Here is a 57,671-nt window from a genome sequence, read left to right as displayed (position 1 = left end):
CTCGGTAAAAACAATATCACACTCTCTCTTGCATCCAGGTGCCTGCCGGGCGGCGGGTGGACTTCCCCTTGGCAAGAGCCCTAATTCCTTCTCCTATGCGATAACGTCTACGTCTCTTTCTTCTGAGATGTAGGCGTTTTTTGTCGTCCTCCGGAGGTACCAGCTCAGACAACAAAAAATTGATTGACAAACGCAAACCGGTAAATATATTATTACGTTGTAAAAACGTTTTCACTACTTTGAGGTTGGGCAGGCTGAATCAACAGGTAGCTGCCCGGTACCAAAAAATACGATAGAAAGTGAGGTTATTTGGCTAGTCCTGAACTGGTGACTCTGTGTGCTGGTGAGACGCTTGGCATTCTTGATTTATGTATGCGCTTTAATTTTGTGATTGTGAGTAAACGTTTTTACTTAACACGAAAGGGGCAAGTGTATGCGAAATAATCGAGTGTGGGGAACGGTTTCGGCAGCACTGCTGGCGCTGTCAGTGGCGGGGTGCTCCTCGGCGCCTGCAGACCAAAGTGACACGAACGACGTGCGAAACGGTGAGTCCAAGCAAGCTGTTGAACTTAAGTTTTGGGATATGGTGTGGGGACCGCCGGAGTACATACAAGCAGCGCAGAAATTAGTGGAAAAGTTTAATCAGGAGCATCCAGGCATCAAGGTCTCTTATCAATCGACTCCATGGGACAATTGGTACCAGACGTTTACTACCGCGATCGCATCGGGCACAGCTCCGGATGTGAGTACGGGAGCCGGCTATCAGGCCTTTCAGTTCTATCAGATGGACGCAATTTTACCGATTGACGATGTGGTGGAAGATATGAAGAAGACCGGCAAGTTGGACGACTTCTACGAGGGCACCGTCGAAACCTTGAAATACGACAATCATTACGTTTCACTGCCGTGGGCTCTGGATATCAGGGTGCCATTTTACAACAAGGAGACGTTCGAGCAGGCCGGAGTCGCCGTGCCCAAGACTTGGGATGAATTACGCGCTGCGGCCAAAACATTGTCCGGGAACGGTAAATACGGCATGGTTATGCCGTCCGACACGGGTGGAACACAGTATTTGTATGCGTTGATGCTGAATAACGGCGGCGGCATGTTCACGAAAGAGAAGAAAGTGGATCTGATGAATGAACGAAACTTGGAAGCGATTACACTTATCGGCGACTTGGTCAAGGATGGCTCCATTAACCCCGCCGGCGCAGGCTTTAAAGGGGATGACGCGATCAAATCGTTCGGACAGGGTGATGCGGCCATTCTCATCCGTAATCCTGGGTTCAAAGATGCGCTGCCGGAGCTGAAGGACAACATCGGAATCATTCCGCCGATCAAAGGTCCCCATGGTGACACAGGCACGATCCGCTGGGTGAACAACATGATGATCTACAAGCAGAGCAAGCATCCTGAAGAGGCGAAGCAGTTTATGAAATGGTGGTCCGAGAACAACAAACCACTGTGGACCGAGGGACATTCCAATCAATTGCCTGCCCGCAAATCCGTGGCACAAGACGACTACTTCCAAAAAGACGAGCATGTCAAGTTCATATTGGATCAATATGTGCCCATCGGCCAGAGCACCGGCTCTCAGTATCCATCCGCATTTCCAGAGCTGAATGAGATCGAGGGAGAAGGACTGATGCAGACATTGACGCAGGAATTGATCATGGGGAAAGACCCGGTTGAAGCGATGAAAAAGGCGGAAGCGAAAATGAAGGAAATTATGAAAGAAAAATGAGAGCGTCCGATGCAGGCACGACCCTACATGATGAAGAACATCGTGGAACGGGCGTGACGGGTATCACCGGAGACAATCAATCGGGGGGATAGCTTTGGATAAGGTGAAAATTGCAGATCACTACACGGGCCGGTCTGCCCTACAAAAACAGAGCGTGAGCTGGCTTCCCTATTACTTCCTGCTCCCATCGATCATCTTAATACTATTAATTAATTTCTATCCTTTTCTCTCCGGCCTTGTTTACAGTGTGCAAAACGGTACCTTGCTAAAGCCCGGAGAGTTCATCGGCATCCATAATTATGCCAAATTACTGACAATGCCCGACTTCTGGCATGCGTTGTATTTCAGCTCCGTTTTCGCGGTGTTCAGTGTCATCGGAAGCTATGTGATTGGACTAGGCTTTGCGATACTGCTTAACAAAGATATCATCGGCCGCGGATTTTTCAGGGTCGCTCTGCTGGTTCCGTGGATACTGCCCTCGGTTGTGTCTATCGTTGGGTGGCGCTGGCTGATCGGGGACCAGAACGGTCTGTTCAACACAATCCTGGTTGGATTTGGCTTTGAGCCGGTCTTGTTCCTGGGCACGGAAGGCTGGGCGATGTTTTCCGTCATTATGATCAAAGTGTGGCGAAGCTTTCCTTTCATGATGATCTCGTTGTTGGCAGGCTTGCAAACCATTAATCAGGAGTTGTATGAATCTGCACACATGGACGGCGCCGGCAGGTGGCAGTCTTTCTGGTATATCACGCTGCCTCAGCTGAGAATGATCACGGTCGTATGTTGGATTCTAATGACCATTTGGTGTTTCAACGACTTTGATACCATATGGCTGCTCACCCAAGGGGGACCCGCGAACGCGACAGAAAATTTGATCATTTTAGCTTACAAATACACATTTTCGAAAAACGCGGTTGGCATCGGATCAGCCATTTCTATTGTGAGTTTGGTTATTTTGATGGCGTTAGCTGTACTGCTGTTAAAAAAACAGGAGCAAGAGTGAGCATGGGAGGGCTGTCATGAGCGTTAAACAAGTGAAGAGATGGGCGTTATTTTTCCTCATGCTGATCGTAGTTCTGCTGGTCAACTTGCCGATACTGACAATGATCATCAACTCGCTCAAAAGCAACTCTGAAATATTGAGCTCCAAGCATATTTTTCCTAACAGGATCACGTTCGAGAATTATGGTTTCTTGAACACCCGCACTAAATTCTGGGAGCAATTCAAAAACAGTTGGATCGTCTCGTTCTATGGAACCGGATTCAGTATATTGATTGCGGCCTTCGCAGGCTATGCGGTGTCGAGGTATCGTTCGTGGCTTATATCCGGATTTTCGCGTTCTCTACTGATGCTGCAAATGTTTCCGATCATACTGGTGCTGATTCCTCTGTTCATCATGTTCCGCAAAATGGGCTTGATCGACTCTCACTTTGCTGTCATTCTGCTCTACATCACGGTGCATCTGCCGTTCGCGATTTGGATGTACAAAGGCTTTTTTGACGCAATACCAAAAGATTTGGAAGAGGCCGCTTGGATCGATGGATGCACCCGGCTGCAAAGCTTTACTAAAGTGGTTCTGCCCATTTCGGGTCCTGGTGTGGCCGCGGTTGCGATCTTTTCTTTCTTGTTCTCATGGAACGATTATTTGATCGCAAGCGTGTTTCTGAGAAACGAAGGCTTGATGACGATTCCGGTTGGGCTGCAGCTGTTCATGCAGCAGTATGCGACGGATTGGGGCAGCTTGACGGCGGCGGCAACGCTTGCAATGCTGCCGGTCTTCATTTTCCTGCTGTTCGTGCAAAAGTACATGATACATGGCGCCGTGGCAGGCTCGGTGAAAGGGTGATCATACGCTGCATATCGGTGCAAGGGAAGCATGCGCTGCATATAGGTGAAAGGGTAAGCATGCGCTGCATAATAGTAGACATAGGCACTCGGCATAAGAACCATCTCAAGCCGTGTGCCGCACCTGCACCATCCGGCTCGGCAAATACACAAGACAGGGAGAGGAACAATATGCGCAAGGTGAGAGTGGGAATTATCGGGCTGGGGGAGGTTGCACAAATCACACATCTGCCTATTCTGGAGTCGTTGTCCGACCGATATGAGATAGCTGCGCTGTGCGACATTTCGCCTCAGCTGCTGTCTCAGCTTGGAGAGAAATACACCGTCGAGAGGCTCTATTCGGATGCTTTCGAGCTTACCGCGCAGCCGGATTTGGACGCCGTGTTCGTGCTGAATAGCGACGAGTATCATGCGGAATGCGCTATCCGGGCATTACAGCACAACAAACACGTCCTGATGGAAAAGCCGGTTTGCCTGACACTTGAAGATGCGGACGCGATTATACAGGCGAGGGATGAGGCGGGCGTACAAGTAATGGTTGGTTACATGCGGCGATTCGCTCCGGCTTTCATGCAGGCTGTAGACGAAGTCAAAAAGTTGGATAAAATCAACTATGTTCGCATACGGGACATTATCGGCGCCAATCGGCTAATCATCGATCAAGCCAGCAACGTCATTCGCCCGAGCGATATACCTGCCGCAGCGCTGAAGGAGAAGCAAGAACGCGCCGAACGGATGGTCCGTCAGGCGATTGGTGATGTTTCCGCCGCGCACCAGAGCGCCTATCGCCTGCTCTGCGGTCTGAACAGCCACGACTTGTCTGCCATGCGGGAGATCATCGGCTTGCCTAAGCGCGTAATTGCCGCCTCTCAATGGAACGGAGGCCGGTTTATCAACGCAATCCTGGAGTTCGACGGTTTCAATGCCACGTTCGAAACGGGGGTGGATAACCAACGCAGATTTGATGCGCACATACAAATTTACGGCGATAGCAAAGCAGTTACGGTGCAGTACGATACCCCGTACATCCGCCATCTGCCGACCACAATCATTATTGAGGAAACGGTGGGGGAACGCTTCGAGCGTTCGGTTGGGCGTCCGACATTCAAGGACGCTTACACGGTCGAACTGGAGTATTTCTATGACGTCGTCACGAAGGGTCTGGTGCCAAAAACCACGGTAGAAGATTCGCAGGAAGACCTGAAGCTGATCAAAATGATCATCGACGCATTGGAATAACGGTAGACAGGAGGTGCTTTGATTGAAGATAGCGCAGTTGACGGAACAGCGATCGTTCATAATAGAGGATCTACCGACGCCTACTCCCGGCCCAAGGCAGATTCTCATCCGGGTCAACATGTGCGGCATCTGTACCGGTGAGCTGCATGTATGGGATGAGGCCCAGCTCAGTCATGTATATCCTCTCTCTTTGGGGCATGAAGTGGCCGGTGTGGTGGAGGCTGTAGGAAGCGCTGTGACGGAATTTGCGGCAGGTGATCGGGTGGCGGCAATAAACCAGCGCGCAGGCTTTGCGGAACATTGTGTGGTCGATGCAGATCATGCCGCTGTTCTACCCGATAATCTGGAGACGGGGGCTGCTCTAGGCGAGCCTATCGCTTGCGCAGTGAATGCGGCCCGCCGCATCCGGCCGGGTTTCCAGGATACCATTGTAATCGTGGGCTGCGGCTGCATGGGGCTTCTGCTCATTCAGTGTTTGAAGGCGCAGGGTCCAAAGAAAGTTATCGCGGTGGATCTGCGGGAGGAGGCTGCGGCCCAGGCGTTGAAATACGGCGCTGACGCTGCACTCCTGGTCGGACATGATCACTTGCAGACCAAGATCCTGGAATTAAACGGCGGCCAGGAGCCGGATATCCTGGTGGAGGCTACCGGGTTCCAAGCAGGCCTCACGTTATGCGGTGAGCTGGTTAAAGTACGCGGAAAGCTTGTCATCTACGGCTACCACCAAGGGCCACCCCGCTTGGTGAATATGCAGCTGTGGAACTGGAAAGGTCTGGATGTGATAAACGCACACGAGCGGGATCCACTGGTCTACGCCGCGGGTATGAAAATCGGATTAGACCTGCTGGCGAGTGGGAAATTACGGACAGATGAGCTCATTACCCACCGTTTCTCTCTCGATCAGATCAATGATGCCTTCCGGTTGTCCTGCCAAAAGCCGGCGGGGTATATCAAATCAGTTATCATCATGTGACGCTGCGCACCATAGCAGGTATGTGTCCGGGGACCATCCGCGTTTGTTTGCGGAGGTCCTTTTATTCGTCGTTTATCGGTGCTATGCTTTCTTTTGAAACATCACTCTGCGAAAAGGCGGGAACAATATGATATTTGCGATCCCACTGTTGGTTTAGTAAATCAAATTGGGCTAGGGTGTCACGAATACGGGAATTAAAGAGTGATGACAAATATACGTGAGGAGTGAATGTCCCATGAAATATCCGAAGCTCTCGCAGGAAAAGCTGCTGCAAAGACTTGAACATCCGAAGGGGAAGGTCCGGATCGTGCTCGACACGGACACCTACAATGAGATGTGACGATCAGTTCGCCGTCATTTACGCGCTGCAATCCGCGGACAGAATGGTGGTAGAAGCGTTCTACGCTGCGCCCTTCCACAACGAGCTGTCAACCGGCCCTAAAGACGGCATGGAGAAAAGCTACTTGGAGCTGCAGAAAATTTTGACGGTGATGGGCAAAGCAGGCCAATATCCTGTGTATAAAGGGTCGGAAGCTTACCTGTCGGACACGATCACACCTGTGGACAGTGAGGCTGCGCGCGATTTGGTAGAACGGGCGATGGCGACGGAAGGTGACACGCCGCTGTATGTTGTCGCGATAGGGGCCATTACGAATGTGGCATCCGCCATTCTGATGGAGCCTAAAATCATCGAGAAAATCGTCGTCGTCTGGCTAGGGGGACACGCTCTGCATTGGCCGCATACCAGGGAGTTCAATCTTCGTCAGGATCTGCACGCCTCACGAATCATACTGGACAGCGGGGTGCCTCTCGTACTGGTGCCTTGTATGGGGGTTTCATCGCACCTGTTGACCACATTGTCTGAGCTCCGGGATTATGTGCGCGATAAAGGCACAATCGGTGAATATTTGTATGAGACGTATAAAAATTGCAGTGATGACCATTTGGGATATTCCCGTGTGATTTGGGATATCTCCACCATCGCTTATTTGAACAACGACAGCTGGACGCCGAGCGTATTGACCCACAGTCCGCTGCTGTCTGAGGATTGCCGCTGGAGCGTCGACCCGACAAGACATTTCATCCGGTACGTTTGGAGCATCAACAGAGATGGCGTGTTCAAGGACTTATTCAGAAAGCTCACGCCGTGATACACTTTATGGTTGAATGATGGAAAAATACGGTGTATGATCGGGTTAAGCGCTTAACCTGGTTGAGTGCTTAACCTCCAAAAGAAACGGGGATGGTACTTGTAATGCAGAAAATTCGGCTTACAATGGCGCAAGCACTGCTGCATTTTCTAGATCGGCAGTTCGTTTCGGTAGACGGTGTGGAGTATAAATTCATCCAAGGTGTGCTGGGCATTTTCGGCCACGGTAATGTCACGGGAATTGGTGAAGCGTTGGAGAGAAGTCCAGGAGAATTATTATACATACAGGGGAAAAACGAGCAAGGCATGGTGCATGCTGCAACCGCTTTCGCAAAACAAAAGAATCGGCGGCAGATTTTTGCATGCACCACCTCGATCGGACCGGGAGCATTGAATATGGTCACCGCAGCGGCCACTGCTACCGTAAACCGTATTCCTGTCCTGCTGCTGCCCGGCGACAACTTTGCCTCACGGCAACCCGACCCCGTTCTGCAGCAATTGGAAGTGCCAGGCGATTACACGGTGTCTGCCGCAGATGCGTTCAAAGCGGTGAGCCGGTACTGGGACCGCATCGCGCGGCCCGAACAATTAATGGCGGCTGCCGTCCAAGCCATTCGTGTGCTCACCGACCCGGCGGAGACGGGTGCGGTCACTCTGGCGCTTCCGCAAGATGTTCAGGCTGAGGCTTACGAGTACCCCGCTTCTTTCTTCGAGAAAAGAGTGCATTATATCGACCGGCGACCGCCGGCCCCGAATGCACTAGTGCGAGCGGTGCAGCTGCTGCAGGTCAAGCGCAGGCCGCTAATTATTGCCGGCGGCGGCGTATTGTATTCGTCGGCCACGCAGGAGCTGGCTGAGTTTGCCGAGACCTTCGCGATTCCTGTCGCGGAAACGCAGGCGGGCAAGAGCTCGCTGGCCTGGGATCATCCTATGAATGTCGGCGCTATCGGTGTCACAGGGTCGCTTGCCGCCAATCGGCTTGCCAAAGACGCTGACCTCATTATCGGAGTCGGCACCCGCTATTCGGACTTCACCACCGCCTCTAAATCCGCATTTACTCATCATCAAGTTCAGTTTATTAACATAAATGTAAGCGATTTCGACGCGGCAAAGTTACACGGCATTGCGCTCACCGCCGATGCCAGGGAAGGCTTGGCGGCGCTGCATAAAAGTCTGTCCGCATTACATTACCGCGCCGCTTACGGGGTAGCGGAAATTGCGGACTGGAAACAGCGGTGGGATGCCGAGGTTGACCGTTTGTACGCGATCGAGCACAACGAAGGGCTGGCACAAACTACGGCGCTTGGCGTGATCAACCAAACGATTGAGCCTTCGTCTGTAGTCGTGTGCGCGGCAGGCAGCCTGCCGGGAGATTTGCACCGGCTGTGGCGAGCGCCCCAGCCAAAAACCTACCACATGGAGTACGGCTTCTCCTGCATGGGCTATGAAGTGAGCGGAGCGTTCGGCGCCGCCCTCGCGGAGCCCAACCGTGAGGTATACGCGTTAGTCGGCGACGGCAGCTACTTGATGCTGCATTCCGAGCTTGTCACGAGCCTCCAGGAAGGGCGAAAAATAACGGTGCTGCTGTTTGACAACCACGGGTTTCAATGTATTCACAACCTGCAGCGCGGGCATGGCAGCGACGGATTTGGCAATGAGTTCCGTTATCGGGAGTCGTCGACAGGGCGGTTGACAGGCAGCTACCTGCCGATCGATTTCGCTGCTCATGCGCGCAGCCTCGGCGCGAAGGCTTTCAAGGCTCGCAATGCCGACGAGTTGAAGCAGGCGCTGCTGCAAGCCAAACACGAAACGCTGACTACACTCATTGAGATATCCGTCGTACCCGGCACGAACACGGACGGATATGAATCCTGGTGGCAGGTGGGCGTACCCGAGGTGTCCGCGTGCGCCAAAGTGATCGAGGCACATCAAGACATGAAAGCACGGATCGACGCGGTAAAACTAATTTGAAGGCAAGGGGGAATCCGTAAGATGTTGGAGCTGCCGTTCAAACTAGGTATACACCCGATCAACTGGGTCGGTGAGGATGTCAAAGAACACGGGGAGTCGACCACCTTTGAGCAGATTGTGGATGACATTCAAGCTCTCGGCTTGACCGGAACGGAGATGGGGCGCAAATATCCTGCCGACCCGCAGGTACTGAAAAAAGCATTATCCGCACACGGCATTCAGTTGGTCTCCCAGTGGAAATCTGTTTTGTTTTCCGATCCGGCATATCGGGACCAAGAACTACGAGCGTACCGCGCGCACGCCGAGTTTCTCAGCGCGATGGGCGCAAGCGTCATCAGCACCTGCGAGGTCGGCGGCTCACTGCATTTCGACCCGCGGCGCACACCGCACGAAAAGGAAGTTTTGAGACTTGACGACACCGCCTGGCATCATCTTGCGGACGGGCTGAATGCCGCGGGCGCCATTGCGCAGGAGTACGGGTTGAAGCTGACCTATCATCACCACGGCGGTACTGCTGTGGAGCAGCCGGATGAAATCGACCGGCTCATGGCGATGACTGAGCCTTCCCTGGTCTACCTGCTGTACGATACGGGGCACGCCTATTACGGCGGTGCGGACCCTGTTGCGGTTCTGCGTAAGCACTATGACAGGATCGCTTATATCCATCTAAAAGATATACGGCAGGACGTACTGGATAGCGCGCGTGCCGACAAAGCAGACTTTATCACCTGCATTCGAAAGGGGGTATTTACCGTGCCGGGGGACGGCTGCCTTGATTTCGCCCCGATAATTCAGGAGCTGCTTAGCCGTGGCTACTCAGGATGGACCATGATCGAGGGAGAACAGGATCCGCAGCTGCATCCGCCTTATGACTACGCCAAACGCTCGCTTGAATACATCGAATCCTTAATTCATACAGAAAGAAGGTAAGCGGCTTATGAGCTATGTTTCTTTTCCGTCCGGCAAGCAGTTCGACTTTGTTGCGATCGGCAGGCTGTGTATTGACTTGAACGCCAATGAAATTAACCGTCCGATGGAGGAGACGATGACGTTCACGAAATACGTCGGTGGATCTCCCGCGAACATCACGATCGGCATGTCTCGCTTCGGGATGAAGACAGCTTTTATCGGGAAAATCGCTGACGATCAGATGGGGCGGTTCATCGCCTCTTATTTGCAGCGCAACGCAATAGATACGAGGAATGTCATCACCGACCGCACAGGCGCGCTCACGGGGCTTGCTTTTACCGAAATCAAGAGCCCAACGGATTGCAGTATACTCATGTACCGGGAAAACGCCGCCGATCTGAAATTGACGCCCGAGGAAGTAAGCGAGGACTTGATCGCTCAAACCAAGGTTCTGCTTATCTCTGGCACGGCATTGGCGGCTAGTCCGTCGAGAGAAGCTGTGTTTCAGGCATTGTATTACGCAAAAAAGCACGGCGCCGTGATCGCATTCGACCTCGACTACCGGCCGTACACTTGGACTTCGCCGGAGGAAACGGCTGCATATTACAATCTGGCGGCCGAAAAATGCGACATCATCCTGGGTACGAGGGAAGAGTTCGACATGATGGAGCGTTTCGAGCAAAATCCGGAGCGCAGCGACCATGTGACGGCATCAAAATGGTTTGATCATTCGGCGAAAATCGTCATTATCAAGCATGGGAAGGAAGGCTCCATCGCATACACACAGGATGGTGTGGGACACCGCGCACAAAGCTTCCCCGCCAAAGTGGTGAAGACGTTTGGTGCGGGGGACTCTTATGCGGCAGGCTTCTTGTATGGAGTTATGCAGGGCTGGACGTTGGAAAAGAGCATGGAGTTCGGCAGTGCCGCCGCATGCATTGTTATTTCTAGTCACAGCTGCTCCGACGCCATGCCGGCTGCGGCTGACGTTCATGATTACATCGAACGGTGCAGCCGCGGTGAAATCACGGCTTCCTAAGTCCTCGTCGTGGCGCGGATTTACTGCACCGAACGGATTTGGAAGCTCTGCGGGGCATACGGTGGGCCTCCGATAACGCACTACAAATGAAGCGTCACATGGAGTTTCGCTCGGACGACGTGCTATGGCCATAGCTCAGGCGGCGACACGCTTGTTAGAAACGGAATATCGAAGAGGAGGAGAACTGCAGCATGCCACAAGCTCTAAAAAACTGGATCGGCGGCACATGGGCCGAATCGTCGGCTTCGCATAACGAGCCAGTGTTCAATCCGGCGACGGAGGAAATTTTGGCGTATGTGCCTTATTCAACAAAAGAGGACGTAGATCGTGCTGTTCAAACGGCAAAAGCAGCGTTACCGATGTGGAGTGGCACGCCGGTGCCACGGCGTGCTCGTGTCCTGTTTAAATATCAGCAGCTGCTGGTTGACCATTGGGAGGAGCTTGCTCAGCTAGTCACCAGAGAAAACGGCAAAAGCTATAACGAAGCGCACGGCGAGGTGCTGCGAGGGATAGAATGCGTGGAATTTGCTGCCGGAGCCCCAACGCTGATGATGGGCAAACAGCTGCCGGATATCGCGTCCAATCTCGAATCCGGCATGTATCGTTACCCGGTGGGCGTGGTCGGCGGCATCACTCCATTCAATTTCCCCATGATGGTACCCTGTTGGATGTTTCCGCTTGCCATAGCGTGTGGTAACACTTTCGTGCTGAAGCCGTCGGAGCGTACGCCGCTTCTCGCGAACCGGCTGGCCGAGCTGTTTCGAGAGGCGGGTCTGCCGGACGGGGTGCTGAACGTAGTGCACGGCGCCCATGATGTGGTTAACGGATTGCTCGAGCACAACGATGTGAAGGCAATTTCGTTCGTCGGCTCCCAGCCCGTGGCTGAATATGTGTACAAAACCGCTGCGGCGACCGGCAAACGCGTCCAGGCTCTGGCCGGTGCTAAGAACCATTCGATAGTGATGCCTGATGCCGATCTCGATCTGGCAGTGAAAGAAATTATCAACGCCGCGTTCGGATCCGCCGGTGAACGCTGCATGGCCTGCTCCGTCGTGGTCGCGGTTGGCGAGATCGGCGATACTCTGGTGAATAAGCTGGTGGCAGCGGCGGATCAGCTGGCCATTGGTAACGGACTTGATGACGGCGTATTCCTTGGTCCGGTGATACGTGAAGCGCACAAGGAACGTACGCTCAAATACATCGAAACCGGTGAAAAAGAGGGGGCCCTGCTGTGCCGTGATGGCAGAAAAGACAGCGCAGCTATGAATAATGGATATTTTGTCGGGGCCACCATCTTTGACCAAGTAAAATGCGGAATGAAAATCTGGGAGGACGAGATTTTTGCTCCCGTACTATCCGTCATCAGAGCCGACACGCTAGCGGAAGCGGTAGAGATGGCAAACCGATCGGAATTCGCGAACGGGGCCTGCATTTTTACACAGAGCGGCAGCAGCGTGCGGCAATTCCGGGAGACGATTGATGCCGGCATGTTGGGTGTGAACCTTGGCGTGCCCGCGCCAATGGCGTTCTTCCCGTTTTCCGGCTGGAAGAAGTCATTCTATGGCGACCTGCATGCAAACGGTGCTGATGGCGTGGAGTTTTATACCCGCAAAAAGATGGTCACAGCGCGCTGGTAGCTTCAGCGGCTGTTAGAACGGGTCATTTAAGATGGCAAGGGTCTCAGCGGCTGGCAGACTTTATCATCGAGATAACAGCGGCCTTTAGAAGCTGGCGGGGTGCTATAACCAAAGCCGACCAAAGGAGATGGAAACATGGCACTCGTGTCAATGAAGGAAATGCTGAATCAGGCGTTGGCAGGACGCTACGCGGTGGGGCAGTTCAATTTAAACAATCTTGAGTTTGCCCAAGCTATCCTGCTGGGAGCGCAGGAAGAAGAGGCCCCGGTAATACTCGGAGTGAGCGAGGCGTACATTCCATATATGGGCGGGCTGCCCTGCATTGCGGGTATGGTGAATGCTTTGGTGGAGCATTATCGCATTACTGTTCCGGTCGCATTGCACCTGGACCACGGCTCCACCTACGAACTCTGCATTCACGCGCTCCACGCCGGCTTTACCTCGGTAATGATCGACGCATCGCATCACGCGCTGGAGGAGAACATCCACATCACCGCTTGCGTCACTCAGGCCGCCCACGCACTTGGCGCCACCGTCGAAGCCGAGCTGGGCCGGATCACCGGCAGGGAGGACGATCTGGTGGTCGACGACGCGGAGGGCATGTACGCTGTGCCGGCGGAATGCGTGCAGCTGGTGCAAGCCACGGGAATCGATTGTCTGGCGCCGGCGCTTGGCTCGGTGCATGGGCCGTATCGCGGCCAACCCAGACTGGGCTTCGAGCGCATGGATGAGATTCGCAGACTCACAGGCTTGCCACTGGTGCTGCATGGCGGCAGCGGCCTTCCGGACGACGAGCTCAGGCAGGCCATCTCGTGCGGCACCGCCAAGATCAATGTGAACACAGACAATCAAATGGCATGCACGGCGGCCATTCGAAGCTATCTCCACGACCATCCGGAGGCCTATGATCCGCGCAGCTATCTGGTGCCGGCGCGGGAAGCAGTGAAGCAATCGGTGAAAGCGAAAATCCGGCTGTTCGGCAGCTCCGGAAAAGCTGGAGGGGACAACTAATGGAACGGGTCAAAATCGGAGTGATCGGAGCAGGCAGAATCGGCAAAATACACATAGATAATTTATTACGGCTGCCTCAGGTGGAAGTCGCCGCTATCGGCGACCTTTTTGCCGGACCGGAGCTGCTCGCGTGGGCTGCTCAGAGAGGGATTCATAGCGTGACGCAGGATGCCAGTGCCGTGATTAATCACCCTGACATCGCCGCGATTTACATCTGTTCATCTACGGACACGCATGTTCCGTTGATTACACGCGCGGCGCAAGCTGGCAAGCACATTTTCTGTGAAAAACCTGTCAGCATGGACATCGCGCAGACCGAAGAAGCGCTGCAGGCAGTTCGCCGTGCTGGCGTGCAGCTGCAGGTCGGGTTCAACCGCCGCTTTGACCATAACTTTAAACGGGTACGTGAGCATGTCCTGGCGGGAGCGATCGGGGAACCCCATATCGTGAAAATCACCTCGCGCGACCCGAATCCGCCGCATAACGATTATATTAGAGCTTCGGGCGGCATTTTCATGGATATGATGATCCACGACTTTGACATTGCCCGCTACGTTTGCGGCAGCGAGGTGGAGGAAGTCTACGCACAGGGAGGCGTGCTGATTGATCCCGTGTTTGCCGAGCACGGCGATATAGACACGGCGGTCGTCACGCTCCGCTTCAGCAATGGCGCACTTGGCGTAATAGACAACAGTCGCCGGGCGGTCTATGGGTACGATCAACGCGTGGAGGTGTTCGGCACCAAAGGCAGCGTGTCCATAGCAAACGACCATCCCAACACGGCGGAACTTAGTACGGCCGAAGGCATTGTGCGCGAGAAGCCATTGTACTTTTTTCTTGAACGTTACAGTGAAGCATATATGGAGGAGACACGCATTTTTGTCGACTGCCTTGTCAGCGGTAAGCCGGTCCCGGTGGACGGCGGCGACGGACTACAGGCCGAGCGTATTGCTTCAGCCGCGAAGCTCTCACACCGTTTGGGCCGGCCTGTGAAGCTCGCGGAAATCGGTGCGCAGTTGGAACAAGCGTCAGCCGGCGAATGAATAATCGTGCGAGGAGATTTGCGCTATGACGAAACTTATTGTTAGACCACACCCGGACCCGGATGGCGAAGGCAGAGTTCTGTCGATCACGCCGGAGTCGGCTGGATGGGAGTATGTCGGCTTCGAATTGCTGCGACTCAGTGAGGGCCAACAATTGTCTAGGGAGACCGGCTCGCAGGAAATTTGCCTCGTGATATTAAGCGGAATAGCAGATGTCTCGACAAAGAACGGGGAATGGTGCGGCATTGGAAAACGCATGAGCGTGTTTGAACGCACTCCGCCGTATTCGGTATATGTGCCCAACGGTGACAAATACGACATTCATGCACTAACGCAGCTGGAGGTCGCCGTGTGCGCAGCGCCTGGTCGTGGCAACCACTCTGCAAGGTTAATTGCTCCGGAACAGGTGGGTGCGGAGATCAGGGGCGCCGGCAGCATCGAACGCCAAGTGCATAATATACTGCCTGAGAACGAGCCGGCCGACAGCTTGCTTGTTGTGGAAGTGTTTACGCCGAACGGACATTGGTCCAGTTATCCGCCGCATAAACATGACCGTGACTCGCTCCCGGATGAATCCATGTTGGAGGAAACGTACTACTTCCGCGTGCAGCCTGACCAAGGTTTCGCGCTGCAGAGAGTTTACACCGACGACCGCTCGCTAGATGAGACGCTTGTTGTGAAAGATGGCGAGGCGGTGTTGGTGCCTGAAGGCTACCATCCTGTGTCCGCGCCTCCAGGCTATGACGTCTACTACTTGAATGTAATGGCGGGTCCGAAACGCACCTGGAAATTTCACAATGATCCGGACCATGAATGGATTATGACAGCGTCTCATACGAGCCGGTAGGCAATGACCAGGTTGCAACTTTATCTCCGTGTCATCATAATAGAAGCAGCTAAACGGACTTTCATAAGCAAACACGGGCGGGGATGAACGATGAGAGCAACCATATATGATGTCGCGCGGGAGGCGGGTGTATCTATAGCCGCAGTTTCCCAAGTTCTTAACGGAAAAGGAAAAATCAGCGAGGAACGCCGCAACGAAATTTTTCGCGTGATGGCGAAGCTCAACTTTCAGCCGAGCGTGATTGCAGCAGCATTGACCGGCAAAAAAACATACACTCTGGGGCTGCTCGTACCGGACATATCCAATCCCTTCTTTGCGGAAATAGCTAGAGCGGTTGAGGATCAAGTGCACGGCCTCGGTTACAGCCTCATGATTTGCAGCACGGATAACAAGGATGACCGGCTGGAACGGTACTTAACGCTTCTGCAGCAAAAAAGTGTCGACGCCGTTATTATCGGTACCGGGATCCAAGATACGCAGATGTTGGCTCCGCTGCTGTCTAAGGGAATGCCTACCGCTATGATCGCCCGCGAGACGCCGAACATGGACGTGACCACCGTCGTTGCCAATGATTTTGCCGGCGGCGCGGCGGCGGCCCGCCATCTGCTGGCTTTAGGGCATACACACATAGCTGTAGTGGCGGAGCGGTCGAGAGTGCGCAGCAGTCTGGAACGGATACGGGGGGTGCGGCACACGTTGGTGGAGGCCGGACTTTCATTGCCCGATGACCTGGTGAAGTATAGCGGTGACGCACTGATCAAGGACGGTAAATATAAGGCTATGGAGCTGCTCCAGTGCGAAGAAGCGCCTACCGCGATCTTTTGCTGCAATGATTTGCTCGCCATTGGGGCTCTGCAGGCTGCAAAGGATTTAAGCATTCGCGTACCTGAGGATTTATCTATCGTCGGCTTCGACAACACCATTCTTGCCGCCGTCGCGGATCCACCATTAACCACAGTGGCGCAGCCGACGGATGTGATGTGTAAAACCGTCGTCGAGCTGCTGATGCAGCAATTAAAACATCAATCGCCGGTAAACAGGCGGATCGTTCTGGAACCGGAACTAGTCGCACGGCAGTCGACATCCGCGCCGCGGGCGTCTAATACGGGTCACCAGACTACGTGATACAAAGGAACAGAGGTGTGTAGCTTGTGTATGCCTCTGTTCCTATTGCGCTATTTTTGAAAGCGCTTTATATTTACTTGTGGTGCGCCATCCGCGCGTCCGAACAATAGGAGGGGGCTAGTTTTATGGATAAAGGAGACTACTCATTCTCAACTTGCTGGAACATCAAACGCCATACCGCAGGGCGGAGCATGATCGAGGAAATTAAGTCGCTTGGCTTTCACAATGTGGAGTTAAACTACAACGTGGACGACCAATTGCTGACTACGATCGAGCCGATGGTGGAACGGGGAGAGATCCGGATTTCCAGCGTACATAATGTGTTCCCGTTCGTTACAGATAAAGAATACGATACTGACTCCGTGATGCTTGGTTTCGACGATGAAGCGAAGCGCAGCCGCTCGGTGGAGCTGTTGCTCCGTTCGATGGAATACGCTCAGCGTTACGGCGTGAAAGCCGTGGTTGTACACCCGGGCGAAGTGCCATTTACTAGCAACATTGATGCCGAACTAAAACAACTGTATCGCGAACGAGGCAAGGATTCGGAAGCCTATCGCACACTTTGGCAGACGATGATGGAGCGCAGGCAAAGTTTGAGTCCGCATTACTTGGATCGAATACAAAAGAGCCTAGAGCAGGCCTGCGAGCACGCGGCGAGAAAAGGATGGAATGTCACCATAGGTATTGAGACGCGTTCGCGGTGTTATCAGATGCCGACGCTGCAAGAAGCCGAGCTCTTATGCGAGCGGCTGAACGGCAGCGGCGTGAAGCTCTGGTTTGATATTGGTCACGCGATGATGATGGAGCGGATGGGGCTCTACAACACTGATGGTGAGCTTGACCGGGTCAAACACCATGTTTTCGGTGTGCACATCCACGAAACGCTGGAGTTATCCGACCATTGGTGCCCCTACATACATAGCAAGGATCTAAGTTATTTTGATAAATTTTTGGATATCATCCGTCGGGCGGAGGTAAAGGTGTACGAATTAAAAGCTGCTTGCCGGGCAGAAGAGATTCACGCGAGCCATGAGCTAATCACCGGCAAAATGCAGGCACAGTGAAGATGCAAGGATGGTGCAAAGATGCAAAGAACATGGTACAAACGGATGCTTCTATCATTTTTTCCACTGTTATTGGTTACCATCTCAGCTATCATTTTCATTTCCTTTCTTGTGGTGAGCGAGATTTCCATGAAACAAGCGGAGAAGGCGAATCGGATTTCCACGAATTATGTCGTGGATGTACTGCAGTCTACTGTGTTAGACATTGAGAGCAGGGTGTTGAAGGAAATAGAAACAAACCCCCGTATCGCTGATTTCATGACTAAAAATCCGGCGGAGGACATGCGGCTCACTCAGTACTACCTGTCAAATGAGATCCAGAAGATCGTGGAAAACAATCCCTACGTGCATTCGATCTATTTATACCGGGCGGATGATGATCGCGTGCTCACCCAAAGTTTTCTCTCCAATGCGGGGGGATTCACCGATCAGTCATTCATTCGCCAGACATGGAGCACGGATTATAACCCTTCGTGGTCCCCACAGCGCATGTACACAGATTCTTCTCTCACTCCTGCCGAGAGGGTGATAACGCTCAGCAAACGCACCCCGCTGCCGCTCGGGAGCCAAGGGTTGGTGGTGGTGAACGTAGATGTTAAACGGCTGCTGAGCATTGTTGATGGCATGCTGAATCAGGAGCTTAGCGCGTTGAAGATCAGCGATTCGTCCGGCACCGTTCTTTATGCGGCGGGGGAGGACGACGGTGCCAATCACGCCGGCAGCATGAGCAGCCTGATGGACTCAAGCGTACTCGGCTGGACGTTTGAAAGCGGCTTGCGTGCCGGACAGTTATTCGGCTGGGTGTCAGTGATCTCCTACATTTGGATTATTATTGCGGCCCTGATTGTGGTGGCGAGTATGATTGCCGCAGTGTATGTTTTTAAACGAAATTACAAACCCGTCGAGCTCATCATGGAACGGATTCAGCAGTATCAGCTGCGCAATCTGCAAAAAACGAAAGGATACGACGAGTTCTCTTTTATAGAAAAAGCATTGGAGAGCTTAGCACAGCAGACGATGGATTATGAGAGGAAGCATCAGGAGGATGTCCACGTACGCCGTAAACAATTCATACGCGATTTGCTTGAGGGGCAGCGCACAGTCACCGCGGCCGAGTGGTCGGACAACGCAGCATCGTTCAAACTGCCGCATTCGTTTCAGCGAGCGGTCGTTGCAGTGATGGAGATTGACAAGTTTTCCGAGTTTCAGACCGTGTATCCGCTGCGGGACCAGAATCTATTGAAGTTCGCACTGACCAACGCGGTGCATGAATCTGTGCAGCAGGAACACCGGCATGCGTGGGCAGAATGGCTGTCCAATGACCGGATGGTGTTGATCTGCTCATTTGAGAAGTCAGGCGATAACGAAGAAGAGCGACTCGCACAGCTGCTGACCGAGTTCTCCCGTTGGGTGCCTGAGAACCTCAAATTTTCCGTTACTATCGCGTTAGGAGCAATGCACCACGGTCTGGACGGTATTCAGACTTCTTTCCGTCAAGCTCTGCACGCTCTGCAATACAAGCTGTTGTTGGGCGAGGAGAAATTGATTCATTATTTCAGCCGCCCAACCAGAACCGGTGCGGAGCTGCCCAAATACTATTTGCGCATCGCGGAGTCTGTGCAGCATTTCCGTATGTTAAACGACACATGGTGGGATGAGACGGAGGCAATCTTTCAGCATGTCCGCGACGAACTGTTGACCGACGAAGAGATACGTGCCGTTATGCGGTACTGGATTCATCTGTTGCAGACAGAATTTCAGGATTGCGGACACGAACGCAGCGGTCCTGACGTCCAAGCGTTGGTGGGAAGTCTACACACCGTGGTCAACACAGCGGGACAATGGGAAGAGCTCGCCTCCGCCTTCTCCGGGCAGCTCACCGGTTTTTATCGGACTTACCATTTATACCGGTCATCACGCAAGCACCGTCAAATTTTGCTAGGCATGCGCGAATACATCGAAAAGAATTATGCGAACCCCGAGCTGTCGTTAATCCACTTAAGTGAGAAGTTCGATATTAGTGCCAAGTACGCGAGCCAGTTATTTAAGGACGAGTATGGCATCAATTTCGTGGATTTTCTGGTTCAGCTGCGAATGCAAGAAGCGAAGAATCGACTGCACTTGACGGATGAATCGATCAATGGGATAGCCGTTAGAGTTGGTTATACCAACGCAGTGTCTTTTGGGCGTATGTTCAAGAGAGTGATCGGTGTTACTCCGGGAGATTATCGCAAGCTGAAGCAAACTTAAAAGTCTGGGGAGCCGCCAACGGGTACCAGACTTTTTTTGTTTTGCCATCCGATAGCGTGCGTTAGCCGACACTCCAACAGAGCCACCGCCCGCCTCCAGGATTGACTGAATTGGCTAACGGATATCGGCACAGACGCGGAATCCGGTTGGGTTAACAACCGCGAAAACCACTCTGGACCAGACTTTCGGATTTGAGCTTGGGCAGCAGAATCTTGCTTATTGCACAATATTGCCGTACCAAGATATAACCGAATTGACACCACACTCACGGGCTGTGGCAGATAGTTCCAAGTTCCATAAGGATAAAAAGGAGGGTTAGTTATGACACAAGGTTTTCATCAAAAGTTCGGCGCTCCCTTACTGCCGCTGGTCATGGCATTGGGCATACTGTCTGGTTGTTCAGGCGAAGGGTTTGAAAGCGCATCCAAGTCGTCAGAGAGCGGCGGGTCTGCTACCGGCAAAGACACAGTTACACTGAGAATTGAAGTGTTTGACAGAGGTAATGCACCGAGCGGTTTGGCGGCGAACAAAAACGCCCTAACAGATTACGCACAGGAGCATTTCGGCACCCCGAATAACATCAAATTGGAATATGTGCCGGTGCCCCGCACGCAGGAAACTGAAAAGCTCAACGTCATGCTCGCCGCCAACGAGGCGCCGGATATTGTGTTTACCTATGATTCCAATCTTGTGTACAAGTACGTAGAACAAGGCGGATTGACCGAAGTAGGCCAGATGCTGAATGAGCACGGCAAAAACCTGAAGCAGTTTCTTGGCGGCAAAACGCTCGAGTACGGCTATTTCAAAGACGGTCAATATGCGATTCCATCGAAACGGGTGAGTATCGGCAAATACGCATCATTTATCCGGAAAGATTGGCTGGATCAACTCGGAATGCCTGTACCGCAGTCCACGGCGGAAGTCTATAACACACTCAAGGCATTCAAGGAAAAAGATCCGGGCAACACCGGCGGGCAAGTCGTACCGTTAGGATTCTCGCTCACCCCGGCCTCGTACGAGCCGATTATTTGGGCCTTCATTCGGAAAACGTCGGATGAGGAACGAATAACCAAGATCCAACAGTTAAGCTCGCGAGACTATCCTACCTTACTGCCAGGACACAAAGAAGGCGTGCAGTTTTTGAATAAGCTGTACAACGAAGGCTTGATGAGCGCGGACTTTTCACTCGATAAGGACAAAAAGAAACTGAATCAGGACGTCATGACCGGGAAAACAGGAATGTTCAGCGAAGACGCGGTAAATCCGTTGAAGTCGACGCCTGGCGTATACACCAATTTGCAAAAAAATGTCCAAGGAGCCAAGCTGCAGCCGATCGACCCGTTCACCAACGAAGACGGCAAGCACGTGAAGCCGATCTATGAACCTGCGGGCATGTATATTATGATTCCGAAAAGCAGCAAACGTGCGGTAGAAGCTATCAAATACTTGGATTGGATGGCGCAGAAGGATGTTCTCTTTTTCCTGCAAAACGGCGAAGAGGGGAAGCATTACACGATGGAAAACGGTATCCCGGTTGGCCTCGACAATGAAGATACCAAGAACAGAAACTTCAATAACGGTGATATTGTCATCATCAGCAATGGACGCGATTTCGGCGAGCCGGTGAAGAACAAGGAAGGCAACGTGGTAGCGATCGAGAAGAAGGAATTCTGGGATGATGCGCGCCGGATCCAAGACATTATTGAAACGGATGGAATTCCGCCGATCAGGTTCCCGAAGCCGATTCCGGCACAAGTGAAATACGGAAGCTCACTGCTGGAGAAATATCACGAGCTGCTGGTTAAAAGCATACTCGCCAAACCGGCAGATTTTGACAAAGTGTACGAGGCGGCTTTAAGCGATTATATGAGCAGCGGCGGCGAGGCAATTCTGAAAGACAGGCAGGCGGCGTATGCGGAAATGAAGAAATAAAGGGGGTGCCGATATGACAACCAGCTCCGTGGATCCGGCAGCGCCTACCATAACCGCGGCTCGACCCGCTCGGCCGAAGAACCATCAGTATTATCGAAGACATTGGCAGCTTTATGCGCTGCTCGGGTTGCCTATGCTCTATTTTCTTTTATTCAAATACGGACCGATGTACGGCGTATTAATAGCCTTCAAGGACTTCAACTTTTTTCAGGGAATTTGGGCGAGCAAATGGATCGGGTTGGACACGTTCGAGGAAATTTTCAAGCGCCGTGATTTTTACATCGCACTGAGAAATACGTTTATGTTGAATTTTCTTGATCTCATCGTTTCTTTCCCTGCGCCGATCGTGTTAGCCATCATGCTGCATGAACTGAAGGTCAGCTGGTTTAAAAAGGTGTCCCAAGCGGTGCTTTACCTGCCGCATTTTATTTCCTGGGTCATTATCGGCGGTATCGTTTATCAGGTGTTCGCCACCAACACGGGGATCGCCAATCTGCTGCTGATGAAGATGGGCCTGCCGGCAATACCTTTCTTATCGGACAAAAATTACTGGCTGCTCACGTATTTGGGGACTGGCGTCTGGCAAAGCGCAGGATGGGGGACGATTATTTATTTGGCGGCGCTGACGGGGATTAACAAGGAGCTTTACGAAGCGGCTGAAGTGGATGGGGCCGGCCGCTTCACCAAGATCCGGTACATCACTGTGCCCGGGTTGAAGCCCACCATCATCACGCTGCTGATCATGAATCTTGGGCACATGATTCAAATCGGTTTCGAGCGGCCCTATGTCATCGGGAATGTGACTGTGCGGGAGTATTCTGAGGTGCTGAGCACGTTCGTCTACAAGATCGGGCTGCAGTCAGGCGAATATTCGTTGGCCACGGCCGTTGGATTTTTCCAGGCGGTTGTCGGGCTAGTGTTCATCCTGTCCGCCAACTGGATCGCGAAGAAGACGACCGAGCAGAGCATCCTGTAACAGTGCCGGTTACGGAAAGGAGTTGTCGAATATGACAATCGCAACGAAAAACCGGATCATAGACAGCGTGAACTTCGCCTTGATTTTGCTTATTTCGTTCTTATGTCTGGCACCGTTCTTGCATATCCTAGCCATCTCGCTTAGTTCGAATAATCCGATCATGTCGGGCAAAGTGCTGCTGTGGCCCATTGAAGTGAGCTTCGAGGCGTACAGCAAAGTGTTCGAGGACCAATCCATGTACCGTTCCATGGTGTTCACGGTGGCGCTTACCCTGTTGTATACGTTGATCAGCATGGCGATGACCATAGCAGCGGCATATCCATTGATGCGGACCGATCTCAGGGGAAGGAAACTATTTATGTTTATCATTGTCGTGACGATGTTTTTCAGCGGCGGTATTATTCCCGAATATATTCTTATAAAAAATCTGCATTTGACCAATTCGATGTGGTCACTGATCCTGCCCGTGATGATTAATCCGTTTTATTTGATCATTATGATTACATTTTTTCAATCCATACCGCGCAGCTTGGAGGAGTCGGCTGAAATGGACGGGTGCAGCCACATAGGGACGTTAAGTAAAATCATCGTGCCTTTGTCGCTGCCGGTGATCGCCACATTGAGCTTGTTTTACGCAGTCAACCGCTGGAACGGTTTCATGGACAGCTTGTTCTATATCACGAGTCCGGAATATTATCCTCTGCAGCTAAAGCTGTATCAATTAATCGTAAATAACATGGCCAACGATTTGCTGCAGATGGAAGGGACACGGATGGTGCAGCTGCTTCCTGAGAGCCTGAAGGCAGCGAGCGTGATGTTCGCTACCGTTCCGATCCTGCTTGTGTATCCTTGGCTGCAGCGGTATTTCGTGTCAGGCATCATGCTTGGCGCAGTGAAGGGATGAGAAGCTATGGCCACAATCAACAGTTCACGAGAAGTCGACCGGCAGATTTACGAGAGAATCGTGGCGCTCAATGACAACTGGGTAGACACACTAGTCACCCGGCAGGTGCAGGATCCTGAGAGCCGGCATTACGGAGGGATAAAAGGGGAACAGACCGGCGTGCCCAGCCCGACTCACGGCGGGACGGCCGGTAATATTGCCACGTTCGCCGCAGCACTGGTGAATCCGGATTCACGCTATTATCACCATCCCGCCTTGCTTCAAGTATTGGAGCTGGCCGTGCAGTATATGTTAAACCGGCAGCACCCGGACGGCACGATATCCCTGGGAAGCACCAACTACAATTCACCTCCGGACACGGGTTTTGTAGTCGTCGGCTTGGCTCAAGTGTACCACGTGCTGAAGGGGCATTCTTGGTCTTACGTGCAGCCCGCGGCGCTGAATGTGAAGCATTTTTTGGAGCGGGCTGTACCTGCTATGCTGACGGGGGGATGCCATACTCCGAATCACCGTTGGGTAATGTCGGCAGCGCTCGGGCAATTATTTCAAATCTTTGGACTCGCCGGGTTGGTTGCCCGGGCTGATGAGTGGCTGGCTGAGGGCATTGATTGCACGGCGGATGGGGAATGGTCGGAGCGAAGCAACGGCATTTACAACACCGTCAGCGACGTGATGCTCTATTATACGGCTAAGACGCTGGACAGACCGGAGTTGCTGGATCATGTCCGGCGCAACCTGCACATGATGATGTACCTGATTCATCCGAACGGCGAGGCAGTGACTGATTATTCCGGTCGCCAAGATTTCGGTCAGACTGTAGCATTGGCGGAATATTTTGTGGTGAGCCGTCTTATGGCAGCCCACGATCGGGATCCGCAGCTGGCTTCGATGTCGGATCTGGCAGGGGCAACTATGGCGCGAATGGGGCCTGTGAACAATCATGCGATGCTGGGCTATTTGATGTTTCCCCAAATCCAACTGCAGGATTTGCATCGCCAACCTTTGCCGGAGCAATACGTCAAAATTATAAATCGGAACCATCCGTATCAAGCGGACTTGCTTAAGATGCAGCAAGTGGGACATCATTCGCAGTTACAGCATAGTGCTGTTCACACTTCATTCGGCGCACCGATTGTACGGTGCAGGAGCGGCCGGACGAGCGCGACCATCATGACTAAGGCGGCATCGTTCTTCGCACTGCGCCACGGCGAGGCCAATTTCAAGGGCGTACAGCTCGTTACATCGTTTATGCCGGGAGTCGTGGAGATGGAAACATTGGACCAGCGGGATGGGGGCTACCGCTTAACAAGCTCCATGGAAAAAGGGTATAACGGCCCAATTCCGGCCGAGCTGCTGCCGGACAGTGCAAGGAAGCCGGTCAGCCCCTGGTACCTTCTGCCGCATCAGCATCGGCCGCTTACTCATGTGCAGCAGTTCTCCATGAAGGCACATATCATGCCGACTGAGGCGGGTTGGAGGATACGAATCGTTTCCGATGATCGTGAGGATGTGTACGCCCAGCTGCTGTTTAGCTTTGCTCGTAATGGACAAATTACCGGCCCTGGGGTCGAGCCGCTTGGCGAAGGCACCGCGTTCTGGCGTCACGGAAGTGTGCGCTTCGCTGCGGGCAGCGATTGGATTGAGCTGGACGGCGGCGGTCAGGACCATATTATTCGAACAATGCGGGGCGCACAGGCACCGATCGACTCTCACACACTGCTGGTGAACCTGCTGACTCCTTTCGAGCACACTTTCGAGCTGCGACTGTCCCGCTAATCTGCTAGTTCATCACATACATTATAGAAGACAGGCCTGCGCGCGGCCCTTCAGAGGCCGTGCACAACGCAAGCATACTGCTGCCAGATGAACTCCACCCACTTCCTGTCGCATAGATAGTTACCTTAAGTTCAGTACTTTTGCTTCGTTGCAAGCAGCATTATAATCGAAGGGAAACTATCAAATTATGGTCTTAATGGGAGGGCGTAGCAGATGGAGCGTAGACAATATGGTAACACGGATATGCAGGTGAGTGTGTTGGGATTCGGCGGATCCGAGATCGGTTATGAACAGGCTTCTCTGGCACAGGTTGAGCAACTTCTCGGCAGCGCGCTGGATGCAGGCTTGAACGTGATCGACACGGCTGAATGTTATAAAACTAGTGAAGAGCTGATCGGTAAGGCGGTGTCCCACCGGCGCGACGACTATTATTTGTTTACCAAATGCGGGCATGCTTCCGGATTCGACCTCCCTGACTGGGATCCTGTGCTTCTGGAACAGAGTATCGATCGCAGCCTGCGAAGGTTGAACACGGATTATCTTGACGTGATCCATCTGCACAGTTGTAGTGAGGAGGTTCTGCGCCGCGGCGAGGTGATCGAGGTGCTGCAGCGCGCGAAAGAGAAGGGAAAGACCCGTTACATCGGATACAGTGGCGATCACCAAGCAGCGCTGTACGCGGTACGGTGCGGTGCATTTGATTCATTGGAGACGTCGGTTAACATCGCAGATCAGGAGGCGATTGACCTCACTCTTCCGGATGCTGCCGAGCGGGGCATGGGCGTTGTTGTGAAGCGTCCGATCGCGAACGCTGCATGGAAGACCGGCCACAAGCCCATCAGCGAGTATGCACATACTTATTGGGAGCGCCTTCAATCGCTAGACTATGATTTCCTGAAGGCGGATTTAAGTGAATCCATCGCGACAGCATTGAGATTTACTCTATCGGTGCCGGGGGTTCATACGGCCATAGTCGGCACGGCCAACCCCGCACGTTGGGTCGAAAATGCGAGGCTGCTAGAGGCCGGTCCGCTGCCGGAGTCCGTCTATAACAGTATCCGAGAGCGTTGGAATGCGGTCGCCGGAAGCGACTGGATCGGCCAAGGGTGATTCCAGCGCACTCCGTTCGATTCCCGCAGCAATACGGCTGCGATCGTGCTTGTCGGCTCCCACAGCCATGCCGAGGTGACTGCTTTTTCACATATCGTCTCCGACGCGTGGCCCTACTCAACGCGCGTGCAAGTTTGCTACAATGAACTAAAACCGCGCAAAGGGGACATTTGGCATGTTAGTTGGAGAAGTGAGGGAAATCGTTCGGCACCCTGTCAAATCTTTTTACGGAGAGAGCGTGCCGACGACGACAATCGAACGCTATGGTTTATATGGCGACCGGAGTCATGCCTTTTTGGACGAAACACGGGACGGAAAATTTTTGACCGCGACTCAGCTGCCTGCCATGGTGGGCTACCGCGCACGATTTATGGATCCCGAGAGCCGGGAAGAATTTCCGGGAATCCAAATCACAAGCCCTGCAGGGCACACCTACCAATGGGGTGATGAGGCTCTCCTGAAGGAAATGGAAATGCTGTCAGGCAGACGCGTATCCGCCGTCCGATATACACCGGACAATGTGCCGGCAGGAGCTATTGAAGAAGAACATGTTTTAATCACCACCGACGCCTCTTTGGCGATGCTGCAGGAAACATGGGGAGACACGATCGACAACCGCCGTTTTCGAGGTAACATCTGCATCTCGCTGGATAACCGTCAACCTTTTCTTGAGGAGACGTGGTTTGGCAAACGGATGTCCATAGGCGGCACTGAGCTCAGAGTGAAACGGCATTGTGAACGCTGTATGATCATTAACATTGATCCGCAGACCGGCATGATCGATTCATCCTTGCTTAAGATCGTGGCACAGAGGCGGAACAATCATTTTGGTGTGTATGCCTCGGTGGTACAGACAGGCGAAATTCACGTAGGCGACAAGGTTTACATAGACGATGGAAGGTAAGTGTGTATTGATTAAATCCGCCGTATAACTTATGCGGCTTTTTTCATGTTCTATTTGGCCGGCATGTGTCCGAATAACACGGATCGACGTACGTTGGTCTTCAGTATTTTTCTGTGCGCTGCGATCAGCAATTCCCCGGCATTCGTACGTTTGTGGCGCATGAATACGAATAGCACTTTTTTGCCGGCAGAAAAGTACAATCGTGACGAATATGTCCTATTGCTGCGTCGGCCCGCTGGAAGTACATTTGAGGGGTCACCGTGTGGGGGGGATCCGGACACTGCAGCGGCGTGACAAATCCCATTATTAGGAGGAGTTCAGTGATGCACAATCAACGGCATTGGAGGCGCAAAGTGAAGAAAATCGGAGTTAGTGTACTTGTTTCTATGCAAATTGCTGTTTCATGGAGTTACTTGCAAGCGGTTCCATCCTATGCGGCAGAGTCAGCTTCCGCACCGCCTGCCGACACGAATCGACAGATGGAGTACCTGGATCGGGGGCTAGTGGCGGTGCCCACGGCGGACGGTGTGCTCGTCAGCTGGCGCTTCTTGGGGACGGAGCCGACCAATATTGCGTTCAACCTTTACCGCGACGGCAAAAAAGTAAATGCTGCTGTTATCACGGATAGCACAAACTTCTTGGATGTCGCGGGCACCGCGAGCTCCAGGTATAGCGTTAGAGCCGTCTTGGACGGCAAAGAGCAGCCGAGTGCCATGGCAGTTGGCGTATGGACGGGTCCATACCTTGACGTCCCTCTGCAGAAGCCAGCCGACGGCATTAATGCGGACGGTTCCACTTTCGCATATAACGCCAACGACGCGAGCGTGGGGGATTTGGACGGTGACGGGCAATATGAGCTGGTGCTCAAATGGGATCCGTCCAACGCCAAAGACAATTCGCAAAAGGGTGTCACCGGCGAAGTCTTCGTGGACGCATACAAGCTCGACGGCACGTTTTTATGGAGGATTGGCCTCGGCCGCAATGTTCGTGCGGGAGCACACTACACCCAGCTCATGGTTTATGATCTGGACGGAGACGGTAAAGCGGAGGTCGCACTGCGCACGGCAGATGGCGCCAAGGACGCCGCCGGCCGAGTGATCGGCGATGCCGATGCAGATTACAGGAATTCCGACGGCTATGTGTTGACCGGGCCGGAACATCTCACTCTGTTTGAGGGACAGACCGGGAAAGAGTTAATCTCCATTCCGTTCGAGCCCGCGCGTGGTAATGTTACGGATTGGGGTGACGGCTATGGCAACCGCGTGGATCGGTTTCTTGCAACCATCGCCTATCTCGACGGACAAAGGCCAAGTCTTGTCATGGCTCGAGGATATTACGCAAAAACCTCTTTGGTCGCATACAATTGGCGGGACGGCGAACTAAGTAAGCTCTGGGCGTTTGACAGCAAAGGCAATCCCGCGTATGAAGCTCAAGGGAATCATAACATCAGTGTCATTAATGTAGACGGCGATACAAAGGATGAAATCGTCTACGGGGCAATGACGTTGGATGACGATGGCAGTGTGTTGTACGCCACCCGGTTAGGTCATGGTGATGCGCTCCATGTCGGGGATCTCGATCCTGACAGACCCGGCAAGGAGGTATTCAAGGTGATGGAGCACAAAAACTCGCCGTATGGCGCCGCTGTGTGGGATGCTGCAACAGGACAGACGATCTGGGGCGTACACACAGGAACGGATACCGGCCGCGGCATGTCAGCTGATATCGACCCCAGATATAAAGGGGAGGAGCAGTGGGCCACCGGTGTGAGCGAGCATTCTGTCAAAGGCGAGGAGATCAGCGGTGCCACGCCAACATCAATCAATTTCGGAATCTGGTGGGATGGCGATCTGCTCCGGGAATTGCTGGATCATACCTTCGATACGAGCATAGGAGCAGGTACCGGTAAGATCGACAAATGGGACTATGTAAATAACAAGACCCAAAACATACTTACAGCCGCCGGAACTCTTTCGAACAACCATACTAAGGGTACGCCAAGTTTGCAAGCTGATATATTGGGGGATTGGCGCGAAGAGGCGATCTGGCGGACGGCGGACAGCAGGGCGCTGCGTATTTACACAACCACCGCCGTTACCGAATACCGCATTCCAACTCTGATGCACGACCCTGTTTACCGATTAGGAGTGAGCTGGCAAAATGTCGCTTACAACCAGCCCCCGCATACGAGCTTTTACTTGGGTGAAGGTATGGATCCACCGCCGGCGGCTAACATCTACGTCACCTACCCGGCAGACGTAAGCATAACGCCTAAAACCTTACACCTGAAAAATGAAGAGAGCGGACCGTCCGTTACCGCCCACATCGATTTGTCTAAATACAACGGAGCACGCACTGCGGTCGTAACTTCAGTCTCCTTGAGCGTGTACGGGGGCTCAGCCCAGGCGGAAGATATAAAAGGAGACAGCGCACAAGGTTTCAAAGCGATATTCGACCGTGACAGCGTAAGCCGAATGTTGTCCGGACAGAGCGGCAGCGTTGAACTCCACCTGAGAGGCCGTCTAGATGACGGGAGCTATTTCCAGGGCAGCGATACGATCCGGGTGAAGTAATAGAGTTTTTGTGAACATTGGCACTGCGTTCTAGCGAACGCAGTGTTTTTGTTATCTCCACACATCAGCTGCTGGATTATCCAACCTCTCTCGTGAAACCATGGGCAAAATGTTCTATACATCAGTTGACAGATTTTTCAAGCGAAGTATACTATAGGAACAAAGTATTATTTTTCACCAATATTGTAGACCAAGGTTGTTGATTTAGTGCTAAAATTCATTGTGGAGGGACAAACTATGTCGAAATTACTCGAAAAAAATACGGGGGTAGCCGCACCATGTCGAAATTTTTCAAGTTAAGCGATAGATCGATTAGATTCAAGCTGATCCTGCTGCTATTGACTCTATCGACTGTACCGTTGCTGGTTACCACGTTTTTCTCAATCAATTACTTTAGCCGCTTGGCGCAGGCGGACAACGCAGAGATGCAAAAAAATACCACCGACTTGTACATAGCACAAATCAACGAGTGGATTGAAAGCAAGGCTGCCAAGACCGAGACCTTGATCAAAAATCATCCGGAATTTAAGCAAGGAGACCCATCGCACATCCTGCCACTTCTTAAAACGTTGAAAGAGAGCGACGCGGAAATTCAGAATTACAATTTTTTAAACCCGGACGGTGTCGGCAAAGACATTTCGGGCGTACCTATTAATGTGGGCGACCGTGACCATTTCTTGAAAGCGAAAAACACGAAAAAGGTGGCCATCGGGGATATGGTCGTGAGCAAAGTGACCAACAAATATGTGTTCACCATTGACGTGCCCGTCCTTGATGATGCGGGCAATCTGGTCGGGGTGATTGTCTCGACGGTCTCGCCGGAAACGTTCTCCGTTTTAACGAATCGGATCAAGCTTGCACAGAGCGGGATTGGTTACCTTTTATCCGGCGGCGGCGACTACTACACATACCCGGAACAGGAGAGAATAGGCAAAAAGTTCGAGGAATTTGGAGCCAATGCGGATGCCCTGCACTTTCGGGACCTCGTTCTGTCAACTGATTCCGGAACAGCCAGTTATACCGACGACAATGGCGTGAAACTGCTCAACTATTACGGCACCATCCCGAATACGTCATGGAGACTGGTGGTGAGCGTGCCTGAGCGAGAAGTGTTGAATGAGGTAAATAGCACGAGAAATATAGCGATGGTCATTTTAGCTGTTGTATTAGTGCTCACCGCGGCGGTCTCCGTCTGGGTGTCCAGGTCTATTTCCGGGACGGTGCTCACTCTGTCGTCGTTCATGAAGCAGGCCGCCCAAGGAAATTTGACTGATCGGCTTGAGGTCAAGTCTCGGGACGAACTGGGGCAGTTGAACGCCAGCGTCAATGTGATGCTTGACTCGTTCTCCGCCATGGTGAAAAAAATCAATTCCTCTATCACTGTGGTCGCCAGTGCTGCTGAGCAGCTGATTGCGTCAACGGATGAGTCGTCCAAGCTCTCCGCGGAGATCGGAGCCTCAATCCACGAAATTGCAGCGGGCACCGGTACTCAATTGTCGGGGGCGGAGCAATCGGCTAGGGCGATGGAGGAAGTGGCCCATGGCATCCAAAGAATTGCTGAGTCATCAAGTACCGTGTCAGATCAGGCGTCCGGGGTCTATGAAGAAGTGGAGACAGGCAATAACGAAATTCAAGGCGCCATAGGGCAAATGAATGTCATTAGTGAATCGGCTAATCAAACGTCTAGAGTGCTGGATGCGCTTAACGCTCATGCAGCGGATATTGGCAGGATCATCGACTTAATTTCGGATATATCCAATCAAACCGCTTTGCTGTCCTTGAATGCTTCGATTGAGGCGGCGCGAGCCGGGGAGTCAGGCAGAGGCTTTGCGGTGGTCGCTAACGAGGTCAAAAAACTGGCGGAGCAAACCCGCCTCTCGGTCAACAGCGTGGCTGATCTAATTGAGCAAATCCAACGTTCCTCGGCAGAAGCAACACAATATATGAGTCAAAATAAGCAAGAGGTTGAAAACGGCATCGTCAAAATGCAGCACATTGATCAAACGTTTGGCAACATTCGCAGCTCCATTCTCCAAGTGTCCGAGCAGGTGCAGGAGATTTCCGCCGCTACACAGCAAATCTCCGCGGGCACTGAGGAAGTCACTGCCTCCATGGGGGAAATGGTTACGATTGCGAAAGATTCGGCAGATAACTCACAGCTAGTAGCCAGCCATTCGACGACACAAATGTCTTTTATGGAAGGCATCACCAAGTCCACACATTCCCTGAATGAGATGATGATAGAACTGAAGGAATTGGCAGCCGTATTCCAAGTGAAATAACGTCTTTTGTCATAGGCAGTGGGCATGACCATTACCGCGTTACCGGTGGTGGTCTTTTTTTTTGTTCGATTGACACTGTATTTGTGAAGGTGGTATATTTTTGTAAATCAAGATTGTCTAACATTGCACCAGACAAACGAAGAGCGAGGTTATGCAGACGATGAGCAGACAGACAGAGAGTGCCTATCAATATATGAAACAGAAAATACTTGATGGTACTTACAAACCTTCGCAAAAGCTGATAGAGAGCCAACTTGCAGAAGAAATCGGCGTAAGCCGCAACACGGTCAAAAAAGCTCTATTAAAATTGGAACAGGATAATCTGGTTAAGATAGAAAACAACAAAGGCGCGACGATCAAGTACTTTACGCTGGAAGAAGTGATCAATTATCTGGAGATACGGGAAGTGTTGGAAGGACTGGTGGCCGCCACAGCTGCCAAAACGATCACTGACGATGAATTAAACAGGCTTGAACAAACATTGGAACAGATGGCAATACACCTGCAAGACAACAACTTTGACGAGTACTCAGCGTTGAATAAACAATTTCATAGTATCATATATAAGGCGTCAAAAAAGGATCAGGCGGTTGAACTCATCAACATGATTAAAACGCAGCTGATCAGATATCAATTTCGGACCATTCTGGTTCCGGGACGAAACGAAAATTCGTTGATGGAACATAAGAGGATTTTGCAAGCGCTCATAGACCGTGACGAGGACGCAGCGGCGAACGCAGCGAAAGCTCACATTTATAACGTTAGGCAGACGATCGAGCGTAATTATCATTATTTAGTGTAAACAAGTGATTCAGAGCGGGGGGGTGATTGTAAACTCCCCGTCCTTTTTTGTGCTGATAATGTCGGCGGTTTTGTGTTGGATGCGGTGCTGAGTTTACTGAATAAAGGGGCCCGTATCCCAGTGTGCGGGCGAATCCGTGCTGTGATAGTTTTACCGAACCACTTGCTGGGAATAATAGAACTTGACGAGTAAGAAATTAGCTGCCACAGCCAGGAGGACTGTACATGAAAGCTGGGGATGAATTAGTGCACGATCGTGATTTTGAACAGGCTAAAAAACACGGGTATCCGGTGAAAGCGGTGCAAGACGATATGGTGGTTTATCCAGCGGGACGAGTCACTGCGTTTTCCGAACACCACGTTTCAATCGAGGGTAAAAGACTTCTCCGTTCTGCCAGTCACTTCGTGGTCGCCGAGTAGCTTTATTTTCATTTCGCACGGTCCCGTTGGTCGCACTATTGCCAAGCGGGACCTTTTTGTGTGGCATTAACCGGGCTTTGCAATTATGATTGATGTGGTAAGAAGCTATTTACTATTAGAAGGGAAGATTGCAGTGAAAATAGCATTCATTTCTGACATACATGGCAACGCCAGCGCGCTCGCAGCAGTGCTCCATGATACGCGCAGTAAGAGCGTTGACCAAATATGCGTGTTGGGCGATCTGTGTTACCGAGGACCGGCACCCAAAAGATCTCTGCATTTGATTCGAGCATTACAGAGCCGCGTTATCAAGGGAAATGCGGATGAATGGGTTGTCCGCGGCGTGCGGAGGGGAGAAGTGCGTGAAGACGCGATTGAAATGATGAACGTGGAACGTGATTGGACCGTATCGCAATTGGATCAGGAAGAGATAGATTATTTACATAACCTGCCGACAGAGCTGCATCTTAATGTCGAGGGCGTATCTATCAGCGCATTTCATGCCACGCCCGGCAGCTTGTTTGAGACTGTACCTCCCGATGCGGACGATGCTGCGATGCGACAGAAACTCATGTCGGCCGCGGATACGGATGTGTACGTGTATGGCCATATTCACAAGCCGTTCGTTCGATACATGCACGGTAAAATTATCGTGAATACCGGAAGCGTGGGCCTGCCATTCGATGGTATGACCAAAGCTTCGTATGCCATCGTGCAGGTGGAACAGGGCAGAGTAGGCACGTCCATAGAACGCGTACCATTCGCGGCCGAAGATGTAATCCGTGAATACGAAGAAGTACGGTATCCCAATGCACAAACGATGGCACGGATAATTCGTAACGGCCGTGTGATGTGACCGCATTCAGCCGATGCCGCAGCAGAATTGCGTCACCGCAAACGGGGAATCATAGGAAAAACACGATAGGGTGAGGAGTACGAATTCACATGAGAGAAACGCAATTCGCTGTTATCGGCCTGGGCAGATTCGGCTCGAGCGTGGCACAAGAGCTTGTCCAGCTCGGGCACGAAGTATTGGGGATTGACCGCAACGAGAGCGTAGTGAATGACATGAGCGAACTGCTCACACACGTCGTCGCGGCCGACGCGAGTGACGAGGATATGCTCAGATCCATCGGTATACGTAACTTCCACTGCGTAGTGGTGGCCATCGGAGATGACATACAGGCGAGTATTCTCACCGCGCTGCTGCTCATCGAGCTTGGAGTGGAGAAGGTGGTGGCCAAAGCTCTCTCCCCGCTGCACGGCAAAGTGCTGCAGAAAATCGGTGTAAACAGGGTGATTTATCCCGAGCGGGACATGGGAGTTCGTGTGGCAAATCAGTTGGTCTCCCCGAATCTGCTTGACTATATTGAGCTGTCTGAGCAGTACACGATTGCGGAATTGTCGGCCACGCGCAGAATCTCGGGTCGTACGCTCAAGGACTTAGACACGCGCGCACGGCATGGCTGCAGCATCGTGGCGATCAACAAGAAGCAGGATGTGATTATTGCGCCAACGGCCGAGGATGTGGTGGAGGAGGGGGACGTGATGGTAGTGATTGGCACGAACCCGCAGATCAACGAATTCGAAGAGGCCATCACGCCATGACGGCTTTACCGCCGGTCGCGGCACCATTTCAGTAATCTCCTCACCACATACCCCTTGTTTGGAAATAAACATCGGCAATCCCTCCTGTGCATGCATCACAATGGCTCGCACATATTACCGAGCATGTGCTATTTTATTCTTTTGGTCACTAGAGGGACGTACCGCTTGGTTCGGCGGATGAATCTGCATCTGGCCATGTATTTTCTCGTTCCTGTTTTTTGCGTATGTGATCTCGTGTTTCTTCTTCTGATGCATACGTAGTTATATCTTGAAACGGAATATATCTTGTACCCTCTTTTCCTGCACCCTCGCAAAAAAGCCACGTCGCTTCCGTGACGCTTCTTTTCATTGAATTTCACTTTTCTCCACACACGCTTTTTGAACGTGAGAGTGCCGCCTTTGACATTCCGGCGATACTGATGCTCGCCTCCGCGCCGATAGAGCATCAGTGCTCTTCTGCCTGCAAAATAAATGTAGGAGGCATTCTTGCCGACTACTGACGCCTTCCCTTGAAGCAGCGGCCGCGCAACCTCCTTGAGATAATCGGGCCCGTAATAATCATCATCGTCAAATTTCGCGATGATATCATATTTCGCTCGCCGTATGCCATAGTTCAGGCATCTGCCCAATCTATATCGCTCAGGCACCTGGTATACCCGCACATTTTCAAACTTACTGGCCTTTTTTTCCCACTTCTCCTTGTCCATGTCATCCCGGTTTAACACAATAATCATCTCTTTATTTTTATAAGTTTGCCTCTCAAAGTTTGCAAACACGTTTTTCATATATGAAGGTCGCATGGAACAAGCGATGATAGAAACCATTTACCCAACTCCTTTTGCTGGCGATGGATTAAACCGCCTAAGCAGCGGCTATTTTTGTTCTCGTCTTAGCATATGTATTGATTTTCGCTGAGAAACGGCGGCTATACCGTGTTAGTGTCCAAACATAACAAAGATTCCGACATATGCTGGTAAACAGATGCAAAGGAAATCACAGCTGGGCAAGGAGAGATTCTTATGAAGGGAATCATAGTTTGTGCCGGCAAAGGCACCAGACTGTATCCATTCACACACAGGTATCCCAAAACACTTCTGCCTGTAGGCAATATTCCGTTGCTGCATACCTGTATCGAGAATTTGGCAGAGCAGGAAATCGATGAGATCGGTATCGTGCTGAGTCCCGCTCAACAACCGCTGATTGCACGTCACACTGCCATCGCTGCCAAACTCGGCGTCAAGCTCACTTCGATTTATCAGGAAGCGCCGCTTGGCATTGCCGATGCGGTCAAACAAGCAGAGCATTTCATTGACGGGGATTCCTTTTTACTGCTGCTCGGCGACAATCTGATTACGGATTCGTTGTCAAGGTTGAAAACACTGCTCCATGCAGAGGGAAGCTCCGCCGCTGTACTGCTGAAGCGTGTAGAGCATTCCCACGAATACGGTATCGCTGAAGTAGAGGATTGTCGAATTGTCGGATTGGAGGAGAAACCGCTGCACCCCAAAACCAACCTGGCTGTGATGGGGGCATACGCGTTCGCTCCGGTCATATTCGCCGCCATAGCGGACATTTCTCCGTCCAGCAGAGGAGAGTACGAAATCACCGACGCGATACAATGGCTGATTCAGCGCAATTATCCGGTGACCTATCAGTTGACGGAAAAACCCATTTTCGACGTGGGCACGGTTGGGCGCTGGCTGGAAGCCAATAGATGGCAGCTCGACCACCTGCACACAAACCAGATTCATGCCACGGCCGTCTTAGAAAACTGCAAAATCATTCCACCGGTCAATATCGCACGAGGCTGTAGGATAAAGGATTGCATCATCGGGCCTTACGTGTCTGTAGGTGTGGGAGCCTGTATTCAAGAGTGTCAGCTCGAAAACAGCATTATTATGGATCAGGTTCATCTGACTAAGGCGCCGTTTGCTATTACAAATACAGTGGTCGGCTATCGTTCATCAATTGTTGGTATGCATCGATAACTGGAGGGATCAGTGTTGAACATTTTAGTCATAGGCACAGGATATGTAGGTACCACTACTGCGCTGGTCTTGGCCGAAATGGGATGGAATGTCACAGGCCTTGATACCGATGTCGGTAAAATTGAACGGCTGCGGCAAGGCTTGCCTCATTTTTACGAGCCGGGAGTTGAGCCCATGCTGCGTAAACAGCTGGACTCGGGGCGCCTTCGCTTCACCGCACATACACGAGAAGCGATTGAGGCGGCCGATACGATCTTCATTTGCGTGGGGACACCGCCGCTGCCGGATGGAAGTGCCGACTTGCGTTACATCAAGCAGGTGGCGGAAGACATAGGGCGGAACTTAAACGCTTACAAATTAGTTGTGATCAAAAGCACGGTTCCAGTCGGCACGCAGCGAAGGGTCGCGGAATGGGTGGGTGCCGCACAGACCGAGCCCAAACAATTCGATGTGGTGTCGAATCCCGAGTTTTTACGCGAAGGTAAGGCGTTGTACGATGCCCTTCATCCTGACCGGATCATCATTGGAGCGGATACGGTTAGTGCTGGGCAGCGGATGAAAAATATGTATCACTCGATGGACTGCCCGATCCTGGTGACAACGCCGAAAACAGCCGAATTAATCAAATACGCAGCGAATTCGTTCTTGGCTACAAAAATTTCATATATCAATGAATTGTCCAGGCTGTGCGATAAGCTAGGGATCAACGTGAAAGAGGTGGCCCAGGGGATCGGTCTGGATCCGCGGATAGGCACAAGCTTCCTGCAAGCCGGGATAGGCTACGGCGGCTCCTGTTTCCCCAAAGATGTCGCGTCGCTGCTCCATACCGCCCACGAGCATGGAAGCGAGCTGAAGCTGCTGGAAGAAGTGGTGGCGGTGAACCGCACGCAGTACATGCATTTGCTGGAGAAAGCACGTGCGCGGTTAGGTGATTTTTCAGGCAAGAAGGTGGCGCTGCTGGGTTTGGCATTCAAGCCGGACACCGACGACATCCGCGAATCCATTGCAATACGCATAGCGGAACGCTTGGTCGACGAGAGAGCGTACGTTGCTGCGCACGATCCTGCGGCTGTACTTCCGGCGGAATTATGCGCTTCGGTTGCCCAATGCAGCTCTGTGGAGCAGGCTATGCAGGATGCACACGCCGTATTTCTTTGCACTGAATGGGACGAATACCTGAGCATAGATTGGGCCGCCGTCAAACACAGCATGCATCAGCCTAACATTTTCGACGGAAGAAATGTGTTGGACGCCGGGAAGCTGACGACCATGGGCTTTTTCTATCAAGGAGTAGGTTATCGCTAAATAACATGGCAGTACAAGGAGGATATTTGTGAAGGGTTACGAAAGCCGATGGCCGTCCATCCAACAGAAAATGGGGCAAGTGGAGGCGCATGTCAGTAGAAAAGGTGCCCGTAAGAGGAATGTCTCAGTAGCTTTCGGAATTTCTCTCAAAAGCAAACGGGTATCACGCAACTGGGGCCGGGTGCAGACGAACTTAGCAAGGACACTGCGCTCCATCCTCAATAACACGGACTCCCATTATCGGGTTGTAGTCGCTGGCCATGAGAAACCCAGGATCAAGGAATTGAAACACCGGAAAGTTCACTGGCTGAGCGTTAAATTTAAGAGACCGACGGGCCCTGGTGGTTTCTCCAGAGACAAGATGCGAAAACGGAGGGTGATCGGTGCCTATTTGCGGAAGGTCGGATATTCAGGATATTTCATGCCGCTCGACGCGGATGATTGGATACACTACAGGTTCGTGGAATTGATCCGGAAGCTGCCCAAAGCGGATGCGTTCATTTTCAGGAGTGGACTGATGATCAATGTCGTGCGCAAGGAAGTATGGTGGAGAAAAGACCGCTTTTTCATTGGCTGCGGCAGCAGTGCAATGCATCATTTCAAAACTAAAGACTTTCCACGGAAGCCCAATTCCTCGCGCAAGGTCGCGTTCGGCATGGTGTTGAAAGACCATAAAAAGGTGAGTCAGCACGTGACTCGCCGCCGCAGAAGGTATTGCATGGTTGAATTGCCGCTCATTACCTGGGTGCTTGCGCATGGTGACAACAACAGCATGCTGAAAGGCAAAAAAGATAACAGTGTGTCGGCTGAATCGTACGGCTCGAAAGGTGAAAGGTTAGATTCATCGCTGTATCGGTACTTTAAAATCAGGGAGCGCTTGAGAAGTAGCAAACACCGCCGGCCGTATCGGCGCAGTCTGTGAGGGCGGGACCACGGTGTTTTCTCAAGGCCGACTAAAAATAAAACAACTGTCGTCTGCCGTGTTGCGGACGTCAGTTGTCTTTGTGTGTGATGAATACTATTGCATCGGGCTGAATAACGTAATGTAATCGCTTTCCTAAACTAATTTCCTATCAAAGGGGGGTAACTTGAATGTTAACTGAGAAGCGCAGCAAAGCTGCACTATCAATCGTCTCTACTACCTTGCTCGCAGCCATGGTTGGATGCAGCTCGGATGGCGGCGCCGGGCAGGACGGCTCAAGCGCCAATCCGCAGGCAGGTAACACATCGTCCAACGGCAAGGTGGAATTGCGCATAGCCTGGTGGGGCTCGCAGGACCGGCACGATCGCACACTCAAAGCCATCGAGCTGTATGAGCAGCAAAACCCGAATGTGAAACTGACAGCTGAATTTATCGCATGGGACGGTTATTGGGATAAATTGGCAACCCAGGCGGCGGGCAAGAATTTGCCGGATATCATACAGCAGGACTACAAATATGTGAACGAATACGTTGCCCGTGATTTATTGGTAGACCTCAATCCCTACGTGCAGTCGAATACGATCGATCTGAGGGATGCCGATCATTTGCACACAGACGGCGGCAAAATCAATAACAAATTGTATGCGGTCAACTTGGGTACGAACTCACTTGCTATAGCGTATGATCCGGCGATGTTCGCGCAAGCAGGGGTGCCGGAGCTAAAGCCTGGGTATACGTGGGATGATTTGGCGGCTGCCGCGCGGCAGCTGAAATCAAAGCTCGGCAGCGACGCGTATGGTATGCCGAATTTTAACAGTATGGATCCATTCAAGCACTTGCTGCGGGAGAAGGGACTGTGGCTGTACAACGAGCAGGCCAACGGACTCGGCTATGATAACGATCAAATATTAGTGGATTATTTCAAGTACTTTGATGCGCTGCTGAAAGACGGCGTCGTGCCGACTCCACAAGTGACGCAGGATATCAAAGGGCTTGAGGATGAACTGATCGTACACAAGAAGTCCCCGATGCACTTTTTTAACAGCAATCAAGTCGTTGCCTTGCAGAAGGCGGCAAACCGTCCGCTCAAGTTGACGATCCTGCCGGATTTGCCTGGCGGTACTAAGGGCCACTTTTTAAAACCGTCACAATTTTTCTCTATCACCAAGCACTCCAAGCATCCGGAAGAAGCGGCGAAGTTTATTAATTTCTTCACTAACGATCTGAAAGCAAACGAAATTTTGGGGGCGGAGCGCGGAGTCCCAATCTCTTCGAAGGTACGAGAGCATTTGGGCAAATCGATGGGGGACGCCGCTAAGGAGATGTTCGGTTACATTGAATTGGCGCAGCAGCACGCCCGCGAAATTCATCCTCCGGATCCGGAGGGCTCCAGCAAGATCGAGGCGTTGTTCGCCCGGATTCAGGAGGCGGTGAACTACGGTGAGCTTACACCGGAGCAGGCAGCGAAGCAGTTCCGCGAGGAGGGCACGAAGGAATTACAGAAGAAGTAACCGCCAGCGTAGCCATCTGGCGCCTGGTGGATCATATGGCTGACTTTTTACCCAGGAGGTACGCCCAACGATGAAAGAGCAATCACCACTAGCAGCAAATGCCGCAGCTGTGAGCGGGACGGCACGCAAGACGAGCTTACTCAAGGCATTGCGCCGCAATGCGGTAGGCTATTCGTTTATCTCTCCATGGCTAGTAGGGTTCCTCGCGTTCACCATCGGACCTATGATAGCCTCGCTGTATTTGTCTTTCACCAGATATGATATGTTGTCTCCTGCAGAGTGGATCGGGTTGAGCAACTATGTCAACCTGTTTTCCGACGATGACCGGTTTCTGCAAGCTTTAAAAGTGACGTTCATATTCGTTTTCGTATCTGTACCGCTCAAGCTACTATTCGCGTTGTTTATCGCGATACTGTTTAACGGCAGCCATCGCGGCGTGGGCTTTTACAGGACCGTGTACTATATTCCTTCGATCATCGGCGGAAGTGTGGCGGTAGCCGTGATGTGGAAGCAGCTGTTCGGCTTAAAAGGCGCTGTGAACGGTATACTGGCGATGTTCGGGATACAGGGAACAAACTGGGTGGCGAGCCCCGACTATGCTTTGTCCACTCTGATCTTGCTTGTTATCTGGCAGTTTGGATCGCCCATGCTTATATTTTTGGCCGGCTTAAAACAGATTCCCGGCGACTTATATGAAGCGGCGTCCGTTGACGGTGCGAGCTATTTCGACAGATTGTTTAGAATTACACTGCCTATGCTCACTCCAGTGATCTTTTTTAACCTGGTCATGCAAATGATCGGCGGATTCATGACGTTCACGCAGAGCTTCCTGGTTACCGCAGGCGGGCCCCTCGACAAGACGTTATTTTATGCGGTTTACCTGTATCAGCGGGCTTTCACTCATTTTGAGATGGGCTACGCATCGGCGATGGCCTGGATTTTGTTGATTATCGTTGCGCTCCTGACCGCCCTGATCTTTAAGTCATCGTCGGCGTGGGTATATTACGAGTCAGGAGGGGAGAAATAACATGAGCCGCACGTTAAGAAGCGTGATTTACCATCTGTTCGTGGCGGTTTTGGGCTTGTTCATGGTGTATCCGATTTTGTGGACGCTCGCCAGCTCATTAAAGCCGGAGCACGAAATTTTCGTGAATGCTTCTTCGCTCATTCCGTCTACGTTAGAGTGGCAGAACTACGCTAAAGGGTGGAAGGGCTTTGGCACGATAGGGTTCGATGTGTTTTTCCGTAACTCCGCTCTTGTCACGTCGATGGTGGTGACCGGCACGCTTTTCTCATCCGCACTGGTTGCTTTCGGTTTTGCCCGGCTGCAATTCTCGCTGCGAAAGGCTTTGTTTGCCTGTTTGATGGTGACGATGATGCTCCCGGGCCAGGTCACCATGATACCGCAGTATATATTGTTCCAGAAGCTGGGCTGGGTCAATACGTATAACCCGCTGATCGTGCCGGCGTTTATTGGAGGGACCCCTTTTTTCATATTTTTGCTGATTCAGTTTATCCGCGGCATTCCGCGGGAGCTGGACGAATCGGCCGTCATTGACGGCTGCAGTGCTTACGGTATTTTCTGGCGGATCATTCTGCCGCTCAGCACACCGGCGCTCGTGACCGTGGCGATTTTTTCCTTCTATTGGACTTGGGACGATTTTCTCGGACCCTTAATTTATTTGAATGATGTGAAGAAGCATACGATTTCGCTTGGACTAAGAATGTTTGCCGACCCGTCATCCGTTACCGCATGGGGACCGATGTTTTCCATGTCTGTGCTCTCGCTGCTGCCGCAGTTCCTGATTTTCTTATTCTTTCAGAAGTATATCGTCGAAGGCATTGCAACGACGGGCATAAAAGGATAGTATAGAAAAAACCGCGGCCGGCATTCGCCGACCACGGTTTTTGTCGTGTTGGATGACAGTTAAGACGCCTTGTTCTGAGCGGCTCGTGCGCCGCTTGCCTTGACCGTATCCAAAATGCCTATCACTGAGATGAACAGCGCCACCAATGCGCTGAATACGAGCAGTCCTACCAAACCTTTCGTGTGAAGCACATCGAAGTTGACTGCGACAACGCCCGCCAGCACCGCTCCCACGGCTAACGCCGCGTAATGAGCCGGCTTTTCGGACACTCGGCGCAATTTCCACGACTGCGCGGAGAAAAGCAGGGTCATCACGATAATCGTAATCACGTTGACCGACATGCCAATCCATACGGGATGGATGTTCAGGTAAAACTGGCTGACATGCCAACCGCCCAGGTAATACCAGGTGACGCCCGACGCGAAGCCCGTCCCGAGCGAAGCGAGTACCGCTGCGCGCGTCACTTGCGGCCAGAACAACGCGGCAACTACTGGAGCGAATGTGGCTGAGTTTCTAGCTGTCCAGGCGAAAATGTTCCACCAGGCCGACTGTTCCGTCCGCATCAATCCGAACACGATCATTAAAACAGTCAGAAGAAGAAGTGACCATTTGGTATATGTGACCAGCCGGTCATTGCTCGCTTTCGGAAACACGGCGCTGCCGACATCACGGCCGAGGCTGGTCGCGCCTGAGAATTGGCATGGTGCGCCCCAGCTCAGTGCACAAGCCCAGACGCCTAAGAAAAACAATCCGACGAGCGGTGCGGGAAGGACTTGCATCAAGTACTGCGGCAGTGCAATCAGGCCTAATTTGCCATCGGGCACCACTGCAGCCGCGGCGATACCGAATAGAATGGCGCAGACGGTGAAAGGGATACCGAACCATGCTGCCAATTTCAGGCCTTTTTGTCCTTCTTCCGGGGTTTTGCACGACAATGCCATTTGGAAGGCCGCCTGTGCAAGAATAACATTTACCAGAAAGGTGCCGAACCAGGCTACGATGACTTGAAGTCCCACGCTGTCAAAGTCGAACATCTGCGGACGCTGAGCGGCGAACTGCTGCAGCCCTTCGATGCCGGGATTTACAAAAAACGCGTAGATGCCAATCGCGAACATGAGCATAAATACGCCGAAGTTCATCGTCTGCGTGAAGGCGATCGACCACATGCCGCCGGCCTGCAAATAAATAAATAAAAGTATCGCGGTAAACGCGACGGACATGGTCAAAGAAATTCCGGTGAAAACATGAAGCGCTGAGGCGAATGCAATCGCCGTAGCCACCGACCACATCGGGAAGGTAAACGCAGTGATCGCACCCGCCAGCGCTTTGGCGCTGCGGCCGTACCGGTCGCCAATCAAACCTGTGACCGTAACAACCAATTTCTTGCGGAACGGACCAATGATAACGAACGCGATGATCAATATCTGTATCGTTTCCGCTACGCCGTACCAGATGGCTGACACACCTTGGAGATAAGCCAACTCAAGAACGGCTATAAACGTAGAGCCTGAAAACAACCCGGTGATACAGAAGCAGACCATCCAGCGGTTGAAATTCCTGCCTCCTACAAAATAACCTTCGCCGCCTTGCGCGGCTCTGCGTTTTGCGAATTGCCCAACAAAAATTAGCGCGGCGGTGTAAAACAAAGCAAATCCTATAATCCAAGCACCGTACACGGTCATTCCTGCTCCGAACCTCCCGCTCTGGTCCAGTCGAGAGTTATAGGGATACCGGCATCCTTAAACAAGTTATACGCCGGACATCTTTTTAACACCGCTTGCTTGAGCAGTTCTATCTTCTCCCACGGCTCGTCCGTGTCGAAAACGATTGAGTTATGTACCTCGAGAAAATGCGGGGTAACATCTGCCGTCCCAAAAAGACCCCTGCGGTCAACCAATCCGGTCGATTCCGCGCGAAGATCCTTCACATTGAGCTTCATCTCGCTGGCAATCGTCTCGATCACGATGAGTAAGCAGCCGTTAAACGATCCAAGCACATACTCCATAGGCGTCGGCCCTGTGTCTGTGCCGCCCAGTTTTTCAGGTTCGTCAATGCGGAACGTAAAACCGCGAACTGTGTTCTCATTTTTAAATCGGCCGAGTCGCTGTGAAGCTGCTCGAACTCTGCGAACCTCTGATTTTGCGTCTTTTTCTTGTGTACTCATCTGGCTGCTCCTCTCAAAAACTAATAATCCCTGTCATTTTAGTAGGAATTGATAATGTAGTGTAAATTACCATAGTTTTATTCTCAGGTCAATTCATTTTTTTTTGCTGGGTTTCTTCTTATTAAGATAACAGCATCATACGGTTTGAATTCACGCTGGATTATCGTGTTATTTGACAGGGCATGTTAAACAGTGAAAAAATAGCAGATAAGGGAGGAGTGGATTCTGATGGAAATGAACAAACCGGAACGATACGCTAATATTATCCCGATGGCAGAATTAGACACCAGGGAAAAACGGCTTCTGCCATTCGCTGTTTTCAACCAATTACGGAACACAACACCGGTGCGCTATGATGAAAGCCGGGACAGCTGGGATGTGTTTCGTTATGAGGACGTTCACCGCATTTTGAAGGACCCGGCTAATTTTTCCTCACAGCGCAGCTTGGTCGGCAAAGAGTCAGGCTCTATCCTGACGATGGATCCGCCGCGGCATTCGCAATTGCGATCGTTGGTAAACAAAGCTTTCACCCCGCGGGTGATCGCGAATCTCGAAGAGCACATCACCGCCATCGCGAACGACCTGCTGGATGCTGTGGCGGACAGCGGTAAAATGGATATGGTGCACGACCTGGCCACACCGCTGCCGGTTATCGTCATAGCTGAGCTGCTTGGCGTGCCCCCGGAGGATCGGGAACTTTTCAAGGACTGGTCCGATATTTTGGTGAAAGGACCGGATAAAAACACGGACGAGGCGTTTCATCAAGTGATGGCTGAGAAAGGGCAGGCTATCCGGGAGCTCAACGGTTATTTTGCGAAGATTGTCGAGCAGCGGCGCAAAGAGCCTAGAGAAGATCTCATCTCATTGCTGCTGGCTGCTGAAATAGAAGGACAGAAGCTGGATGACAGTGAGATATTGGCGTTTAGCATCTTACTGCTGGCTGCCGGCAACGAGACGACCACCAACCTCATTACCAATTCGGTACGCCTGCTGACGGAACAGCAGGACATCCAATCGCAGCTGAGAGCTAATCCTGCGCTGACTGCCAGCTTCATAGAGGAGTCGCTGCGCTTCTATCCGCCGATTCAGGCTATCGGGCGTGTCGCAACCGCTGACGTGGAGATCGGAGGTAAGCGGATAAAAGCGGGCCACCAAGTGGTTTCTTGGGTTGCCTCTGCAAACCGTGACGAGACGAAGTTTGTCGATCCGGAACAGTTTATTCTCGACAGGAAACCGAACGCCCACCTATCATTTGGTTTCGGTATTCATTTCTGTTTGGGCGCTCCATTAGCCAGGCTGGAAGGGCAAATCGCCATACGCACATTGATGGACCGAATGAAGCAAATTGAATTCGTTAGCGGAACAGAGCTCTCATATATTCAAAGCCCTTTTGTGTACGGAGTAAAACAATTCCCTGTAACGTTCAAATAAATCCCATAATCCGCCGCTGAGCCGGCGACACATACCACGGGTGTAACCGAAAATGGTCGAATATTTCGGATAGCCCGTTGTATTTGGTTATGACGCAAATTGTTGACTTGGAATGTGTTCTTATATAGGATTGAACTATCGGCATTTTGCACGGTCGTTTTCAAAATGCTTTCTCCGTCGGCCCTGTCCATATGGTTCTTCGGCAGTCGCACATTCCATTTTTTTTCGTTGCATGAACACTTTTAAGGAGCTGCAGGCAAATGTCCCACTCAATCGAAATCACAAGGACCACCTCACACAAAACGAAACCGGCAGTCGACCGCCTTGGTTTCGGCATTCATTTCACCGATCATATGTTCATTATGGACTACGAGGCCGGCAAGGGATGGTACTCCCCGCGCATCGTGCCTTATCAGCCTATCTCAATGGATCCGGCAGCCAAAGTATTCCACTACGGACAAACCGTGTTCGAAGGGCTGAAAGCGTATAGAACGAATGATGAAAAAATTTTACTCTTCCGTCCCCAAAGTAATTTCAAACGGTTGAACCGCTCCAACGTACGTTTAAGCATTCCTGCTGTTGATGCGGATTTGGCTTTGGAAGCACTGCAGCAGCTGGTCGCTATAGATCGGGACTGGATTCCGGCAGAAGAGGGAACGTCACTGTATATCCGTCCGTTTATCATTGCAACTCAAGCCGCGTTAGGTGTCGCACCATCGACAAAGTACCAATTTATCATCATCATGTCACCGGTGGGAGCTTATTATGCGGAAGGCGTTCATCCTGTGAAAATTTTCGTCGAGTCAGATTACGTGCGTGCGGTCAAAGGCGGCACGGGAGATGCCAAAACCGCCGGCAATTATGCCGCGGGCTTGAAGGCGCAGGAAGAGGCGGCTGAAAAAGGTTATTCCCAAGTGCTGTGGCTCGATGGCGTTCACAAAAAGTATATTGAAGAAGTCGGCAGCATGAATGTATTCTTTAAAATCAACGGCACGGTCGTGACCCCCGCTTTGAACGGTAGTATTTTGGAGGGTATAACGAGGCATTCCATGCTGCAGCTGCTCGCTCATTGGAACATTCCCGTTGAGGAGAGAACGCTGTCCATTCAGGAAATCTACGACGCACAGCGCGACGGCACGTTGGAAGAAGCATTCGGCACGGGTACCGCAGCGGTTATTTCACCGATTGGTGAATTGAATTGGAAAGGTGAAAAGCTCGTGATCGGAGACGGCGGAACAGGGCAGCTATCCCAGAAGCTGTATGATACGTTGACCGGTATTCAGACTGGAGCGGTAGCCGACCCGTTCGGCTGGACCATCGAAGTTCGTCAATAAACTTACTGTGTGGTGAAAGGCCACACGGGCGTGAAGCCTGTGAATTGTAAGTTCCATGGAACTGTGGAGCTGATGTTGCGCAGGCTTTCGTTCAAATTTGGTCAAAAGAGTTAATCATCTGTCCCTGAAAATTTGCACGATTTGCTGCGGCGGGCAGGCGCGGGTACATGGCCCCTACCGGAACACTGATACATCTTCACGAGGAACAGCTGCAGCAGGACATTGCGGGCAGATCGGTGAGCGGCAGCGAGCTGCTATTGCCATGTGTTTTGTACATAACAAATGGCTTTTACGCTGACGTGGATGCCGGCTGGGCGGGAGAAGCAATGTGTGACACTACCGGATTCCAGATTGGAGTGCGGTGAAAAAATGGCGACACCGCTGCGTCGTTCACAGTGTGTCGCCATTATGCCCGGTCTATCGTAGATCAGCGGTGCGTGCAGCGTTTTACCAAACGTTTATGCTGTCGTGGCTCATGCTGCACGTCATGCCTGAAGTTTTCGCGTGATCAAGAGTTCACGGTATTGTCGCCGGAGATCGTCGTTTTCCGTTGCCGTTTTTCTTTCGCGAGTATATGTTTGAAATCCTTTGTTTCCGCCACGACGACGCCGGACAGAGCGATAAGGCCAATCAGGTTTGGAATCGCCATTAACCCATTGAAAATATCTGCGATCGTCCATACCATGCCGAGACTCATCCCCGCACCCACGACGACAGACAGCGTATAGCACATGCGGTACCACTTGATCGATCGGATACCGAACAAATATTCGAAGCATTTTTCGCCGTAATAGGCCCAGCCCAGCACTGTAGAGTAAGCAAAGAAGATCAGACCGATCGTCACAATCCAACCGCCGGGACCTGGCAGCATCTGCTCGAACGTCTGGGTGGTCAGCGCAGCGCCTGTCAGTTCGGTTTTCGTGTAAAGCCCGCCCATAACCAAGGTAATGCCCGTGATGGAACAGACAATGATGGTATCGAGAAACGTTCCCGTCATCGAGATCAGCGCCTGACGGCCGGGATGGTCGGTTTTTGCCGCCGCAGCCGCAATCGGAGCCGATCCCATGCCCGCCTCGTTGGAGAACACACCGCGGGCTACACCATAGCGGATAACGGTACCAATCGCGCCTCCGGCTGCTGCCTGGCCAGTGAAAGCATCAGAAAAAATGAGCGCCAGCGCAGCAGGTAGTTCAGTTACGTGCAGCAAGATGATAATCAAGCCGCCGACCACGTACAAGATAGCCATGAACGGCACCATGTAGGATGCTACAATCCCGATGTTCTTGATTCCGCCCAAAATGACAAGTCCGGTTGCAACAGTAAGTATGATGCCGGTGACCCAAGGGCTGACGCCAAAGCTCGACTCAATCGCCGCAGCCACCGAATTGGATTGGACAGTGCTTCCGATACCGAACGCGGCAATGCAACCAAATAGGGCGAACAGCACGGCCAGCCACTTCCAGCCTAAGCCCCGTTCGATGAAATACATCGGCCCGCCGGCCATTTCGCCGCGTTTACCAATGGTGCGATATTTGACCGAGAGAATCGCCTCCGAATATTTGGTGGCCATCCCGACCAGTGCCGTCACCCACATCCAAAACACGGCGCCAGGCCCTCCGAGCACAACGGCGGTTGCGACTCCCGCAATATTCCCTGTGCCGATGGTGGCGGCGAGTGCCGTCATCAGTGACTGAAAGTGGGAGATGTCGCCCTCCGACGTGTGGTCCTGATTTTTGGAGAACGCCAGTTTCAGCGCGTAAGGCAGCTGGTTAAACTGCAGGAACGAAATGCGAAACGATAAAAAAATGCCCGTTCCAACTATCAGAATGAGCAGCGGGGGGCCCCATACAATATCGCTGAGCTTGGTAATAAAGGCAGCAATGGTTTCCATAAAATTGTTTCTCCTTTCAATTAGGTTGGCGCACAGGGCGCGCGGGAAAACGGGTATGTATATTATTCAGCCATCTTATCAGAAATTCAACCATTGGTCGAACATTTTTCCTCGGTTTTTTCAGGTGACGACGAAGTGACATAATTAGCCAAAGCGTAAGGTGCAATGATGGAAAAGTCAGCGCATGATATGGGTCGATCAACGGATTGACCTTGCTGACAGACTTGCAATAAAGTTATAGGCAAGCTACTCGGTTGCAAGCGGTTCCATCGGCAACATCGGCTATATCGATTATAACTTCAGGCGGCTGCATAACTCGAACGAAGGCACGTGGCGGGTGCACTCGACTGAACTGTTATTCACACGGGCCATTGCAGCTTCTAAGCCGAGACAGAGATCAACTCAAGGGACGTGAGAGGATGAAGTTAAAGGGCCTCACCGCGGTGGGTTACCGGCTCTACCTCATTTGCGGTCGTCGGCTTGACCAAAGCGATGGCCGTTGATCATTCCGGAGATGGCATTCGCATTAACTGCCTATGCCCCGGCATGATCGAAACCGAGATGGTGGCGAATTTGATCTCAGGCAGCGCAAATCCTGAACAGACAAGACAAATGATGATAGACCGGAGGGTGACACCTTATTTGGGCAGCGCAGAGGAGGTAGCACGTGCCGCATTGTTTCTGTCCGCCCCGGAGAATCGGTATACGACCGGGGCTGCTTTGGCCGTCGACGGAGGCGCAACGGTAAAATAACTCAATGACAGATACGATCACACTGAGAAGCACTGCCTAGGCGCTGTCCTGCAGCCGTGCACGAAGAAAGCGGCCGCTGGAACTCAGAGCCTCCAGTGCCGCTTTTGTGCTTACTGTCAGTATGGTTGGCAGCAAAGATTTACTCTCGTGATGACGAATCAGTTATGTCTGAAGCTGTCACTGAGTTACGCCTTCGTCGACTCCCATTGGCTGGATCTCGTTGGTGCTGCCCTCTTTGTTTCTCGTATCCGAGGCATTTTGCTCCTCGAGCTGGTCAAGCTGCTGGTCTACATTGTCAGACTTCAACATACCGTTCTCATTTTTGTTCATTGTATTCACATCCTCCTGTCAGATCTGCGATCGGTCCTCAATATGGTGAGGCAAAAAGTGCAAATTTATACGACAGAGCGCAAATTGTGGCCCAGAGGTCACCTATGTGTGCAGCGCGCATTGCGGCACCATCTCACCGCTGAGAGGGAGGAACAAGCTTCTATCTCCCGCGTAACTGGGGTAAGATAGTGGAGGAGGGAGTTTATAACCGAGTTGAAAGAAGGGATAACCGATGTTTCGCTGGCTTTTGGCACTTTTTATTATTGTCCCGGCACTTGAGATCTGGGGACTGATCGCGGCAGGCCGCTGGATCGGAGGCTGGCAGACGGTAGTGCTGATTATCGTCATAGCGGTTCTTGGAGCTTATTTCAGCAAACGGGAGGCGACGCGGGTGTGGAATCAAGCCTCACGCCAATTGTCGAGAGGCGAAATGCCGGCGGGCACCATACTGGACGGGCTGTGTGTCCTCGTCGGCGGTATTATGCTGCTTTTCCCTGGATTTTTTACCGACATCATCGGGCTGTTTTTTCTTCTCCCGTTCACCCGTCCGTTAGCGAAAAGAGGGATTCTGTACGTGCTCCGAAAGCAGATTGCAAAAGGAGGCATCCGTGTGTTTCGCCGCTGGTAACGGATTGTTCCATATGTCCTCACCTGCGCAGGCATCTGCTGTGTGAGCATTGTTGCGGGTGAAGAGCTGCATGCCATCTGATACGAGGGAGTGGGACCTGTGGCCGACTACGAAGTGATATTGAAGCAATACGATCCCCTTTGGCGAACAGAATATCAGCAGGAAAAAGACCGGATTGCGGCTGTGCTTCGAGAGAAGATACTCGATATTCAACATATCGGCAGTACGTCTGTCGAGGGATTAGATGCGAAGCCGATCATTGATATCGCCGTTGCAGTGAAACACCTGGTTATAGCGGAAGATTGCGCAGCCCCACTACGAGCCATCGGATACGAATACGTGCATAAGCCGGAATTCCCATCGCGGCGCTTTTTTAGAAAAGGCACATGGAGAAAAGGCACACATCATTTACATATGTACGATTTGCACAGTGCGGATTGGCAAAATAACTTATTATTTCGCGATTATCTGCAGAATCATCCTCGGGTGTTACAGCAGTACTGCAAGCTGAAGCAGGCACTTGCTGCGCAACATCCGGCAGATAGAACTGCATACACGCTTGCGAAGGCACCATTCATCGCCAATGTAATTGAGTTGGCCAGGGAAGAAACGCGACGGCAGTAATGATTCGGCAAACAGCGTCCCTGGGGCGTCTGCGCTAGCTAGGAGGCACCTTGATGAGCAAAATGGTATTTTTCTTAGGCCCCGCCGGAGCGGGCAAAACTACGCTTGCGAAAGCGGTGGCATCGCGGAGGCGTGCAGCTTTTTTTGACATGGACACGCTGTCCCGTCCGGCCGCCGAGGCGATTCTGCTGTTGTCCGGGCTTGACCCCAACGACCGTGATTCCGCCGTATACAAAACGCGCTGCCGGGATCTGGGGTATAGAATCACGATGGATGCCGCATTGGAAAACGCGGCGCTGCACACCGACGTTTTCATCGTCGGCCCTTTTACGCGAGAAACCGAGAACCAGGATTGGCTGGACCAGGAGCTGGCGGAAGCCGGTCTTTCACAGGCTGATGTTGACGTGAAAGTGGTGTTTGTCTATCTCGCTGAGGAGAGTCTCTACCGCGAACGGATCAGAGAGCGAGGCTTGGAGTTGGACACATGGAAGCTCGAGAACTGGACCGAATTTCGCCAATCCGTTAAGAAGCGAGATATCCACTGGAAGTTATCCTCTTCTTCCATTTTGTATTTAGACAACTCTGCGCCCTTGGCGGGAGACGTTATTGCGCGCGTAGAGCGTTTTATTTTTGGTTGAGCGATAGCAAGAATATACCGAAACGGGAAAACGTAGGATCTCCCGGCGGCCGATTGCACGCGAACCATGCACGGTCGTTGATATGGTGGGAAAGGAGTGTGTGATTGATGATCAGTACCCCGGCATTTGGCTGGTTCCAGTTATTGCCTATATTCATGATTATCTGCTATGGATTGCTTTTATCATTGGGAATCTATTGCTTGTATTTATTCATTAAGCTTGCCCACCGAGGCATTCAGGCGCTGGATATTTATCTTGATGAGAAGCGGAACCGGCGTTTATGATATTACATACGAATAATGGTTGGATTCAGTAAGGAGAAGTGTAATGCAAAAATTAAAGGCATTCGTCGCAAGTGTGCTGTTTGGTGCAGTTGTGTCCGTGGTTAGCTCTTTCCTATTTTTGTTGTTCGCTCAGAATTGGGCGGCAGGCATATCATCATTGTGGGGGGGAGGTTGGCTATATGTCGCTACGTTCATTCCCTTTGTTATGGCCTTCCCCATGGTCGGTCATTATCTGGCGAACACAGCGAGAGTGACCAACAGAACGATGTGGCTGGCAAGTTTTATCTCCGCTTTTCTCGTCACTCTGGTGAGCGGTGCTGTAGGTGCTATTTTTGCCGAATATATTATACGAGGCTCACTGGATACGGTAAACATGGAAGGCACACTGCTGTGGGGCGGGATCTACGCTGCTGTTCTGCTTCCGATCACGGGCGTTTTCGCACGGGTTATACTACATATATATGCTACTTTTCTCGTGAAAATCGGCGTGGTACCGAAAGGTATAATCCCGGGGAGCTGAACCGTACCAGTGGTCCATTTAACATACGGCACGAAAATGAAGGTCTCACCTTGGTCATGGGCAGGGTGGGACCCTTTTCGTCAATACAGCAGCTTCACCGTGCACTCCGCGGCGAGCAATCTAGCTTTTCACTCTATTATTCAAGTTTCTCCGACGATTTGCTCCGCTTCAACTCACTGATCTCATGCTCGAGCTGAGCTACTTTCTGCTGTTGTTTTTTCAGGTGTCGAACAAGCCGCACAACAGCAACGATGATAATCGCATAAACTAAAATGGTCAGGATTGTTACAATAAAGCTTGACCAATGAAATACCATCTGTGTTCACCTCGTTTCCCAATGTAAAAATTTGCCCACAATCCACAATATATCTATCAGGTTGTCGGGTCAAGTGGTCGAGAGCATGCACGACTACCGCTGAATACCAGCAGTATGCGGGGTTAGCCAATTGTATGACGGTGATCAATTCAGGGTGATGCTGCCTTGACAGCACAACGCTTGACAAAAATTCAAACTAGTATATAATTAAGGTCAAAGATAGTCAAAGTCAAAAGGGTTCCCAGTCAAAATACTCAGTTTACAGTTTCGAATATAGTTCATAGCCGAGATATTTTCATAGTCTGAAATACAGTTTACGGTTAGATTGAAAATCACAGCAGCCTGTCCAGCGCAGGCTTTTTGTCGCTATGTCATAGATCTCATATGAATCACCAACAGAAAAAAGGAGGAAACAGAAGTGCGTTGTCAAAAATGCAATGAGCATGAAGCCACAGTGTGGCTGAATTTGCAAACGAATCAAAAAGTCGAGAAGCTGTACTTGTGCAAAGAATGCTACGCTAAAATCAGCAGTGGCATTCCAGCCGGCGGCTTCTCCAACATGCCGAATTTTGAAGACTTCTTCAAAGGATTCATGCAGTCGTCCCAGCCGCAAGAGCATCAAGCGACTGCCGCTGCTGCAGGAGGTAACAGAGGCGGCATCTTGGACCAATTGGGCCGGAATCTGAACGATGCGGCCAAGGCGGGTGCGATTGATCTTGTCATCGGCCGGGAAAAAGAAATCGAGCGTGTTATTGAGATCTTGAACCGCCGCAATAAGAACAACCCCGTCCTGATCGGTGAGCCCGGTGTTGGTAAAACAGCGATCGCCGAAGGTCTGGCGCTGCGCATCAGTGAAGGTAAAGTGCCTACCAAACTGTTGAATAAAGAAGTATACTCCCTCGACGTAGCTTCTCTGGTGGCGGGTACAGGTATCCGTGGCCAGTTCGAGGAAAAAATGAAGCAGCTGATTGCCGAGCTGCAAAACCGCACAAACGTAATTTTGTTCATTGACGAAGTTCACTTGTTGGTCGGTGCCGGATCCGCTGAAGGCTCTATGGATGCGGGGAACATCTTGAAGCCCGCGTTAGCCCGTGGCGAACTGCAAGTAGTCGGTGCAACTACGCTGAAAGAGTACCGCAAGATCGAAAAAGACGCCGCGCTAGAACGCAGATTCCAGCCCGTGACAGTGGACGAGCCAACGGTAGAAGATGCTATTGAAATTTTGAAAGGGCTGCGTCCGAAGTATGAAGAGTACCACCAAGTGCAATACTCTGACGAAACGATCAGAGCGTGCGTGGTACTATCCCACCGCTATATCCAGGACCGCTTCCTGCCTGACAAAGCGATCGACCTGCTGGACGAAGCCGGAGCGAAACTGAATCTCTTGGCATCCGAGGGCGACTCCGGTCAGCTGCGCGCACGTCTTGATAAAATCAAAGCTGAGAAGCAGCTGGCTACTCAGGAAGAGAATTATGAGCGCGCCGCTCAATTGCGCGACCAAGAGGCCGACCTGCTGAAACAATTGGATACACCAGCGGGTCAGCGTTCCACTGAAGTTCGGGTAGAACACATCCAAGAGATCATCGAACGCAAAACCGGCATTCCTGTTGGAAAATTGCATCAAGATGAACAAACAAAAATGAGAAACTTGGGCGAACGACTGGGCGCTAAAGTTATCGGTCAAGCCGAAGCGGTAGATAAAGTAGCCAAAGCGATCCGCCGCAGCCGTGCAGGACTGAAGGCCAAAAACAAACCGATTGCGTCCTTCCTGTTCGTCGGACCAACCGGCGTAGGTAAAACTGAGCTGTCCAGATCGCTAGCGGAGGAATTGTTTGGACATTCCGAAGCAATGATCCGTCTGGACATGAGTGAATACATGGAGAGACACTCCGTCGCCAAGTTGATCGGTTCGCCACCAGGGTATGTCGGTCATGACGAAGCCGGGCAGCTAACTGAACGCGTGCGCAGAAATCCTTACAGCATCATCCTGCTGGATGAAATCGAAAAAGCCCATCCTGACGTGCAAAACATGTTCTTGCAAGTGATGGACGACGGTCGTCTAACCGACAGTCAAGGGCGTACGGTAAGCTTTAAGGACAGTGTAATCATCATGACTTCGAACGCCGGCACTACGGAAAAGAAAATTACTGTAGGGTTCACGGACCAAGGCACTCAAACGAGCTCCATTATGCATTCTCTGGGTTCCTACTTCCGTCCCGAATTCTTGAACCGTTTCGATGCCATTATTCCATTCGCATCGCTGATGGAGAACCATCTTATCAAGATTGTCGACAAGATGTTGGCGGAAATCGAAAGCAATCTGCAAGAACAAGGTATTACACTGCATGTAACGGATGAAGCGAAAAGGAAAATGTCTGAACTCGGATACAATCCAACGTTTGGGGCACGTCCGTTGCGTCGGGTAATCCAACAATATGTTGAGGACGGCATCACAGATCTGATTTTGGATGACGAGTCTGTAGAGCGCATCGAAATCGGTGTTAAAGATGACGAAATCACAGTAGAGAAAAAATAATCATAGCGTAATCATTAAGCAGCGGCCTATCCGGCATTCCGGACAGGTCGTTTTTTTTGTGTTTCCCCGGCAGCTGCGCGTGGACGGAAGCCAGTACGAGCTTTTCTACAACAGGTGACAGATATAGGAAGGCGCCAAACCTGCTTAGTGCTGTTAACCCGGTGGCTTGTCAGGGTAAGAAAACACTAGAAAGGAGTCGTTCAACATGAATGTAGATTTTAAGACTGCCATCATTCGAATGCATGTGCTTCATTATGCGAATCAGAATGCCATTTCTGTTCCAGGAATGAAAACGAAGCTCGAACGACAGGGCTATGTAATGAGCGAACAGGAAGTGGAGCAGGAACTCGATAAGCTGGCGCAGCAAAAGCTCCTGGCCAGCTTGGCGGGGAGTTATAAAATGACTTATGCAGGACGTGCGGAATTAGATGAACTCAAGCCGAAAATTTCTGTTCTGCATGAAGAGATGAACGGATTAAAGCCGCCGGTTTTATAATCCATCCAAAATTAGGCTATACTATACTCCATACAATAATCACACGTGGAGGAATGCCGCTTGGCCAAGATAAGCATCAAAGTTTCAGCCCAGTCCGAAGGAGTATACACGGAAGCAAGAACCGGTAATCATCAGGTTATCATAGACGAGCCGGTGGCTGCCGGCGGGCAAGACCGGGGACCTAACCCACTTCAGCTGGTGCTAAGCGCGCTAGCCGGATGCGAAAGCATTATTGCAAACATGGTGGCGAAAGAAATTGATTTTGATTTGCAGGGCATTGAATTTGAAATTCACGGTGAAGTGGATTTACGCGGTTTAAAAGGTGATCCTTCGGTGCGGCCGTACTTTGAGACTGTCACCATAAACGCGAAAGTGAAAACAGACGAGACCCCTGAACGAGTGCAGGAACTGCAGGAAAAGACCGATGTCCGATGCCCGGTATATACCATGCTGGACGCGGCGGGGGTGGATATCCAAACGAGTTGGGTGAAGGCCAAGCAGGGCTGAGTGCGGTAATTTGTTAACCTCGTTATAGCCGGCGTACGCGCTCTGGGCGCCAACGCGCGACAATTTGCAGCCAGCCGGCACATCCGCCTCCCTAGCCCTGTAAGGGAGCTCAATTGAATATTGGATAACTCAGGCTGCCGTGTATCGGCAGCCATTTTTTGCTGTCTCCGCATCTCGCTGTTCCGCAGCAGCCCACGCTAATTCCGGCCTACGTTGCACAATAGCGCTTTGCTTGGCGGCTTGAAGCTGTACAAGTGGTTCAAATTGAACAAAAACTAGTGCAAAAAATTACTATTCTTATAAAATTAAGCGCGATATCATAAGGGATGTACCCATCAAACTCTATGGAGGAATGTCGCCTTATGAAAACTAAGCAGAATACCGTATTCACCCCTCTGCCGTTAGGAAGCGTGAAACCCGATGGCTGGATTCGTGACCAGCTGCGCATTCAGGCGGATGGCTCAACGGGACATTTGGAGGAGCATTGGTCGGAC

At 51.7% G+C, this 57,671-nt stretch carries 51 protein-coding genes and 2 pseudogenes (2 of these 53 cut by a window edge); 47 read left to right on the top strand and 6 right to left on the bottom strand.

What is annotated here, in order from left to right; translation table 11 throughout:
- From CBW46_RS04420 to CBW46_RS04280, 29 genes and pseudogenes are all read left to right on the top strand, one after another.
- Nucleotides 1–8 carry the end of a LacI family DNA-binding transcriptional regulator gene (locus tag CBW46_RS04420; protein ID WP_089198812.1) on the top strand. Its footprint begins 1,012 nt before the window's first position, so the window shows 8 of its 1,020 coding nt (coding positions 1,013–1,020); the start codon falls outside the window, past its left edge; its stop codon occupies nt 6–8.
- 425 nt (nt 9–433) lie between these two features.
- Nucleotides 434–1,744 (top strand): ABC transporter substrate-binding protein, encoded by a 1,311-nt coding sequence (locus CBW46_RS04415; protein WP_089198811.1) that lies wholly within the window; start codon nt 434–436, stop codon nt 1,742–1,744.
- Between the two features lie 103 nt (nt 1,745–1,847).
- On the top strand, nt 1,848–2,744 hold the full coding sequence (locus tag CBW46_RS04410; protein ID WP_089199322.1) for a carbohydrate ABC transporter permease: 897 nt from the start codon (nt 1,848–1,850) through the stop codon (nt 2,742–2,744).
- 16 nt (nt 2,745–2,760) lie between these two features.
- A complete protein-coding gene (locus CBW46_RS04405) occupies nt 2,761–3,588 on the top strand; it encodes a carbohydrate ABC transporter permease (RefSeq protein WP_089198810.1) in 828 nt (275 codons plus the stop codon).
- Between the two features lie 170 nt (nt 3,589–3,758).
- Nucleotides 3,759–4,826, top strand: coding sequence for a Gfo/Idh/MocA family protein (locus tag CBW46_RS04400; RefSeq protein ID WP_089198809.1), 1,068 nt, complete (start codon nt 3,759–3,761; stop codon nt 4,824–4,826).
- 22 nt (nt 4,827–4,848) lie between these two features.
- A complete protein-coding gene (locus CBW46_RS04395) occupies nt 4,849–5,799 on the top strand; it encodes a zinc-binding dehydrogenase (protein ID WP_089198808.1) in 951 nt (316 codons plus the stop codon).
- Between the two features lie 329 nt (nt 5,800–6,128).
- Nucleotides 6,129–6,950 carry a nucleoside hydrolase gene (locus tag CBW46_RS04390; RefSeq protein ID WP_243633167.1) on the top strand — a complete coding sequence of 274 codons (822 nt, stop codon included), beginning with the start codon at nt 6,129–6,131 and terminating at the stop codon, nt 6,948–6,950.
- Nucleotides 6,951–7,054: 104 nt separating this feature from the next.
- Nucleotides 7,055–8,920: a 3D-(3,5/4)-trihydroxycyclohexane-1,2-dione acylhydrolase (decyclizing) gene (iolD, locus tag CBW46_RS04385; protein ID WP_089198807.1), complete on the top strand. Its 1,866-nt coding sequence runs from the start codon at nt 7,055–7,057 to the stop codon at nt 8,918–8,920.
- A gap of 21 nt (nt 8,921–8,941) precedes the next feature.
- On the top strand, nt 8,942–9,850 hold the full coding sequence (gene iolE, locus CBW46_RS04380; RefSeq protein WP_089198806.1) for a myo-inosose-2 dehydratase: 909 nt from the start codon (nt 8,942–8,944) through the stop codon (nt 9,848–9,850).
- A gap of 7 nt (nt 9,851–9,857) precedes the next feature.
- On the top strand, nt 9,858–10,868 hold the full coding sequence (iolC, locus tag CBW46_RS04375) for a 5-dehydro-2-deoxygluconokinase (protein ID WP_089198805.1): 1,011 nt from the start codon (nt 9,858–9,860) through the stop codon (nt 10,866–10,868).
- Between the two features lie 191 nt (nt 10,869–11,059).
- A complete protein-coding gene (locus CBW46_RS04370; protein WP_089198804.1) occupies nt 11,060–12,505 on the top strand; it encodes a CoA-acylating methylmalonate-semialdehyde dehydrogenase in 1,446 nt (481 codons plus the stop codon).
- A 135-nt stretch (nt 12,506–12,640) separates the two neighbouring features.
- The gene (fba, locus tag CBW46_RS04365) at nt 12,641–13,516 is read left to right on the top strand and encodes a class II fructose-1,6-bisphosphate aldolase (RefSeq protein ID WP_089198803.1); all 876 of its coding nucleotides are present in this window, start codon (nt 12,641–12,643) and stop codon (nt 13,514–13,516) included.
- The gene (gene iolG, locus CBW46_RS04360) at nt 13,516–14,559 is read left to right on the top strand and encodes an inositol 2-dehydrogenase (RefSeq protein ID WP_089198802.1); all 1,044 of its coding nucleotides are present in this window, start codon (nt 13,516–13,518) and stop codon (nt 14,557–14,559) included. Before fba ends, iolG begins: the two co-directional genes overlap by 1 nt.
- 25 nt (nt 14,560–14,584) lie before the next feature.
- Nucleotides 14,585–15,406: a 5-deoxy-glucuronate isomerase gene (gene iolB / locus CBW46_RS04355; protein ID WP_089198801.1), complete on the top strand. Its 822-nt coding sequence runs from the start codon at nt 14,585–14,587 to the stop codon at nt 15,404–15,406.
- Between the two features lie 90 nt (nt 15,407–15,496).
- Entirely contained in the window at nt 15,497–16,531 is a 1,035-nt protein-coding gene (locus tag CBW46_RS04350) for a LacI family DNA-binding transcriptional regulator (RefSeq protein ID WP_089198800.1), read from the top strand.
- A gap of 125 nt (nt 16,532–16,656) precedes the next feature.
- Complete coding sequence (locus CBW46_RS04345; protein WP_089198799.1) at nt 16,657–17,595, top strand: sugar phosphate isomerase/epimerase family protein; 939 nt, start codon at nt 16,657–16,659, stop codon at nt 17,593–17,595.
- A 21-nt stretch (nt 17,596–17,616) separates the two neighbouring features.
- Entirely contained in the window at nt 17,617–19,845 is a 2,229-nt protein-coding gene (locus tag CBW46_RS04340) for a helix-turn-helix domain-containing protein (protein WP_089198798.1), read from the top strand.
- Between the two features lie 321 nt (nt 19,846–20,166).
- A complete protein-coding gene (locus CBW46_RS04335; RefSeq protein WP_243633166.1) occupies nt 20,167–21,777 on the top strand; it encodes an extracellular solute-binding protein in 1,611 nt (536 codons plus the stop codon).
- A 133-nt stretch (nt 21,778–21,910) separates the two neighbouring features.
- Nucleotides 21,911–22,753: an ABC transporter permease gene (locus CBW46_RS04330; protein WP_243633207.1), complete on the top strand. Its 843-nt coding sequence runs from the start codon at nt 21,911–21,913 to the stop codon at nt 22,751–22,753.
- Between the two features lie 31 nt (nt 22,754–22,784).
- Nucleotides 22,785–23,657 carry a carbohydrate ABC transporter permease gene (locus tag CBW46_RS04325; RefSeq protein WP_089198796.1) on the top strand — a complete coding sequence of 291 codons (873 nt, stop codon included), beginning with the start codon at nt 22,785–22,787 and terminating at the stop codon, nt 23,655–23,657.
- A 6-nt stretch (nt 23,658–23,663) separates the two neighbouring features.
- Nucleotides 23,664–25,433, top strand: a complete 1,770-nt coding sequence (locus tag CBW46_RS04320) for a hypothetical protein (protein WP_089198795.1) — start codon at nt 23,664–23,666, stop codon at nt 25,431–25,433.
- Between the two features lie 213 nt (nt 25,434–25,646).
- Entirely contained in the window at nt 25,647–26,543 is an 897-nt protein-coding gene (locus CBW46_RS04315) for an aldo/keto reductase (protein ID WP_089198794.1), read from the top strand.
- A 175-nt stretch (nt 26,544–26,718) separates the two neighbouring features.
- The gene (locus CBW46_RS04310) at nt 26,719–27,447 is read left to right on the top strand and encodes an MOSC domain-containing protein (RefSeq protein WP_089198793.1); all 729 of its coding nucleotides are present in this window, start codon (nt 26,719–26,721) and stop codon (nt 27,445–27,447) included.
- Between the two features lie 386 nt (nt 27,448–27,833).
- Nucleotides 27,834–29,687: pseudogene (locus tag CBW46_RS04305) on the top strand (rhamnogalacturonan lyase); the annotation flags it as partial.
- Between the two features lie 611 nt (nt 29,688–30,298).
- A complete protein-coding gene (locus tag CBW46_RS04300; RefSeq protein ID WP_089198792.1) occupies nt 30,299–32,302 on the top strand; it encodes a methyl-accepting chemotaxis protein in 2,004 nt (667 codons plus the stop codon).
- Between the two features lie 160 nt (nt 32,303–32,462).
- The gene (locus CBW46_RS04295) at nt 32,463–33,104 is read left to right on the top strand and encodes a GntR family transcriptional regulator (protein WP_089199320.1); all 642 of its coding nucleotides are present in this window, start codon (nt 32,463–32,465) and stop codon (nt 33,102–33,104) included.
- A gap of 224 nt (nt 33,105–33,328) precedes the next feature.
- Entirely contained in the window at nt 33,329–33,523 is a 195-nt protein-coding gene (locus CBW46_RS04290; RefSeq protein ID WP_089198791.1) for a hypothetical protein, read from the top strand.
- A gap of 133 nt (nt 33,524–33,656) precedes the next feature.
- Entirely contained in the window at nt 33,657–34,379 is a 723-nt protein-coding gene (locus CBW46_RS04285; protein ID WP_089198790.1) for a metallophosphoesterase family protein, read from the top strand.
- An 89-nt stretch (nt 34,380–34,468) separates the two neighbouring features.
- Nucleotides 34,469–35,131 (top strand): potassium channel family protein, encoded by a 663-nt coding sequence (locus CBW46_RS04280; protein ID WP_089198789.1) that lies wholly within the window; start codon nt 34,469–34,471, stop codon nt 35,129–35,131.
- 128 nt (nt 35,132–35,259) lie between these two features.
- Here the strand turns inward: CBW46_RS04280 and CBW46_RS04275 are convergent, their stop codons facing one another.
- Nucleotides 35,260–35,955 carry a glycosyltransferase family A protein gene (locus tag CBW46_RS04275; RefSeq protein ID WP_089198788.1) on the bottom strand — a complete coding sequence of 232 codons (696 nt, stop codon included), beginning with the start codon at nt 35,953–35,955 and terminating at the stop codon, nt 35,260–35,262.
- A 195-nt stretch (nt 35,956–36,150) separates the two neighbouring features.
- On the opposite strand from CBW46_RS04275, the gene CBW46_RS04270 reads away from it, so the two are divergent.
- The 6 genes from CBW46_RS04270 to CBW46_RS04245 all read left to right on the top strand — a co-directional run bounded on the left by CBW46_RS04270 (nt 36,151) and on the right by CBW46_RS04245 (nt 42,725).
- Nucleotides 36,151–37,119 (top strand): sugar phosphate nucleotidyltransferase, encoded by a 969-nt coding sequence (locus tag CBW46_RS04270; RefSeq protein ID WP_089198787.1) that lies wholly within the window; start codon nt 36,151–36,153, stop codon nt 37,117–37,119.
- Between the two features lie 15 nt (nt 37,120–37,134).
- Complete coding sequence (locus CBW46_RS04265) at nt 37,135–38,424, top strand: UDP-glucose dehydrogenase family protein (protein ID WP_089198786.1); 1,290 nt, start codon at nt 37,135–37,137, stop codon at nt 38,422–38,424.
- Between the two features lie 28 nt (nt 38,425–38,452).
- Nucleotides 38,453–39,346 (top strand): glycosyltransferase family A protein, encoded by an 894-nt coding sequence (locus CBW46_RS04260; protein WP_089198785.1) that lies wholly within the window; start codon nt 38,453–38,455, stop codon nt 39,344–39,346.
- A gap of 170 nt (nt 39,347–39,516) precedes the next feature.
- Nucleotides 39,517–40,857, top strand: a complete 1,341-nt coding sequence (locus CBW46_RS04255; RefSeq protein WP_089198784.1) for an ABC transporter substrate-binding protein — start codon at nt 39,517–39,519, stop codon at nt 40,855–40,857.
- A gap of 70 nt (nt 40,858–40,927) precedes the next feature.
- A complete protein-coding gene (locus CBW46_RS04250; protein WP_089198783.1) occupies nt 40,928–41,884 on the top strand; it encodes a carbohydrate ABC transporter permease in 957 nt (318 codons plus the stop codon).
- A gap of 1 nt (nt 41,885) precedes the next feature.
- Complete coding sequence (locus tag CBW46_RS04245) at nt 41,886–42,725, top strand: carbohydrate ABC transporter permease (protein WP_089198782.1); 840 nt, start codon at nt 41,886–41,888, stop codon at nt 42,723–42,725.
- 59 nt (nt 42,726–42,784) lie between these two features.
- Here CBW46_RS04245 and CBW46_RS04240 read toward each other — a convergent pair whose 3' ends face one another.
- Both CBW46_RS04240 and CBW46_RS04235 read right to left on the bottom strand, forming a co-directional pair.
- Nucleotides 42,785–44,407: a sodium:solute symporter family protein gene (locus CBW46_RS04240; protein WP_089198781.1), complete on the bottom strand. Its 1,623-nt coding sequence runs from the start codon at nt 44,405–44,407 to the stop codon at nt 42,785–42,787.
- Nucleotides 44,404–44,889, bottom strand: coding sequence for an OsmC family protein (locus CBW46_RS04235; protein WP_089198780.1), 486 nt, complete (start codon nt 44,887–44,889; stop codon nt 44,404–44,406). Before CBW46_RS04235 ends, CBW46_RS04240 begins: the two co-directional genes overlap by 4 nt.
- Nucleotides 44,890–45,123: 234 nt before the next feature.
- On the opposite strand from CBW46_RS04235, the gene CBW46_RS04230 reads away from it, so the two are divergent.
- The 3 genes from CBW46_RS04230 (at nt 45,124) to CBW46_RS04220 (ending at nt 48,019) form a co-directional block, all read left to right on the top strand.
- Nucleotides 45,124–46,320 (top strand): cytochrome P450, encoded by a 1,197-nt coding sequence (locus CBW46_RS04230; protein WP_089199319.1) that lies wholly within the window; start codon nt 45,124–45,126, stop codon nt 46,318–46,320.
- A gap of 260 nt (nt 46,321–46,580) precedes the next feature.
- Nucleotides 46,581–47,654, top strand: coding sequence for a branched-chain amino acid aminotransferase (locus tag CBW46_RS04225; protein WP_089198779.1), 1,074 nt, complete (start codon nt 46,581–46,583; stop codon nt 47,652–47,654).
- A gap of 167 nt (nt 47,655–47,821) precedes the next feature.
- Entirely contained in the window at nt 47,822–48,019 is a 198-nt protein-coding gene (locus CBW46_RS04220) for a hypothetical protein (protein ID WP_089198778.1), read from the top strand.
- Between the two features lie 143 nt (nt 48,020–48,162).
- Here the strand turns inward: CBW46_RS04220 and CBW46_RS04215 are convergent, their stop codons facing one another.
- On the bottom strand, nt 48,163–49,545 hold the full coding sequence (locus CBW46_RS04215; protein ID WP_089198777.1) for an alanine/glycine:cation symporter family protein: 1,383 nt from the start codon (nt 49,543–49,545) through the stop codon (nt 48,163–48,165).
- Between the two features lie 468 nt (nt 49,546–50,013).
- Between CBW46_RS04215 and CBW46_RS04210 the strand changes: the two are divergent.
- A pseudogene (locus CBW46_RS04210) lies at nt 50,014–50,298 on the top strand (SDR family NAD(P)-dependent oxidoreductase); the annotation flags it as partial.
- 177 nt (nt 50,299–50,475) lie between these two features.
- Here the strand turns inward: CBW46_RS04210 and CBW46_RS21180 are convergent.
- Nucleotides 50,476–50,628: a hypothetical protein gene (locus CBW46_RS21180; RefSeq protein WP_165842189.1), complete on the bottom strand. Its 153-nt coding sequence runs from the start codon at nt 50,626–50,628 to the stop codon at nt 50,476–50,478.
- Between the two features lie 232 nt (nt 50,629–50,860).
- Between CBW46_RS21180 and CBW46_RS04205 the strand changes: the two genes are divergently transcribed.
- The 4 genes from CBW46_RS04205 to CBW46_RS04190 all read left to right on the top strand — a co-directional run bounded on the left by CBW46_RS04205 (nt 50,861) and on the right by CBW46_RS04190 (nt 53,322).
- Nucleotides 50,861–51,256, top strand: coding sequence for an FxsA family protein (locus CBW46_RS04205; protein ID WP_089198775.1), 396 nt, complete (start codon nt 50,861–50,863; stop codon nt 51,254–51,256).
- A gap of 99 nt (nt 51,257–51,355) precedes the next feature.
- The gene (locus tag CBW46_RS04200; RefSeq protein WP_089198774.1) at nt 51,356–51,880 is read left to right on the top strand and encodes a GrpB family protein; all 525 of its coding nucleotides are present in this window, start codon (nt 51,356–51,358) and stop codon (nt 51,878–51,880) included.
- Nucleotides 51,881–51,933: 53 nt separating this feature from the next.
- The gene (locus CBW46_RS04195) at nt 51,934–52,518 is read left to right on the top strand and encodes a P-loop nucleotide/nucleoside kinase family protein (RefSeq protein WP_089198773.1); all 585 of its coding nucleotides are present in this window, start codon (nt 51,934–51,936) and stop codon (nt 52,516–52,518) included.
- 327 nt (nt 52,519–52,845) lie between these two features.
- Complete coding sequence (locus tag CBW46_RS04190; protein WP_089198772.1) at nt 52,846–53,322, top strand: hypothetical protein; 477 nt, start codon at nt 52,846–52,848, stop codon at nt 53,320–53,322.
- 136 nt (nt 53,323–53,458) lie between these two features.
- Here the strand turns inward: CBW46_RS04190 and CBW46_RS04185 are convergent, their stop codons facing one another.
- Nucleotides 53,459–53,638 carry a hypothetical protein gene (locus CBW46_RS04185; RefSeq protein WP_089198771.1) on the bottom strand — a complete coding sequence of 60 codons (180 nt, stop codon included), beginning with the start codon at nt 53,636–53,638 and terminating at the stop codon, nt 53,459–53,461.
- A gap of 418 nt (nt 53,639–54,056) precedes the next feature.
- Between CBW46_RS04185 and CBW46_RS04180 the strand changes: the two genes are divergently transcribed.
- From CBW46_RS04180 to CBW46_RS04165, 4 genes are all read left to right on the top strand, one after another.
- Nucleotides 54,057–56,174, top strand: a complete 2,118-nt coding sequence (locus CBW46_RS04180; RefSeq protein ID WP_089198770.1) for an ATP-dependent Clp protease ATP-binding subunit — start codon at nt 54,057–54,059, stop codon at nt 56,172–56,174.
- A 205-nt stretch (nt 56,175–56,379) separates the two neighbouring features.
- Nucleotides 56,380–56,670 carry a hypothetical protein gene (locus tag CBW46_RS04175; protein ID WP_089198769.1) on the top strand — a complete coding sequence of 97 codons (291 nt, stop codon included), beginning with the start codon at nt 56,380–56,382 and terminating at the stop codon, nt 56,668–56,670.
- Between the two features lie 60 nt (nt 56,671–56,730).
- Nucleotides 56,731–57,177 carry an OsmC family protein gene (locus CBW46_RS04170; RefSeq protein WP_089198768.1) on the top strand — a complete coding sequence of 149 codons (447 nt, stop codon included), beginning with the start codon at nt 56,731–56,733 and terminating at the stop codon, nt 57,175–57,177.
- Nucleotides 57,178–57,539: 362 nt separating this feature from the next.
- Nucleotides 57,540–57,671 carry the start of a beta-L-arabinofuranosidase domain-containing protein gene (locus CBW46_RS04165; protein ID WP_089198767.1) on the top strand. Its footprint extends 1,740 nt past the window's final position, so only the first 132 of its 1,872 coding nucleotides appear in the window; it begins with the start codon at nt 57,540–57,542; the stop codon falls past the right edge of the window.

This window comes from Paenibacillus xerothermodurans, assembly GCF_002220865.2.
Classification (GTDB): domain Bacteria; phylum Bacillota; class Bacilli; order Paenibacillales; family NBRC-103111; genus Paenibacillus_S; species Paenibacillus_S xerothermodurans.
This window is presented reverse-complemented; position numbering and strand designations above follow the sequence as displayed.

Excerpts from the sequence above, each read along its gene's own strand:
- CBW46_RS04240 (WP_089198781.1), bottom strand. The coding sequence starts at position 44,407 with ATGACCGTGTACGGTGCTTGGATTATAGGATTTGCTTTGTTTTACACC.
- CBW46_RS04250 (WP_089198783.1), top strand. The coding sequence starts at position 40,928 with ATGAAAGAGCAATCACCACTAGCAGCAAATGCCGCAGCTGTGAGCGGG.
- fba (WP_089198803.1), top strand. The coding sequence starts at position 12,641 with ATGGCACTCGTGTCAATGAAGGAAATGCTGAATCAGGCGTTGGCAGGA.
- CBW46_RS04195 (WP_089198773.1), top strand. The coding sequence starts at position 51,934 with ATGAGCAAAATGGTATTTTTCTTAGGCCCCGCCGGAGCGGGCAAAACT.
- iolB (WP_089198801.1), top strand. The coding sequence starts at position 14,585 with ATGACGAAACTTATTGTTAGACCACACCCGGACCCGGATGGCGAAGGC.
- CBW46_RS04330 (WP_243633207.1), top strand. The coding sequence starts at position 21,911 with ATGCTCTATTTTCTTTTATTCAAATACGGACCGATGTACGGCGTATTA.
- CBW46_RS04225 (WP_089198779.1), top strand. The coding sequence starts at position 46,581 with ATGTCCCACTCAATCGAAATCACAAGGACCACCTCACACAAAACGAAA.
- CBW46_RS04255 (WP_089198784.1), top strand. The coding sequence starts at position 39,517 with ATGTTAACTGAGAAGCGCAGCAAAGCTGCACTATCAATCGTCTCTACT.
- CBW46_RS04400 (WP_089198809.1), top strand. The coding sequence starts at position 3,759 with ATGCGCAAGGTGAGAGTGGGAATTATCGGGCTGGGGGAGGTTGCACAA.
- CBW46_RS04205 (WP_089198775.1), top strand. The coding sequence starts at position 50,861 with ATGTTTCGCTGGCTTTTGGCACTTTTTATTATTGTCCCGGCACTTGAG.
- CBW46_RS04335 (WP_243633166.1), top strand. The coding sequence starts at position 20,167 with ATGACACAAGGTTTTCATCAAAAGTTCGGCGCTCCCTTACTGCCGCTG.
- CBW46_RS04295 (WP_089199320.1), top strand. The coding sequence starts at position 32,463 with ATGAGCAGACAGACAGAGAGTGCCTATCAATATATGAAACAGAAAATA.
- CBW46_RS04345 (WP_089198799.1), top strand. The coding sequence starts at position 16,657 with ATGGATAAAGGAGACTACTCATTCTCAACTTGCTGGAACATCAAACGC.
- CBW46_RS04390 (WP_243633167.1), top strand. The coding sequence starts at position 6,129 with ATGAGATGTGACGATCAGTTCGCCGTCATTTACGCGCTGCAATCCGCG.
- CBW46_RS04415 (WP_089198811.1), top strand. The coding sequence starts at position 434 with ATGCGAAATAATCGAGTGTGGGGAACGGTTTCGGCAGCACTGCTGGCG.
- CBW46_RS04275 (WP_089198788.1), bottom strand. The coding sequence starts at position 35,955 with ATGGTTTCTATCATCGCTTGTTCCATGCGACCTTCATATATGAAAAAC.
- iolC (WP_089198805.1), top strand. The coding sequence starts at position 9,858 with ATGAGCTATGTTTCTTTTCCGTCCGGCAAGCAGTTCGACTTTGTTGCG.
- CBW46_RS04340 (WP_089198798.1), top strand. The coding sequence starts at position 17,617 with ATGCAAAGAACATGGTACAAACGGATGCTTCTATCATTTTTTCCACTG.
- CBW46_RS04190 (WP_089198772.1), top strand. The coding sequence starts at position 52,846 with ATGCAAAAATTAAAGGCATTCGTCGCAAGTGTGCTGTTTGGTGCAGTT.
- iolD (WP_089198807.1), top strand. The coding sequence starts at position 7,055 with ATGCAGAAAATTCGGCTTACAATGGCGCAAGCACTGCTGCATTTTCTA.
- CBW46_RS04185 (WP_089198771.1), bottom strand. The coding sequence starts at position 53,638 with ATGGTATTTCATTGGTCAAGCTTTATTGTAACAATCCTGACCATTTTA.
- CBW46_RS04175 (WP_089198769.1), top strand. The coding sequence starts at position 56,380 with ATGAATGTAGATTTTAAGACTGCCATCATTCGAATGCATGTGCTTCAT.
- CBW46_RS04320 (WP_089198795.1), top strand. The coding sequence starts at position 23,664 with ATGGCCACAATCAACAGTTCACGAGAAGTCGACCGGCAGATTTACGAG.
- CBW46_RS04370 (WP_089198804.1), top strand. The coding sequence starts at position 11,060 with ATGCCACAAGCTCTAAAAAACTGGATCGGCGGCACATGGGCCGAATCG.
- CBW46_RS04350 (WP_089198800.1), top strand. The coding sequence starts at position 15,497 with ATGAGAGCAACCATATATGATGTCGCGCGGGAGGCGGGTGTATCTATA.
- CBW46_RS04280 (WP_089198789.1), top strand. The coding sequence starts at position 34,469 with ATGAGAGAAACGCAATTCGCTGTTATCGGCCTGGGCAGATTCGGCTCG.
- iolE (WP_089198806.1), top strand. The coding sequence starts at position 8,942 with ATGTTGGAGCTGCCGTTCAAACTAGGTATACACCCGATCAACTGGGTC.
- CBW46_RS04405 (WP_089198810.1), top strand. The coding sequence starts at position 2,761 with ATGAGCGTTAAACAAGTGAAGAGATGGGCGTTATTTTTCCTCATGCTG.
- iolG (WP_089198802.1), top strand. The coding sequence starts at position 13,516 with ATGGAACGGGTCAAAATCGGAGTGATCGGAGCAGGCAGAATCGGCAAA.
- CBW46_RS04290 (WP_089198791.1), top strand. The coding sequence starts at position 33,329 with ATGAAAGCTGGGGATGAATTAGTGCACGATCGTGATTTTGAACAGGCT.
- CBW46_RS04230 (WP_089199319.1), top strand. The coding sequence starts at position 45,124 with ATGAACAAACCGGAACGATACGCTAATATTATCCCGATGGCAGAATTA.
- CBW46_RS04300 (WP_089198792.1), top strand. The coding sequence starts at position 30,299 with ATGTCGAAATTTTTCAAGTTAAGCGATAGATCGATTAGATTCAAGCTG.
- CBW46_RS04315 (WP_089198794.1), top strand. The coding sequence starts at position 25,647 with ATGGAGCGTAGACAATATGGTAACACGGATATGCAGGTGAGTGTGTTG.
- CBW46_RS04245 (WP_089198782.1), top strand. The coding sequence starts at position 41,886 with ATGAGCCGCACGTTAAGAAGCGTGATTTACCATCTGTTCGTGGCGGTT.
- CBW46_RS21180 (WP_165842189.1), bottom strand. The coding sequence starts at position 50,628 with ATGAACAAAAATGAGAACGGTATGTTGAAGTCTGACAATGTAGACCAG.
- CBW46_RS04220 (WP_089198778.1), top strand. The coding sequence starts at position 47,822 with ATGGCCCCTACCGGAACACTGATACATCTTCACGAGGAACAGCTGCAG.
- CBW46_RS04310 (WP_089198793.1), top strand. The coding sequence starts at position 26,719 with ATGTTAGTTGGAGAAGTGAGGGAAATCGTTCGGCACCCTGTCAAATCT.
- CBW46_RS04215 (WP_089198777.1), bottom strand. The coding sequence starts at position 49,545 with ATGGAAACCATTGCTGCCTTTATTACCAAGCTCAGCGATATTGTATGG.
- CBW46_RS04235 (WP_089198780.1), bottom strand. The coding sequence starts at position 44,889 with ATGAGTACACAAGAAAAAGACGCAAAATCAGAGGTTCGCAGAGTTCGA.
- CBW46_RS04270 (WP_089198787.1), top strand. The coding sequence starts at position 36,151 with ATGAAGGGAATCATAGTTTGTGCCGGCAAAGGCACCAGACTGTATCCA.
- CBW46_RS04325 (WP_089198796.1), top strand. The coding sequence starts at position 22,785 with ATGACAATCGCAACGAAAAACCGGATCATAGACAGCGTGAACTTCGCC.